Annotated in this window: 54 protein-coding genes (1 of these 54 cut by a window edge); 27 read left to right on the forward strand and 27 right to left on the reverse strand. The window is 68.7% G+C overall.

Features of this window, described 5'->3' with window-relative positions:
* A partial coding sequence (locus tag ROJ8625_RS10830; RefSeq protein WP_143535044.1) for a transposase occupies positions 1-124 on the reverse strand: 124 nt, incomplete at its 3' end.
* 198 nt (positions 125-322) lie between these two features.
* Positions 323-1123, reverse strand: a complete 801-nt coding sequence (locus tag ROJ8625_RS10835) for a MauE/DoxX family redox-associated membrane protein (RefSeq protein ID WP_085791924.1) — start codon at positions 1121-1123, stop codon at positions 323-325.
* A 171-nt stretch (positions 1124-1294) separates the two neighbouring features.
* Here ROJ8625_RS10835 and ROJ8625_RS10840 point away from each other — a divergent pair, with 171 nt between their 5' ends.
* Positions 1295-1567: a metal-sensitive transcriptional regulator gene (locus ROJ8625_RS10840; protein WP_085791925.1), complete on the forward strand. Its 273-nt coding sequence runs from the start codon at positions 1295-1297 to the stop codon at positions 1565-1567.
* Here ROJ8625_RS10840 and ROJ8625_RS10845 read toward each other — a convergent pair.
* From ROJ8625_RS10845 to ROJ8625_RS10870, 7 genes are all read right to left on the reverse strand, one after another.
* Entirely contained in the window at positions 1564-1959 is a 396-nt protein-coding gene (locus tag ROJ8625_RS10845; protein ID WP_085791926.1) for a hypothetical protein, read from the reverse strand. The genes ROJ8625_RS10840 and ROJ8625_RS10845 overlap by 4 nt on opposite strands.
* Before the next feature lie 92 nt (positions 1960-2051).
* A complete protein-coding gene (locus ROJ8625_RS10850; RefSeq protein WP_085791927.1) occupies positions 2052-2930 on the reverse strand; it encodes a CopD family protein in 879 nt (292 codons plus the stop codon).
* Positions 2927-3271 (reverse strand): copper resistance CopC family protein, encoded by a 345-nt coding sequence (locus ROJ8625_RS10855; protein ID WP_085791928.1) that lies wholly within the window; start codon positions 3269-3271, stop codon positions 2927-2929. Before ROJ8625_RS10855 ends, ROJ8625_RS10850 begins: the two co-directional genes overlap by 4 nt.
* Positions 3272-3304: 33 nt before the next feature.
* Positions 3305-3727, reverse strand: coding sequence for a c-type cytochrome (locus ROJ8625_RS10860; protein WP_234984263.1), 423 nt, complete (start codon positions 3725-3727; stop codon positions 3305-3307).
* A gap of 34 nt (positions 3728-3761) precedes the next feature.
* Positions 3762-4229 carry a DUF411 domain-containing protein gene (locus tag ROJ8625_RS10865; protein WP_085791930.1) on the reverse strand — a complete coding sequence of 156 codons (468 nt, stop codon included), beginning with the start codon at positions 4227-4229 and terminating at the stop codon, positions 3762-3764.
* A 53-nt stretch (positions 4230-4282) separates the two neighbouring features.
* Positions 4283-4621: a hypothetical protein gene (locus ROJ8625_RS20645; RefSeq protein WP_143535099.1), complete on the reverse strand. Its 339-nt coding sequence runs from the start codon at positions 4619-4621 to the stop codon at positions 4283-4285.
* Positions 4622-4664: 43 nt separating this feature from the next.
* A complete protein-coding gene (locus ROJ8625_RS10870) occupies positions 4665-5222 on the reverse strand; it encodes a hypothetical protein (RefSeq protein WP_159456751.1) in 558 nt (185 codons plus the stop codon).
* A gap of 60 nt (positions 5223-5282) precedes the next feature.
* Between ROJ8625_RS10870 and ROJ8625_RS10875 the strand changes: the two genes are divergently transcribed.
* Positions 5283-5816 carry a Crp/Fnr family transcriptional regulator gene (locus tag ROJ8625_RS10875; protein WP_159456752.1) on the forward strand — a complete coding sequence of 178 codons (534 nt, stop codon included), beginning with the start codon at positions 5283-5285 and terminating at the stop codon, positions 5814-5816.
* Between the two features lie 620 nt (positions 5817-6436).
* Here the strand turns inward: ROJ8625_RS10875 and ROJ8625_RS10880 are convergent.
* Positions 6437-7009 carry a DUF4242 domain-containing protein gene (locus tag ROJ8625_RS10880; protein ID WP_085791933.1) on the reverse strand — a complete coding sequence of 191 codons (573 nt, stop codon included), beginning with the start codon at positions 7007-7009 and terminating at the stop codon, positions 6437-6439.
* Positions 7010-7107: 98 nt separating this feature from the next.
* Here ROJ8625_RS10880 and ROJ8625_RS10885 point away from each other — a divergent pair, with 98 nt between their 5' ends.
* The gene (locus ROJ8625_RS10885) at positions 7108-8043 is read left to right on the forward strand and encodes a LysR family transcriptional regulator (protein ID WP_085791934.1); all 936 of its coding nucleotides are present in this window, start codon (positions 7108-7110) and stop codon (positions 8041-8043) included.
* 267 nt (positions 8044-8310) lie between these two features.
* On the opposite strand, the gene ROJ8625_RS10890 is transcribed toward ROJ8625_RS10885, so the two are convergent.
* Positions 8311-9321 (reverse strand): GlxA family transcriptional regulator, encoded by a 1011-nt coding sequence (locus tag ROJ8625_RS10890; RefSeq protein ID WP_234984242.1) that lies wholly within the window; start codon positions 9319-9321, stop codon positions 8311-8313.
* A 143-nt stretch (positions 9322-9464) separates the two neighbouring features.
* Here ROJ8625_RS10890 and ROJ8625_RS10895 point away from each other — a divergent pair, with 143 nt between their 5' ends.
* From ROJ8625_RS10895 to ROJ8625_RS10915, 5 genes are all read left to right on the forward strand, one after another.
* Entirely contained in the window at positions 9465-9761 is a 297-nt protein-coding gene (locus ROJ8625_RS10895; RefSeq protein WP_085791935.1) for a nickel-binding protein, read from the forward strand.
* A 1942-nt stretch (positions 9762-11703) separates the two neighbouring features.
* Complete coding sequence (locus ROJ8625_RS10900; RefSeq protein WP_085791936.1) at positions 11704-12480, forward strand: methyltransferase domain-containing protein; 777 nt, start codon at positions 11704-11706, stop codon at positions 12478-12480.
* A 303-nt stretch (positions 12481-12783) separates the two neighbouring features.
* The gene (locus tag ROJ8625_RS10905) at positions 12784-13047 is read left to right on the forward strand and encodes a hypothetical protein (RefSeq protein ID WP_085791937.1); all 264 of its coding nucleotides are present in this window, start codon (positions 12784-12786) and stop codon (positions 13045-13047) included.
* 357 nt (positions 13048-13404) lie between these two features.
* Entirely contained in the window at positions 13405-14409 is a 1005-nt protein-coding gene (locus ROJ8625_RS10910) for an AraC family transcriptional regulator (protein ID WP_085791938.1), read from the forward strand.
* A 109-nt stretch (positions 14410-14518) separates the two neighbouring features.
* The gene (locus ROJ8625_RS10915) at positions 14519-15346 is read left to right on the forward strand and encodes an NAD(P)H-binding protein (protein WP_085791939.1); all 828 of its coding nucleotides are present in this window, start codon (positions 14519-14521) and stop codon (positions 15344-15346) included.
* Positions 15347-15489: 143 nt separating this feature from the next.
* Here ROJ8625_RS10915 and ROJ8625_RS10920 read toward each other — a convergent pair whose 3' ends face one another.
* On the reverse strand, positions 15490-17859 hold the full coding sequence (locus tag ROJ8625_RS10920) for a YbcC family protein (RefSeq protein WP_085791940.1): 2370 nt from the start codon (positions 17857-17859) through the stop codon (positions 15490-15492).
* Positions 17856-19415: a proton-conducting transporter transmembrane domain-containing protein gene (locus tag ROJ8625_RS10925; protein ID WP_085791941.1), complete on the reverse strand. Its 1560-nt coding sequence runs from the start codon at positions 19413-19415 to the stop codon at positions 17856-17858. The genes ROJ8625_RS10920 and ROJ8625_RS10925 overlap by 4 nt, the downstream gene beginning before the upstream one ends.
* Positions 19416-19514: 99 nt before the next feature.
* On the opposite strand from ROJ8625_RS10925, the gene ROJ8625_RS10930 reads away from it, so the two are divergent.
* Positions 19515-20393, forward strand: coding sequence for a LysR family transcriptional regulator (locus ROJ8625_RS10930; RefSeq protein ID WP_085791942.1), 879 nt, complete (start codon positions 19515-19517; stop codon positions 20391-20393).
* A 210-nt stretch (positions 20394-20603) separates the two neighbouring features.
* On the opposite strand, the gene ROJ8625_RS10935 is transcribed toward ROJ8625_RS10930, so the two are convergent.
* Entirely contained in the window at positions 20604-24683 is a 4080-nt protein-coding gene (locus ROJ8625_RS10935) for a Calx-beta domain-containing protein (protein WP_159456753.1), read from the reverse strand.
* A gap of 374 nt (positions 24684-25057) precedes the next feature.
* On the opposite strand from ROJ8625_RS10935, the gene ROJ8625_RS10940 reads away from it, so the two are divergent.
* The 6 genes from ROJ8625_RS10940 (at position 25058) to ROJ8625_RS10965 (ending at position 30528) form a co-directional block, all read left to right on the forward strand.
* Entirely contained in the window at positions 25058-26227 is a 1170-nt protein-coding gene (locus tag ROJ8625_RS10940) for a 2OG-Fe(II) oxygenase (RefSeq protein ID WP_085791944.1), read from the forward strand.
* A 21-nt stretch (positions 26228-26248) separates the two neighbouring features.
* Complete coding sequence (locus ROJ8625_RS10945) at positions 26249-26785, forward strand: sigma-70 family RNA polymerase sigma factor (RefSeq protein WP_085791945.1); 537 nt, start codon at positions 26249-26251, stop codon at positions 26783-26785.
* A complete protein-coding gene (locus ROJ8625_RS10950) occupies positions 26769-27533 on the forward strand; it encodes a hypothetical protein (protein ID WP_085791946.1) in 765 nt (254 codons plus the stop codon). The genes ROJ8625_RS10945 and ROJ8625_RS10950 overlap by 17 nt, the downstream gene beginning before the upstream one ends.
* 231 nt (positions 27534-27764) lie before the next feature.
* Positions 27765-29174 (forward strand): cardiolipin synthase, encoded by a 1410-nt coding sequence (cls, locus tag ROJ8625_RS10955; RefSeq protein WP_085791947.1) that lies wholly within the window; start codon positions 27765-27767, stop codon positions 29172-29174.
* Positions 29174-29872 carry an endonuclease/exonuclease/phosphatase family protein gene (locus tag ROJ8625_RS10960; RefSeq protein WP_200813308.1) on the forward strand — a complete coding sequence of 233 codons (699 nt, stop codon included), beginning with the start codon at positions 29174-29176 and terminating at the stop codon, positions 29870-29872. The genes cls and ROJ8625_RS10960 overlap by 1 nt, the downstream gene beginning before the upstream one ends.
* A 119-nt stretch (positions 29873-29991) precedes the next feature.
* On the forward strand, positions 29992-30528 hold the full coding sequence (locus ROJ8625_RS10965; RefSeq protein ID WP_085791948.1) for a peroxiredoxin: 537 nt from the start codon (positions 29992-29994) through the stop codon (positions 30526-30528).
* Positions 30529-30539: 11 nt separating this feature from the next.
* On the opposite strand, the gene arsB is transcribed toward ROJ8625_RS10965, so the two are convergent.
* On the reverse strand, positions 30540-31553 hold the full coding sequence (arsB, locus tag ROJ8625_RS10970) for an ACR3 family arsenite efflux transporter (protein ID WP_085792415.1): 1014 nt from the start codon (positions 31551-31553) through the stop codon (positions 30540-30542).
* 124 nt (positions 31554-31677) lie between these two features.
* Positions 31678-32523, reverse strand: coding sequence for an arsenate reductase/protein-tyrosine-phosphatase family protein (locus tag ROJ8625_RS10975; RefSeq protein WP_085791949.1), 846 nt, complete (start codon positions 32521-32523; stop codon positions 31678-31680).
* A gap of 292 nt (positions 32524-32815) precedes the next feature.
* Here ROJ8625_RS10975 and ROJ8625_RS10980 point away from each other — a divergent pair, with 292 nt between their 5' ends.
* From ROJ8625_RS10980 to ROJ8625_RS10990, 3 genes are read left to right on the forward strand one after another with little or no spacing between them, the layout of a single operon-like run.
* Complete coding sequence (locus tag ROJ8625_RS10980) at positions 32816-33820, forward strand: ABC transporter substrate-binding protein (protein ID WP_143535101.1); 1005 nt, start codon at positions 32816-32818, stop codon at positions 33818-33820.
* 57 nt (positions 33821-33877) lie between these two features.
* Entirely contained in the window at positions 33878-34669 is a 792-nt protein-coding gene (locus ROJ8625_RS10985) for an ABC transporter ATP-binding protein (protein ID WP_085791951.1), read from the forward strand.
* The gene (locus tag ROJ8625_RS10990; RefSeq protein ID WP_200813309.1) at positions 34666-35433 is read left to right on the forward strand and encodes an ABC transporter permease; all 768 of its coding nucleotides are present in this window, start codon (positions 34666-34668) and stop codon (positions 35431-35433) included. The genes ROJ8625_RS10985 and ROJ8625_RS10990 overlap by 4 nt, the downstream gene beginning before the upstream one ends.
* Positions 35434-35472: 39 nt before the next feature.
* Here ROJ8625_RS10990 and ROJ8625_RS10995 read toward each other — a convergent pair whose 3' ends face one another.
* The 4 genes from ROJ8625_RS10995 to ROJ8625_RS11010 form a co-directional block, all read right to left on the reverse strand.
* A complete protein-coding gene (locus ROJ8625_RS10995; protein ID WP_085791952.1) occupies positions 35473-36792 on the reverse strand; it encodes a TRAP transporter large permease in 1320 nt (439 codons plus the stop codon).
* A gap of 1 nt (position 36793) precedes the next feature.
* A complete protein-coding gene (locus ROJ8625_RS11000; protein WP_085791953.1) occupies positions 36794-37366 on the reverse strand; it encodes a TRAP transporter small permease subunit in 573 nt (190 codons plus the stop codon).
* A 69-nt stretch (positions 37367-37435) separates the two neighbouring features.
* Positions 37436-38443 carry a TRAP transporter substrate-binding protein gene (locus tag ROJ8625_RS11005; protein ID WP_085791954.1) on the reverse strand — a complete coding sequence of 336 codons (1008 nt, stop codon included), beginning with the start codon at positions 38441-38443 and terminating at the stop codon, positions 37436-37438.
* 29 nt (positions 38444-38472) lie between these two features.
* Positions 38473-38973 (reverse strand): gluconokinase, encoded by a 501-nt coding sequence (locus ROJ8625_RS11010; RefSeq protein ID WP_234984243.1) that lies wholly within the window; start codon positions 38971-38973, stop codon positions 38473-38475.
* A 148-nt stretch (positions 38974-39121) separates the two neighbouring features.
* Here ROJ8625_RS11010 and ROJ8625_RS11015 point away from each other — a divergent pair, with 148 nt between their 5' ends.
* Positions 39122-40114 carry a LacI family DNA-binding transcriptional regulator gene (locus ROJ8625_RS11015; RefSeq protein ID WP_234984244.1) on the forward strand — a complete coding sequence of 331 codons (993 nt, stop codon included), beginning with the start codon at positions 39122-39124 and terminating at the stop codon, positions 40112-40114.
* A 15-nt stretch (positions 40115-40129) separates the two neighbouring features.
* Here ROJ8625_RS11015 and ROJ8625_RS11020 read toward each other — a convergent pair whose 3' ends face one another.
* From ROJ8625_RS11020 to ROJ8625_RS11030, 3 genes are all read right to left on the reverse strand, one after another.
* On the reverse strand, positions 40130-41107 hold the full coding sequence (locus tag ROJ8625_RS11020) for a calcium/sodium antiporter (RefSeq protein ID WP_085791956.1): 978 nt from the start codon (positions 41105-41107) through the stop codon (positions 40130-40132).
* Positions 41108-41337: 230 nt separating this feature from the next.
* Positions 41338-41823, reverse strand: coding sequence for a prepilin peptidase (locus tag ROJ8625_RS11025; RefSeq protein ID WP_085791957.1), 486 nt, complete (start codon positions 41821-41823; stop codon positions 41338-41340).
* Positions 41816-42664 (reverse strand): helix-turn-helix transcriptional regulator, encoded by an 849-nt coding sequence (locus tag ROJ8625_RS11030; RefSeq protein WP_143535102.1) that lies wholly within the window; start codon positions 42662-42664, stop codon positions 41816-41818. Before ROJ8625_RS11030 ends, ROJ8625_RS11025 begins: the two co-directional genes overlap by 8 nt.
* A 285-nt stretch (positions 42665-42949) precedes the next feature.
* On the opposite strand from ROJ8625_RS11030, the gene ROJ8625_RS21005 reads away from it, so the two are divergent.
* The 8 genes from ROJ8625_RS21005 to ROJ8625_RS11065 all read left to right on the forward strand — a co-directional run bounded on the left by ROJ8625_RS21005 (position 42950) and on the right by ROJ8625_RS11065 (position 50665).
* Complete coding sequence (locus ROJ8625_RS21005; protein ID WP_159456754.1) at positions 42950-43147, forward strand: Flp family type IVb pilin; 198 nt, start codon at positions 42950-42952, stop codon at positions 43145-43147.
* Positions 43148-43251: 104 nt separating this feature from the next.
* Positions 43252-44709 (forward strand): pilus assembly protein TadG-related protein, encoded by a 1458-nt coding sequence (locus tag ROJ8625_RS11035; RefSeq protein WP_159456755.1) that lies wholly within the window; start codon positions 43252-43254, stop codon positions 44707-44709.
* On the forward strand, positions 44706-45203 hold the full coding sequence (locus ROJ8625_RS11040) for a TadE/TadG family type IV pilus assembly protein (RefSeq protein WP_159456756.1): 498 nt from the start codon (positions 44706-44708) through the stop codon (positions 45201-45203). The genes ROJ8625_RS11035 and ROJ8625_RS11040 overlap by 4 nt, the downstream gene beginning before the upstream one ends.
* Positions 45200-45823 (forward strand): TadE/TadG family type IV pilus assembly protein, encoded by a 624-nt coding sequence (locus tag ROJ8625_RS11045; RefSeq protein ID WP_085791961.1) that lies wholly within the window; start codon positions 45200-45202, stop codon positions 45821-45823. Before ROJ8625_RS11040 ends, ROJ8625_RS11045 begins: the two co-directional genes overlap by 4 nt.
* 10 nt (positions 45824-45833) lie before the next feature.
* Positions 45834-47270 carry a CpaE/TadZ family protein gene (locus tag ROJ8625_RS11050; RefSeq protein WP_085791962.1) on the forward strand — a complete coding sequence of 479 codons (1437 nt, stop codon included), beginning with the start codon at positions 45834-45836 and terminating at the stop codon, positions 47268-47270.
* Positions 47270-48715 carry a TadA family conjugal transfer-associated ATPase gene (locus ROJ8625_RS11055; protein ID WP_085791963.1) on the forward strand — a complete coding sequence of 482 codons (1446 nt, stop codon included), beginning with the start codon at positions 47270-47272 and terminating at the stop codon, positions 48713-48715. The genes ROJ8625_RS11050 and ROJ8625_RS11055 overlap by 1 nt, the downstream gene beginning before the upstream one ends.
* Positions 48712-49677: a type II secretion system F family protein gene (locus tag ROJ8625_RS11060; protein ID WP_085791964.1), complete on the forward strand. Its 966-nt coding sequence runs from the start codon at positions 48712-48714 to the stop codon at positions 49675-49677. The genes ROJ8625_RS11055 and ROJ8625_RS11060 overlap by 4 nt, the downstream gene beginning before the upstream one ends.
* A gap of 4 nt (positions 49678-49681) precedes the next feature.
* Positions 49682-50665, forward strand: coding sequence for a type II secretion system F family protein (locus ROJ8625_RS11065; RefSeq protein WP_085791965.1), 984 nt, complete (start codon positions 49682-49684; stop codon positions 50663-50665).
* A 44-nt stretch (positions 50666-50709) separates the two neighbouring features.
* Here ROJ8625_RS11065 and leuS read toward each other — a convergent pair whose 3' ends face one another.
* The 4 genes from leuS to ROJ8625_RS11085 all read right to left on the reverse strand — a co-directional run.
* Complete coding sequence (gene leuS / locus ROJ8625_RS11070) at positions 50710-53244, reverse strand: leucine--tRNA ligase (RefSeq protein WP_085792418.1); 2535 nt, start codon at positions 53242-53244, stop codon at positions 50710-50712.
* A gap of 130 nt (positions 53245-53374) precedes the next feature.
* Positions 53375-53542 (reverse strand): cbb3-type cytochrome oxidase assembly protein CcoS, encoded by a 168-nt coding sequence (gene ccoS / locus ROJ8625_RS11075; protein WP_085791966.1) that lies wholly within the window; start codon positions 53540-53542, stop codon positions 53375-53377.
* A complete protein-coding gene (locus ROJ8625_RS11080) occupies positions 53539-55680 on the reverse strand; it encodes a heavy metal translocating P-type ATPase (protein ID WP_085791967.1) in 2142 nt (713 codons plus the stop codon). Before ROJ8625_RS11080 ends, ccoS begins: the two co-directional genes overlap by 4 nt.
* Positions 55677-55834 carry the 3' end of a FixH family protein gene (locus ROJ8625_RS11085; RefSeq protein WP_085791968.1) on the reverse strand. It continues 292 nt past the right edge of the window, so 158 of the gene's 450 nt are visible here — the last part of the coding sequence; the start codon falls outside the window, past its right edge — the gene reads right to left on this strand; its stop codon occupies positions 55677-55679. The genes ROJ8625_RS11080 and ROJ8625_RS11085 overlap by 4 nt, the downstream gene beginning before the upstream one ends.

Below are 55834 nucleotides of genomic sequence, written 5' to 3' on the forward strand. Positions count from 1 at the left end.
GCCACTTGTAAAACGTCGGCTCGCTCACGCCGTGCTTCCGACAGAGCTCCGCCGCGCTCAGCCCGGCCTGGTGCTCCTTCAGGATGCCAATGATCTGTTCTTCGCTGAACCTGCTGCGCTTCATCGTTCATCTCCTCTGTCGAGGAACAGACTAACCTCAGAGTGGGGAGGTTTCAGGGGAGCAGGTCAGTCGGTTTCTTCAAAGGTCGCGAATGCCGCGAGGGGGTCGAGTTAATTCACTCTCGAGCCTCGCACGTTATACCGCCTTTTCCCTCGGTTTTCGCACCTCTTCCTCCGATGGCGTGCTTGATGCGGCAATCATTCAGCTGAACAGCATCCACAACATCACGATGGACATGCCCATCATGGCAAGGTTCTCGGTCAGGCTGACGAAGCCGAGCGGCACGTTGGAGCCGCTCCCCACGCAGGCGCATTTCAGCTTGCGCTTGTCGATGTAGACCGCCTTGAAGACGCTCCAGGCGCCAATGGTCGAGATGATCAGCGCCGCCGGTGCGGCGAGCCAAGTCAGCAGCATGCCCGTCATCAGGACGCCCGCTCCAGTCTCGACCCAAGGATAGACGTAGCCGTAGGGCACCCAGCGGCGCGCCATCACATCGTAGTTGAGAAACATGGTGCTGAAGCTCTCGATATCGCGCAGCTTCTGCATGCCGAGCAGGATCATCGAGATCGAGATGAACCAGCCCAGGGTCTGCCACGTGATCGCGCCCAGAAATCCGACCGAAAGCGCGAGCGCCGTTGCCGCAGCGACCGCGAAGAGGTAGATGACCGGCCTGTAGGTCGTCGCCTTCGCATCCCAGTCGGTCAGACGTTCGCGCAGGTCGGTGTAGCCGCCTACGCGCTCGCCCTCGATCCAGATCTGAGGCGTCGTCTTGACCGAATGGGCTTCCATGAAGGCGTCCACCTCTGAACGATCGCGGAAGAGGCGGTCGTCAATCTCGTAGCCCTTGGACCGCAGGAGCCAGCGCGCCTTCTGCCCGGACGGGCAGAGATGGTCCGGCAACGCCATGCGATAGAGCACGGCCGTCTTGCCGGTCGCGGCGGCGGCGGGGTCGGTCGAGACTTCGGAGACGTCGCGGGTGTCGGCAAGGATGTCCTTGGGCATAGAGTTCTCTTTCGTGTCGGTGCTCGATGTGGGGCGTCTCGGGGGCCGCAGTGCAGTCGCGCCATTGTGTAACTTTCACATACCCCCATAGGGTATATAAACAACCCGGTGCCGGAAACGGTTCCGTTTCCACGCTCGACATTCGCACCGACAGGCCGTCTAAGGAGACCCATGCACGAGAACCGCGACGCCACGCTCAAGCGCCTCAAGCGACTGGAGGGCCAAGTCCGGGGGATCGCCCGGATGGTCGAGGAGGACCGCTATTGTGTTGACGTGCTCACGCAGATCGCCGCCGTGCGTGCGGCGCTTAAAGGCGTCGAGAAGCTCGTGATCGACGACCACGCGGCGCACTGCATCGAGGACGCGCTCGCCTCTGGCGACCGCGCGGACCAGCGGGCCAAGTTCACCGAGCTATTGGCGCTTCTCGACAAGGCGCGGAGCTAACCCGCCTTTCGCCAGGGGCGTGCGACCAGAAGCCACGCGCCCAGAACGACATCCACGCCGAGACAGAACGGCCCCCACCAGCGCGGGGCTGGGCCGTTGGGCACCGCGTGAACCGCAATGTCGAACAGTCCGTGCCCGATCATGGCGATCGCCACGAGCATCAGCCCGAACCGGTGCCCAATCACCGCGGCGGCGAGAAAGGCGAGCGCAATGGCGCCATGCAGCGCGATCTCGCGGCCGGTCCCGTTCTCGACGGCGAATACCGGGTAGAAGAGCGCGATGGCCGACAGGAGGATCGGTCCGGTGGCGCGGTCGCGATCCATGCCGGTGATGCGCAGAAGGCCGATGGTGGCAGCTCCGAAGAGCAGACCGGCGAGAAGCGGCGCCAGCATCGGTCAGCCGGCCCCGAACCGCCGTTTCAGGGGCGACATGCGGCGGCGGCCCGGAGTCTCGGCGGGGCATGTCATGTCGCCATGCACGGGCATCACAGGTTGACCGGCGGCGTCGTGACCGTGGTGATCGCGGCCGTTGCGACGAGGATCGCCGCGACGGCGGCGCCTTCGAGCGCGATGGACCGGCGCAGGGCCGATGCGGCGCCCGGCTCGGCGGTTTCGAGCGCGGGCACGAGCCGCCATTTGTTCAGGGCGGCGAGACCGAGGAGGCCCGTAACCATGGCCACCTTGACGATCAGACCCCAGCCGTAGGCGGTGCCAAAGAGCTCGGGCAGCGAGCCCGCGAGGAGCCAAGCGAGACCGATGCCCGCGAGGGCGAGCACGGCGACGAAGGCCGATGCGACGCGCCCGAAGCGGTGCAGCAGCGGCACACCGCCCGGATCACGGGCCGCGCGGCTGAGCGGCGCCAGCGCCCCGACCCAGAGGGCCGCCGCAAGCAGGTGCAGGACCAGCAGACCGGCGAGGGCCGCGCGCGGTTCGCCGAGGCTGTGCCCGACCTGCGCGTAGGAGCCCGCCACCGCCACGGCACCGCCGAGCGCGATCCAGAGCCATGCACCGGGCAGCAGGACGGCAAGGATCGCCGCCTCGCCCAGCCCCCGCCAGAGCGCGGCGGCGCCGAGCGGGCTCTGCCAGACGAAGCTCAGCATGGTGGGGTCGGTCGCGCCGTCCCACCCCATGCCGGAGACGCGCGCCGCGCGGATGCCGAAGCGCGCCGCCAGAACGGCGAGCCCGACGAGCGCGGCGCCCGCCGCGATCCGCCGCGCAAGACGCAGCACCTCCGGTTCGGCGAGGCGCGAGAAGACGGCTGAGAAGAGCACGCCCCCCATCGCCAGGAGCGCGGCGGCATAGCCGGCGGCCTTTACGGCGATGGCGAGCACCGTCAGTGCGTCGATGGGGGCGAGGCCGCTCACTCCGATACGGTGAATTCAAAACCGCCCTGCATCGGATGTCCGTCCGCGGCCATGCCGCGCCAGTCGAGCCGGTAGCTGCCGGGTGCCAGGGGCTCCACGGGCGCGGCGCGGAACTCGGTGGCAGGCTCCATGCCGGTCTCGCGCTCGAGTCTCACCTCGTCGCCGTCCGAGGTCAGCGCCACCGAAACGATCCGCATCGGGTCGTCGAAGCGCAGCGTCAGCTCCGCCACCTCGGCGACGGTTGCGCCATCGGCCGGGATCGTCGCTTCCGATTTCGAATGGGCCGAGGCAGCGGTGCCGAGAACGGCCAGCAGCAGGGCGAGTGTCGTGGTTCGGGTCATTGATATCCTCCGGAAACGCGGTCTTGGCCGCGTCTATTCGTTGATGGTGTCATGATGGGCCCGCACCTCGGCGGGCCAGGTCGATTTGATGTAGGAGAGCACGGCTACGATCTCATCGTCCGTCAGCAAGCCGTCGAAGGCCGGCATGCCCGAGGACGGCGGGTCTTCCATGAGCCCCGCGAGACCGTGCTTGGTCAGCGTGAAGAGCGTCGCGTCGTCGTGGTGCCAGGTGTGCCCCGAGGCATCGTGCGGCGGTGCGGGCCGCAGACCGTCCGGCCCCGGCGCGCGCCAGTCCGGCTGACCCTCCAGCGCGGCCCCGTGACAGGAGGCGCATTCGGCGGCGTAGATATCCGCCCCGGCCGCGACGATGGCCGCGTCGTCCGGCGCGAGGCGCACCTCTCCCGCCCCGGCGGGACGGAAGAGGACCGTCACCGCTACGGCGCCGGCCACGACCATAGCGCCGGCCAGGAGGGCCCAATGGCGCCACATGTCAGCCCGCGAACGGCTGTGCCGTCCCGGCGCGGTAATATACCTGCCCCGCGCCCGCAGCGCCGCCGAAGGCGATCACGTCGAAGCGCGCCGACGGATCGTCGCCCATGCCGGGCGAGCCCATCGGCATGCCCGGCACGGCGAGGCCGGCAATATCGGGGCGGTCTCGCAGCACCGCCTCCAGCGCCTCGAACGGCACATGTCCTTCGAACACATAGCCCTCGGCCTCGACCGTATGGCAGGAGGCCAGCCCCTGCGGCACGCCGAGCGCCGCCTTCTCAGCCTCGGGGTCGGTCAGTTCGCTGACGGTCACCGAAAAACCGCGCGCACGGGCGAGGTCCGCCCAGGCGTGGCAGCACCCGCAGGACGGTGCGGTGTGAACGTGCATCGCGGTCGCCGCCCGCGCGGGCAAGGCCGCGATGGAGAGCGAGGCGGCGGCGAAAGCGAGAAAGTCGCGTCGATTGGTCATGGAACGGGTCCTTTTGCGTGAGGTCTGAGTGGATCGCCCCGGCGGAGCGGTGGTCAGACCTTCGGAGGGCCGGTCGGTGGCGCCGTGTCGCGCCCACGAAGGACCAGAGGCGCACAATGGATCGACCGGCCCGCAAGCGAACCGCTCGAAGCGACAAGCACTGCGGCGGAGAACGTCGCATCCAGAAGACACGTGCCGCCCGACGCGCCGCCGAGGACATCGCAGCACTCGGCGAGGTCCGATAGCGCTTCAATCGCGTCGGTATGGCTCGCCGTCGCGATGGGATGGTGCGCGGCAGTCGGCGCCCAATGTTCGGATGCATGTAATGCCGAGGCGGCAGCAATTCCCGTCAACACGGCGGCGAGCAGCAAGGACATGATCAAACGGGCCATGCCGGAATACCTACAAGGGGTATCCGGGTCGCGCAACCGCCCCTCAGTGAGCGTGCGGCGATCCGCCCGTGGCGATTGCCAGATGATGCGCGCGATGATGATCCTGGCTCGCCATAAGGCCGAAGAAACCGAGCGCGTGAATGCGCTCGACCGTCGCCGCATCATCGGAGGTCACCGTCAGGATGGCGCCATCCTCCGTCGCCTCGCCTTGCGCGGTCCAGGAGGTGTCTGCCGAGAGCTGCTTGGCGTGTGCGGGCACCATGCGCCCGAGGGCGGCGGCGGTCGCTGCATCGCCCCTCGCGACGGCCTGCAGGCCGTTCGGCAGCCGTGTTACCTGCACTTCGGCACGGGTGGCGAGCAGGTCCATGTCCACAAGGTGCTCCCGCAGGGCACTCAGATCGACCGAAGACCAATCGGTCGCGGGATCGACCTCAAGCAGCGCCACCACTTCTGTAAGCGCGGCGAACGCGCCCTGTCCGGGCTCGGAGAGCGTCGTCTCAGCGTCCGCGGCGTGGCCCTGTCCCATCGCGTGGTCATGCTGTGCCAAGACAGGGGTGGATAGCACGATCAGGAGGATCGGTGCGGAATGGAAAACGGGCATGGTGCGGCCTTTGCTGTCGCTGCGGTCTGCCGAGAATTGCATGAACCGGGTAGCGAGGACATGATCACGATCATGCCAAATGTCTGGACCTCCGCTTTCGCCGAGGCCCCGGAGCGCGCGCTGTCGGCAGGGGCGGCGCTGTTCCGCCGGGGCGATCCGGTGCGTCATCTCTATCTGGTGCGCGCGGGGTGCGTTGCCCTGCGCCGCGCTTTGGCCGATGGCGGTTCGCTAACTCTCAACGTGGCGCGCGAAGGCGACGTTGTCGCACCAGCCTCGCTCTGGTCCGACGTCACGCATTGCGACGCGATCGTTGAAACCGAGGTGCGCCTTGCGACGCTGACCGCGCAGGCCGCGCGCGACTGGCTCGGCGCATCGCCCGCCACGGCAGCGCTTGCAGAGACGGCCCGCGAAGTTCATGCCCTTCGCGCCCGCGTGGAAGTGCTGCGCCTGCGCAGACTTGCGGATCGGCTCGACGCCTATTTGGACCTCTACAGACCGCCCGAGTCAGGTGGTTGGGTTCACGTCGCAGACTGGATTGGAGTCACGCCCGCCGCGCTCTACCGCGAACTCGGACAGCGGCGTGATACGAAGTGACCCATTCCGATAAGAACCCATGGCTCGATATTCATGCATTCGGAGCCAAAGGAGATGGTGCCTTCTTCATGAAGGCCCTCTCTCCAACCGACGGAACGGGACGCAGCGTGAGATCGAGCGCCGTCCTGGCCTCGTTCGGAGCCGCCCCCCGGGCCGTGGAGGTGATGACACCTCTATCCTGGCGACCGAACGCGCTCGATCACCGGCGCACTTGCCCGAAGACATGCCTGCACTCATATGCGGCGAGCTTTTCGGCGGATGCTGCGGCGGCTCAATACTTACAGAGGGATACCGAATGATCATCTCCTTGCGCCGCAAAGCACAGATGTAAGCGGTGGCATTCGTCCTGGCACTTTGCACCATGCCCACCCTGGCGCAAGCGACCGCGACTCATGGTGAGAGTCACGACGGTATAGCCGGACATCAAGCCGGGACGGCGTATTCGGACGCAATGGATCCAATGATGCAGGCGATGCACGCGCGAAAGAAACGCTGTCGCCCCTCGAGTTCGAGCGGCAGCAGAAACTGAGGCACGAGGGCGCCTTAGAAACGCGGGGCTATTCAGCGTGAACTCCAGTCCTGACGGCCCGGATCTCTAGTGTTGGCATGAGCTTGCGCGCTCAGTGTGCGCGCTGTGACACGGCCGTGATCCGCGAGATGGGCGCACCCGCCAGGTCTCCGTGTTTGCGAACTGTGTCCCGTGAGTCCGCACGGTAAATGCAGTAAGTGCCTTCGTCGGTGAGATAGGAGTGATCCCACTCGATGGCGTCGCCCAGTTCGGCAATCGCCGCGTTGGATCCCGCTGAGATGGCGCGCCACCGTTCCATTCCGAATGTGCCGACACCCGGGATCGGTCTCTCGATCACGAAGACGTCGTGGCCCTCCCGCACCGCATCGCGGGCTGGCGCACCGCCGCCGATCACGGGCGAGTTGACGAACATGACCCTGGAGACCTTTTCCGGTTCGATCGCGGCGGCCGCAAGGAACTGCGACAGCATCCCTGCGTCCTCGGCGGTGAATACGGCATAGGAGTCAGGTCCGGCAGACAGCGTTTCGTCCAGCGTCACGCCGTGACTGGACATGAGGCCCTCGGGAGGCGCAGCGAGTTCGGCGTCGAGTTCCACCACGAACTGATCAGCGAATACGGGCGGAGCGACCAAGAGCGCGACGCACCAGGCGAGAGACGTGTTCATGGGTCCGTTCCTCCCTTGAAGATACAACTCAGAGTAGCGGAGGATCGTGCAAATACTTATGCTGATACTGGATAACACCTGTCAGGAAAGTCGACAGATTGGATAGACTGGCCGCGATCCGGACGTTCATCGCAATCGTCGAGTGCGGCTCGCAGACCGAAGCGGCGCGGCGGCTCGGCAAATCGCAGCCAGCGGTGGTGCGAAGTCTCGGCGAATTGGAAAAGTCGCTGAACGTGCAACTTCTGACCCGAACGACCCGACGCTCCGCCCTGACGCCGGAGGGAGAGCAGTTTTTTCACGATTGCAAAAGGATGCTGGCTGATCTGGATGCGGCAGAAGCACGGGTCCGAGACGGTCTCGCCGCCACGTCCGGACAGGTGCGCGTGACGGCACCTGTAGAGTTCGGAAACCGGGTGCTGGCACCGGCGCTGGCCGGACTGATGGACGAGTTCGCGGGTCTGCGGCTAAAGGTCGACCTCACGGATCGCCCCCTGGATCTGGTGGCGGGGGGATACGACGTTGCTGTCCGGATCGGCGACCTGGAGGACAGCGGGTTGATCGCACGCCGCATCGGATCGATGTCTTCTTTCGTCTGTGCTGCGCCGGCGCTCATCGACCGGGTTGGACGACCGACCACGGCCACCGAATTCGGGTCGCTGCCATGTATCGGCATCGACATCGCGAAACGAAGGTTCGGGCTGGTCTGGAGGTTCCGTGACCTTGGGGGCCATCCGTTCACCGTCCGCCCGAACGTCGTGTTCGTGAGCGATAGCGTGGCGCTTGCCCGCAGGATGTGCCGCGAATGCGTCGGTTTCGGGGCGTTCTACGGCTACCAGGTGGTGGACGATCTGCGCGCCGGGTCTTTGGTGCCGGTGCTTCCGGACCCGGATTACCCGGTGCGTGCCATCAACCTGCTTTGGCCACCTCGCCGTCCGATGCCGAAACGGATGCGGGCGGTCCTGCGGCATATCGAAGAAGGCATCCGACGGGAGCTGAACGAGATCCGGGGCTACGGCATCGAAACCGCCGACTGACTTGGCTCTGGAGACGCACGCTCAAGATTAAAGAGAGCAACAAAGTTGGCACCGTTCGCTCGCGTCAGGCCAAGGACTTGATAAACTTCTAACATATCGAGATGGCGAAGAACTGATCTCTCGGGCTACCTGCCCAAATGATTTCGCAAAGCGTAATCGTCATTCTTTTGACTCCGTGGGTGTCGCGTCGGCGGCGCAGTCCACCCAAAAAGAAAACGTAGTGCTATCCCGCCACTACTGCTCTCTGATCTGGCGGAGACCAAGCGTTCACCCTCTGTGATGGCGGAACCGATCGCGATAGGCGGACGGCGTCGTGCCGCTATGGCGCTTGAACACGCTGCGGAAGAAGGCGACGTCCTCGTATCCGACCGCCCGCCCGACCTGCTCGATCGACGGCGCGCCGTCCTCGAGCATCTTTCTCGCGGCGGCGACTCGCAGCATCTGCTGGTAGACCCCCGGCATATGGCCGGTGGCCTCATGAAATCGGCGCACGAAATTGCGGCGGCTCATGCCCAACAGATCCACTATCTCTTCTACAGGGAGATCCCGGGCGAAGTGACTGCTAAGGTGATGTTCGGCCTTGCGGACCTTGTCATCGTCGTGCGGTCGCGCCAGGGGCAGCAGGGCATAGCCGGACTGGCTGGGTCGCGGCATGTCGAGAAGCAGTGCCTTGGAGCACTCGATCGCGAGGTCGCGGCCGCAGAGGCGCTCGACGAGGTGCAGGCTCAGATCGCTGGCGGCGTTGACCCCACCGCTGCAGTAGAGGCCGGCATCTTCGGTGATGAGCAGATCGGTCTCCCAGGCGACATCGGGATAACGTCGCTTGAACCCGTCAGCGACGCCCCAATGCGTCGTGGCTCTGCGGCCATCGAGTAGACCTGCTTCCGCCAGGAACGCGACACCCGAACAGACCCCGGCGATCCGCGTGCCGTTTCGATACCGCTCCGCCAGCCAGGGCGGGATCGCGGCGTGCCGCGCCATCCAGTCGTCCGGCACCGGACCCGAGGCCGAGACCATGGCCAGGTCGAGCGGCCCGAGATCCGCAATCGCGCGGTCGGGCGCGATGTTCAATCCGTAGGCGCTTCGCACTGGCGCGCCGTCGATAGACGCCGTGGTGACGCGGAACCGCGGCTCTGGAGCATCGCCGCGCATCTCGTTCCACATCGTTCCCGCAGCCGAGAAGACCTCGATCGGGCCGACGGCCGTCGACGCATAGCCTTCGTTGACGAGAACGACCGCGACGTCCAGCTTGTCGCTTCCCTCCGTCATGCTGGTCATACTGCCAGTCCGACACGCGGATTTCACCTGCGGCACGCGCGTTTGGCACGATGCCCCCTGCTTTCCGTCAGTATCACCCGGTGCCGTTTCGCCCGATCGGGGCTCACTCTTTGGCCATGAACAAGAGCGAAAGGAGTGCAACGATGGACCTCTACATCATCCGCCGTCACGGCATCTGGTCGAACGAAGACGAACTCGCAGCCACCAACGAGAAGTCACTTCAGGTCGGCGAGGAGATGAAGGACCGGCTCCGCTGGATCCGCAGCTATGCGGTGACCGAGGAAGATGGTCGTATCGGGTCGGTCTGCATCTACGAGGCCAGCGATCGCGAGGCCATCCGAGAACATGGCCGGCGCATCGGCGCCCCCAGCGAGGATATTCGCTTGGCCCGAGGCACCGCCATAAAGCGGGATGATCCCGAGCCAGTGACGGCTATGTGACACCGCTCTCATTGCGTGTCTCCGCGAGGGGACGCGCACCTTGTTTTCACAGGACATCTCCACGCCGGGCGTAGAGCAGCAACACCTGGGACGAGCGGCTTAATCTTGCTGCCACTCGCTTTTGCCAGGGGCGCAATCAAAACAGCCGCCATTTACTGCACACTGCCGTGTAAGACCGCATCGGTGAAGCCGCGCTGTGGCCACGAGACGTTCATGAGCGGCGGCAAAAGGTCGATTACGTGTCTGTCGAACTTTTTAGCCAAGCTGCGGAAATGTGACGGATCCTCGGGTCGCATCGCTCGCCGGTCAACGCTCGCTGCGGAACGGTATCTTGAGACCATCAATTGACCGCCGCTCAAGCGTGACATCTGCGTTTCGACTACATAAAATGGGGGTAGATAAGGACGGATTGAAAATCCTCGTGTCGGTGGTTCGATTCCGCCCCCGGGCACCATCAAGATAGCGCAACGAACTGTACTGCACCGCTAGAGCGGCGAGCGACGTTTTTCGGCCGCCACTCCAGCCGCCCGCTGCGTGTGGCGGCGCGACGGAGCCCGGCACTCAGGCGTGGCCATTCGGTGCATGTGATCGCCGTGGATCGCGACGATGCGTGTGGGCGTGTCGAGCGAGCTGGCTTGGGGCGGCCACAGCTCCGGCAGGAGATCCGGCATCGCACCAACGGCGTCCAGAGGCTCTGGGCGGCCGTCGACCCCTTTACATGCAACCCGGATCTCCCTGTTTGAAAGATTAGCGATGGCCCGGCCTGTATCAATTGGGCGACGTTCCGTTCCGCTTCGTGTGCGCGCGAGTGTGCGGTTTTGGCCATTTCGGCGCGTTTTGCGACGACGCGCAATCCGGTGCGCGAAACTCGATGACGTCGTATCGTCTGCCGGATCCCGTCATCATGTTTTCGACGCTTGAGCGATTGCCTTGCACAATCTGCAACCGCTTCGGGGTCGCGGTGCCGAAGCCAATGGATGACGTCTCCGCCTGTCAGATATTTGGGGCGAAAGCTCCCTGTCGGGTCGGAATTCCAGCGATGCTCGAGCTGTCGTATTTCATCTAAACGCCCTGAATACTCACCCCCCTCTATCACGCTGGTCTTGCAAATTTTTTTCCGTCCGGCCGGCACCATTGCACCGACACCGAAGTCGCAATAGACGTCCACGACGACACCGCGCTCGGCAGCGGCGATGCACAATCGCGAGGGCTCGAAGTCGGCGCCCCCAAAGGATCCTGTGGGATACGCACACATGTCCTGCGCGGGACGTCGATATAGCCCGAACCATCCGGTGTGGGTGCCGATCGGCGCGATCGCCATTTGCAAAGAACCTTGGAGCTTCGCGATTGGCCCTCTGTCAGACCGGCGGACAGCGGATCGCGACGGCCTGTCGCGGGCACGAGGAGGCGTCACTGCGCGTCGCAGGAAAGAAACCGAGCGCAGGCTGACCGCCTGCGCTCGGAGTTTTTCGGTCCGCTCAAGGGGTAGAGCCGAACACGAAGGGTGAGTTCTGGTTAACAATAAGTTGACGCTACGGAAACCAAAAATATGCGCGACCGGAAGTTTCTTGTCGGACTGCCTTGTAGATGAGGAGACCGGAACGGCACTCGGCGGGCAGGCCATGACATTTTGCCGCGATCAGCGCCGCGACCACGAACTCGCGGCCGAGGGTGGCGACAGTGCCGCGTCAAAGATTCCTCAGTCCACGAACACGCCGTCCAGCACGTGCCAACGCAGACACCGGCGCAATCGGTGCCGCTTTGCGAGACCGCCGCGAGATACCTGCAGTTCTGCGCGGAGGAGTGTGGTACGCTGATCGTGTTGGATGATGTCGTCAGCCGCGATCCCGATCTCGGCCCGGCACCGTGAGCGGCGGCGCGTCGATGACCCGCACGCCCTCTAGAGACTGCGCGTATCCCAAACGCTTTTCGGGAGAGAGCATTGCTGCAGTTCGACGCCGAGACCGCCGGCCGGCTGGAGCTTGCCTATTCCGGCGCCGACATCACGTACCGCCGCCGCGCCTCGTTTGACGCAGTGGCGCCCCGCCCGGGCCAGCATGTGGTCGATATCGGCTGCGGAAACGGCATGCTCACGGCCGAGCTTGCCCGCGCGGTCGGAACTTCGGGCCGCGTCACCGGCATCGACCCCTCTGCCGACATGCGGGCGCTGGCCGAAAGACGCTGTGCGGATTTCACGTGGGTCACTCTGAGTGAAGGGCGGGCCGACGCACTTCCGCTGCCCGACTGCATCGCCGACACCGCCGTCTCGGTCCAGGTCTTCGAGTATATCGACGACGTTCCCGGCGCCCTGGCCGAGGCGCGGCGCATCCTTCGTCCCGGCGGGCGACTGGTCATTGCCGATATGCATTTCGGCACGTTTGCCTGGTTTTCCGAAAACGGTGCCCGCATGCAGCGCGTCATCGACGCCTGGGACCATCACTTCGTCCATCGCGCGCTGCCGGAGCGGCTACCGGCGTTGATGACCGATGCGGGATTCGACGTCGAACGCGTCGTTCCCGTGACCATCACCGACACCGACCTGAAGCCTGACGGCCTCGCCAACATGATGCTGATCCTGATGGCAGACTTCGCTGCCCGAGGCGGCCACGTGTCCGCAGCGGAGGCGCGCGCATGGGCCGCCGAACAGCACACTCTGGCCGACGCGGGCCGCTTCTTCTTTACGTTTACTCAATTCGTGACGACGGCGCGCCGACCGTGAGGACAGAGCGCTTTGCAAAAAAGCCGTCCGACTGAGCCGCTTGGCTCGCATCACGATGGCTCAGACACCGGAGGCGAAAGAGACGATCCATATCGTGGATCTGTCCGCCACGTGGCGCCCGCACTTGTGCAGCGCGGTCTGATCTCAAGCTGTGGCAACCGCGATCACGGCGACCGCCAGGAAGCCGATTGCTACTATTGCTAGCATTCTTCCATAGGACATCCCGTGGAGGTAGTGCTTGACGTTTGACTGACAAACCTACCGTCAAGGCCGACGCATCGAACGTCCAACAGGGAGATAACCATGTCCGCCAGCAGCGCTGCCGCGGGAGCCAATGACGAAACCGGTGACAGCGATGCTGGTGCTCGAGATGATGAAGAGAGCAGTGACGCCTTCTGGGTCCAGCTCGAGCTCTACGTGCGGCAACATGCCGGCCAATCGACGCACGAAGCCGCTGACGCTCTCAGACGCGTTGCCGCGAAGCTGGAAGCCGGCGAAACGGTTGGCGAAATAAAGAGCCGCGGCGGCGACGAAATCGGCTGGTTTCAGGCCGAAAAAGATACCTAGCCGTATCGGGCCTTTTCTTTAGGTCGCCACGAGCCGTTTGCGGTGACTCGTGCGCTCGGGCCGCGGGGCCTTTTCGGCTATACCGGATCTCTCCGAAGTGCGGGGACAATAGCCGCGACGTTTCCGTTTCTGGCATTGCCATCAAGGACCCGATCCGCTCATCGGGCCTGCGAAAGGCCCCTCGAGGAGGTCGCTCGGGGGAGCAACGCTCGGTCCGCCCGATGCAACCGCATCGGGCCGCCATCACCGAGCCCATTCAGCCGTGTCTGCCCGCAACCATCGCCGCGCCCACACCCTCTCCGCCCATTGCGCCTTCAGCGTCTTGGTGGTTCGGACGGGGCGCCATAAACTGCGCGCATGGGCCATGTCACCTCGCTCTTCGCGCGCAAGATGGTCGCCGCGGCGGGCGACGGCATCGACGCGTCGGCGATGCTCGCATCGGTCGGGATCGATCCGACCGCGCCGTGGGATCCCGGAACGATGATCCCGGCCGACAGCTACTATGACATGCTGGAACGTATGGCCGACCAGATCGACGTGACCGACATTCCGGTGCGGACCGGCGCCTCCATGCGGCTCGACGAGTACGGCGCGCTCGGGCTGGCTTTCAAGGCGGCGCCGACACTCGGCGCGTCCTACGCGCGGGTGGAGCGCTATGCCCGGCTCTGGACGAGCGTGGTGGAGTACGAGCTGCGTCCGGCCGAGGGCGGAACGCTCTTCATCCTGCATCGCGCCGGGGTCCGGCGGCTCGGCCTCAGGCTGTCGAACGAGGCGACATTGGCGAGCGCGGTCGCGATCGCCCGTCAGGTCAGCCCGGACCCGGTCGCACCGACAGAGGTGTTGATCCGGCACGCCGCGCCGCGCCCGGACATGGCGCACGAGGACTGGTTCGGCTGCCCCGTGCGGTTCGGCGCGGATCTCGACGCGATCCTGTTCGCGCCCGAGACGCTCGCGCGGGCCAACATCCTCGGCGACGAGGGGATATCGCGGTACCTCGGTTCGCAGCTCGACGCGGACCTGTCGCGCCTGTCCGACGACCCGCCGGTCGTCGGACAGGCGCGGGCGGCCATCGCGCAAGCACTCAGCGAAGGCGCGCCGCGGATGGACGCGATCGCCCGCGGCCTCGGGCTCAGCGCGCGGTCGTTCCATCGGCGCCTGACGGACCACGGGCTGACCTTTCAGGCCTTGACCGAGGACACGCGACGCGACCTGGCCGAAGGGTTGCTGGGCGAGGCGCGTCATTCGCTGGCCGAGATCGCGTTCCTCACCGGCTTTTCGGAACAGAGCGCCTTCACCCGCGCCTTCAAGCGCTGGACCGGCACGACGCCCGCGGCCTACCGCAAGGCGCTTGCCGGCCGCTGACGGCCGCGCTGGCGGTTTCGGTCAAACCGCTGGCCGGGCCGGTCAATACCGAGGCCCCTCCCCCCGGCTATGCCGTGAGGACCGACACCAAAGCCAAGGGAGAAACCTCATGCAAGACCGACCGATCCTCGTCATCGGCGCCACCGGCAAGACCGGGCGCCGCGTCGCCGACCGTCTGCAGGCGGCCGGCGTATCCGTCCGCCGTGGGGCGCGGCACTCCGACACGCCCTTCGACTGGGACGCGCCCGAAACCTGGGCCCCGGCCCTGCGCGGCGCCCGCGCCGCCTATGTCACCTATTTCCCGGATCTCGCCTTTCCCGGCGCGGTCGAAAAGCTCGAGTCGCTCTGCGAGACGGCCAGGGACGTCGAGATCGAGCATCTCGTCCTGCTGTCCGGCCGCGGCGAACACCACGCGCGCATGGGCGAAGAGGTGGTGCGCGCCTCCGGTATCGATTTCACCCTCGTGCGGTCCGCTTGGTTCGCGCAGAACTTCTCGGAAGGATATCTTCGCGATCCCCTGCTGTCCGGCGTCCTGCCGATGCCCGGTGGCGATATCGCGGAGCCGATCATCGACATCGAGGATATCGCGGACGTGGCCGTCGCGGCACTGACCGAGGAGGACCACAGGGGACAGCTCTACGAGGTGACGGGCCCGCGGCCGATGACCTTCGCGGACATGGCCGCGGCCCTGTCGCAGGCGATGGGACGCGAGATCCGGCATGTCCCGATCAGCTTCGAGGATTTCCACGAGGCGATTGCCCGATCGGGCGGCGACTTCGTCGCGGACGTGTTCACCGCGATCGCACGCGAGACGCTGGACGGCCGCAACGCCCACACCAGCGACGGCGTGCAACGGGCGCTCGGACGTCCGCCGCGGGACTTCGCGGATTTCGCTCTCGCCGCAGCGCGTTCCGGTGCGTGGACAGACGCCGCCTGACGCTCTGCTTGCGCGCGGCGACGCCGCGAATGCCCCCTAGCGGGCACAACCCCCCGGCGACGCGGCGTCTTTCGCCCCGCCGCCGGATTTCTATCTGTGCACGCCTGCCAACGGCGAGCTGTCCAGACCCGCCCCGCAACCTCTCAGGCGGCCGCGGACGTGACCGCCGCGCCGGCACTCTGCTCCGACCAGGTGCCCCGGTGGTACCGGCGGCCGACCCGGCCGGCCTCGTCCATCGCCACGAGCGTCAGCCACCCCCCGTCAAAGAGGGCGCGGACAGCCGGCTGACGCTCCAGCACGCGCCAGATCATGTCCTCCGGCGCCTCCACGGCAACGACCAGGCGCGCCGGAACGTGCCGGAGGGTGTCGCCATCGTGCACCGATTGACGCGGCAGCCCCGCCCGGAGCGGCCCGCCATTGCCCTCGAGCACGCCGATGCCGCCGACGACGTTGTGCAGGAGCTTGTTGCCCGCGCCGAACATGTCCGGCGCGACCGCCGAGCCGTGGTACTGCAGCGCGATCCAGCTCGCGACGACCACGGGGGCACTCAGGATCAGCTCGAGCGTCTCGGCCTGCGTATCCTGCCGCCAATCGTAGTCATGCAGGAACACGCGACCGCCCAGATCGCGGCCGGCCGTCCGCGAACGGGGCGCCGCGATAAAGCCGTGACAGCCCGCGAGCCCCCATTCGGGCCGCAGTTCAGACCAGTCGCGCCCGCGCTGCGCCAGCGTTCCGGCCGATCCGCGCGGCAGTGCCTGCGCGCGTTCGGTCCGTGTCATCTGTCCGGCCGATGCCAGCGCCTGCCCCAGCCGGTCGAGCGCCGCTCGGTGGCTCGACGGAACCGCGTCAACGAACAGCGTCACATCATCGGAGACGGTGTCATGCAGACCCGCGACAAAGCGCGTGCCGTCCGGGATCGTGATTCCGCGAAGGCCGAGCCCCGCCCGGACATCCGCATCGTTCAGGAGCGCCGCCAGCACGCGGGCGTTGACGTCGCCGGCAAAGCCGCCGCAGGCGCCGCACTGAAGCGCGCTTGCATGCGGCGCGTTGGCGACCGTGGCGCCATGGCCGCAGATCAGGACGAGCGGCGCAAAGCCGTCGGTCAGGGACATCGCGCGCAAGACGCGCTCGGCCGCCGCGATCCGCTCGGCGCGCGGCAGGTCGAGCACGGGCGCGGGGTCCTGCGCCGAGGCTCCGACCACACCGAGCCCTTCGCGCAGGAGCTTCCCGACATACAGCGGCCCCGCGGCCTCGACGAAGGCGAAGGCCGACACCGCCGCACGCTTGAACCGTCCCCAGGCGCGCACGGTCCGCAGCCGGACCCGCTCGCGCATGTCGTCCGCGTCGCCGGTGCCCGCCTGCGTGTCGAGCGCGGGCGACAGCAGGATCGGCGCGCGTGCCTCTGCAATGTCCGACGCATGCTGCCGATGCCGGACCGGGAGCCCGAAAAAGCCCGCGAAGCCGATCGTCCCGATCCCGGCATCCGCGGCCTCGAGCGCGCGCCGCAGGCGTTCGGATCGCACGTCGATGCAGAACGCCGCCTGGATCGCCGGCCGTTGCGCCGGCCCGGCCTCGACCTTCTCCTCGGCCAGCGTATCGGCAAGGCGCCGCTCCACGCTCCGATCCACGGCCTCTTGCAGGGCAGCATCGCGCGCCAGATCCGGATCGATCTCGACCGGCCGCGCGTAATCGGCCTTTGCCGCGTCCCACGCCGCCTTGCACGCCGCGGAGCCCGAACCGAGCAGCGCAGCCTCCCACGCGAGGCGCACGGTCAACAGCTCGAAGAGGGTTGTGTCCCGTCCACCGTCGCGCTCGGCGATCCAGCCGAGATGCCGCGCGTACTGCGCCCACCCCGAGAGAGTGACGAGAAGGCGGTGGAAATAGAGCGGCGCAGCCGCGGACGTCAGATCGAGCGCGTTGCACGCCTCCGCAAAGGCGGTGCGCGCGTCGACCGGCATCGCCGCGATGCGCGCCGCGAACCCGGTGAGACCGGCGATGCCCGGCGTCAGGTCACGGCTGGCATACGCCCGCCACGAAGCCCAGGCGCCGGCGTCGGGCGCCGGCCAGAACGCCTGTCCCCGGTCGAATTGCGCGCCGGCCCAATGGCCGATGCGGTCATCGACGAAGGCCGGCCAGTCGATGCCATCCTCCCGCTGCGCGAGGTCGGCAACGGTCGGAAGCGGTTGCTGCGGCCCGGCCGCGTGCCGCGCGGCGCGGATCAGCTCACCTTCGTCGATCCCGTGGGCCGCCGCCGCATCCGACACATCGTCCGGTGTCACCGTGCCCGCCTCGATCATCTCGGCCATGTCCTCGCGCGGCAGGAACAGCCGGCCGGCGCCGACGCGGGCCATGCGCGCGGCCGCGATCGTGCGATCCTCGTCCGACTGTCCGAGCCAGGGATTGACCGCCACGGTCGCATCGAGCGGGAAGGCCGGCGGGATCTGCCGCATCGCGTCTTCGGCGGCCGCGAAGAGTTCGAGTGTCTGGCCGGGCCATGTCATGTGCGCGTTCATTGGGTCGCTCCGGTCTTGGGGGTCCAGCGACCGGCGAACCGGTCCGAAACCGCGTTGAGGTAGAGGCCGTTCATCAGGTGCACGCGCAGTCCCGCCGCGGCCGGGTGCCCGGCCCAGAGCGGGAACGTCGTTTGCGCCACGGCGGCGACGGCGAAGCTCGCGAGCGCGAGGACGATCGTCGCCCAGATCAGACCGTCGGGTGGGGGTGGCGCCGGCAGCGTGCCGGCGGCCGCCCAGGTCGCGGCCTGCTGGAGGGCGAAATACGCGACGGTCGCGGCCACGGAGATCGCCACCGTGCGCCAGGCGAGCGCGCGCGGCGCGAGATCCGCAAGCCCCTGCGCGATCAGGTAGACGATTCCGAAAATCAGGATCGCGCCCAGCGCGACCGTCTGCGGCGGCTTCGTCAGGATCCCGAAAGCCAGCCCGACGACGACGTAGAGCCCGAGCGCGAGGCCAAAGGCCCGCGCCACCGCGCCGAGCTTCGGCACCGCGACAGGGCCGGGCCGGCGGATCGACAGTACGTCCGCCACGGCCCCGCCGGAGGCGAGGAAGGCGTGCGCCTTGTAAAGCGAATGCGCCACGATGTGCAGCAGCGCCAGCGGGAAGAGCGCGAGCCCGCACTGCAGCACCATGAACCCCATCTGGGCGCAGGTGGACCAGGCCAGCGCCGTTTTGACCGCTGGCTGGGTCAGCGCGACTGCCGCCGCGACGAGCGCGCTGAACCCGCCGACGAGAGCGAGAAGCGCCAGCACGCCGGGCGTCGCGACAAGCACGTCGGCAAAGCGTATCAGGAGGAACCCGCCGGCGTTCACGACGCCGGCATGCAGCAGCGCGGACACCGGCGTCGGGGCCTCCATCACCTCGGTCAGCCAGCCGTGAGTCGGCACGAGCGCCGACTTGAAGACCGCCGCCAGCGCGAGCAGGAGCGCCGCCAGCCACAGCAGCCCGGGCCCCTCTCCTCGCTCGGCCGCCGCGTTGATCGCCGCAATATCGGAGGTGCCGAACCCGGTGATCAGGATGCCGGTCGCGATCAGCAGCGCTGCGCTCGCGACGAGCCCGCTCAACGCCTTCTTGCGGGCGGCGCGGCGCGCGCGCGGCCGCTCGGGGTAGAACAGCAGCAGGCGATGCAGTGTGAACCCGGTCGCGACCCAGCCAAAGGCGAGTTGCACCACGTTGCCCGCGCCGACGAGCAGCAGCACGCACGCGATCGTCGCGGCCATCCATGCCATGAAGGCCGGCTGTTGCGCCTCGCCATCCAGCGCCACGCGCGAGAACCTCAGGACGATCCAACCGACGAAGGCCACCGTCAGCGTCATCGCGACGCTCACGATGTCGATGCGCGCTGACAGCCCGACCGAGAACACACCGAGAAGCGCGCTCGTCGAAGGGCCGGACAGCGCGAGGTCGATCGTGGCGAGCGCCCCGATCGCCAGCGCGACGAGCGCCGCCGCCTCGGGCAGCCGCAGGTGCCAGGACGCGCGGGCGGGCGGCGACAGGACCATCGCGAGGGCCGAAGCGGCCAGCACGATCGGGGCAAGCAGGAGCAGGACACTCATCGAAGACCTCCGGTTCTGGATCTCCGGTCGATGTAGCGACAGGCTCAAATCAGGAAAAATACATTGTCTCGAACCAAACGTTCCATTTAATAGAACGACATGCGTCTCAACTATCATCACCTCAGGTATTTCCAGGAGGTCGCCCGCGAGGGAAATCTGACGCGCGCGGCAGCGCGGTTGAACCTGTCACAATCGGCGCTGTCGACGCAGATCCGCACGCTGGAAGAACGTCTCGGCCACGCGCTGTTCGAACGCACCGGTCGGGCCATGACGCTGACCGAGGCGGGACGGATCGCCCTCGATCACGCGCAGCGGATCTTCGACGTGGGCGACGATCTGGTCGCCACCCTGACGGCGAGCGGCGCGGCGAGCGCGCCGTTGCGGGTGGGCGCGCTCTCGACCCTTTCCCGCAACTTCCAGCTGCGTTTCCTGCGGCCCGCTCTCGGCTCCGGCGGCGAGCTTGTCCTGTCGTCCGGAAACAGCCAGTCCCTTCTGCGCGCCCTCGAGGACCTCGCCCTCGACGTGGTGCTGCTCACCGATCCGCCGCCGCGCGACGCCTTTCCCGATCTCGTGGCGCACCGGCTCGCCGAACAGCCGGTCGGGCTGCACGGCACGGCCCGACGGCTCGCGCATGACAGCCTTGCGGATCTGCTTTCCGCAGAGCCGGTGATCCTGCCGACCGAGAGTTCGATCCGTACGGGCTTCGACAGTCTCGTGGCGCGGCTGGGCGTCACGCCGCGGATCGCGGCCACGGTCGACGACATGGCGATGGTTCGCCTCCTGGCGCGGGACGACGTGGGCCTTGCGATCACGCCGGCCGTGGTCCTCGCGGACGAACTGGCGCAGGGGCTGCTGGCGACCGCGCCGTTCCCGCTCGACATCGTCGAGAGCTTCTACGCCGTCACGGCCCCCCGGACCTTTCCGCATCCCGTGCTGGGACAGCTTCTCGATCTTTCGATCGACGCGCAGGACGGGTGAGCGGCCCCGGCCTGCACCACGAAGGCAGTGCTTCGCGCCTGACCCGCGGGCCCATCGGCACGTCCGCCGGCCCGCGCACGGGTCGCTGCGGTTCGCGGCAATGCCCCGCCCGACCAGCGACCCGAGAGGTACAAGACCACCTCCGAAGACGCGACGCCGGGATCGCCGACTCCCGCCTCGGAACGCCTCGCGTGCCGGGCCGCGCCCGCGTCAGAGGAACAGGAAATCCTCCACGCCCAGTTGCGCCGCGGTGACCCCGGAAACGAGGATCGTCTGCCCCTGGTAGGACATGCTGACCCCGAACCCGCCCTCGACGACCGTGTCCACGATATCGAGGGAGTCGACCCGGCCCTGCAGTCCCGACCCGGGCGCGTTCGGCACGTCGGACAGGCGGAAGGAGTCGAGCCCGTCCTCGAACCCGCGCACGATGTCCGTCTCGCCCGGCTCGCCCTCCAGCCAGACGAAGACGTCCGCGCCGGTATTGCCCTCGATCGTGTCGTTGCCGGGGCCGCTGTTGATCGTGTCGTTGCCCGCGCCACCACTGATGAAGTCGTCGCGGCCGCCACCGGCGAGGAAGTCGTTGCCGGTGCCGCCGGAGATGGTGTCGTCGCCCTCGCCGCCGCCGACGAGATCATTGCCCGCACCGGCCGAGATCGTGTCGCGCCCGGCCCCGCCGCCCAGGCTGTCGTTGCCGTCGCCGCCGATCACGGTGTCGGTGCCCAGAGACCCGCCCATCGTGTCGTCGCCGGCCCCGCCGGTCACCGTGTCGCTGCCCTGCCCGGCGGCGAGAACGTCGTCGCCGATGCCGCCATCGATACGGTCGTCATCGAGACCGCCGCCGATCGTGTCGTCGCCGTTGCCGCCCAGCAGCGTGTCGTTGCCCGCACCGCCGCCGAGGCTGTCGTTGCCATCGCCGCCGTCGACGCTGTCGTTGCCGTCCGAGCCGCCCATCGTGTCATTTCCGGCCTGACCCAGCATCGTGTCGTTGCCGTTCTGTCCGAACAGGGCGTCGTTCCCGGCACCGCCGCGCAAGAGATCGTTGCCGTTGCCTCCGAGCAGCGTGTCGTCGCCGCCGGCCCCGTCGATCCTGTCGTTGCCGCCCAGTCCGTCGATCAGGTCGTCCCGCGGCCCGCCGACGATCGAGTCCGCGCCGTTCGTCGCCGCCGCGGGCAGGACGCGGCCGGCACTCTCGATGACGGATTCCGCGGCGCCGAGGCCGTCGGTGTAGCTGACCCGGACCGAGACCACCGCGCCGATATCGGCCGGCACGAGCGTGTAGGTGTCGCCCGTCGCCGATCCGATATCGCTGCCGTCGCGGCGCCACTGGATCGACAAAGGGCCGAGCCCGTTCGGATCATCGAAACCGGACAGGTCGAGCGACAGCGTCTGCCCGGCACGCGCGTCACCGAGGATTTCGATGTCGCCCGTCGGCGGAAGCTGGATCTGCGGCTGGCGGATCGTGCCGACGCCGATTGCGCCTGCGGTCCCGCCGGTCAGGGTCGGCGGCAGCGACGACAGCCCGAGCACGAACGTCTCCGTGCCCTCGCCCGCGTTGCCGTCGGATCGGATCGTCACGTTGACCGCCGCCTCCGTCTGGCCGGGCCGGAACGTGAGCGTGCCGGACGTGGCGGTGTAGTCGCTTCCCGCCGACGCGCTGATATTCGATGTCGCGTAACCGATCGTCGTGTTGGTGTCGAAGGGCCGCGACAGCCGGACCTCGAAGGTCGCGGTCGCGGTGCCCGAGAGCGGCTCCGTCACCACGACGTCCGAGACATGGATCGCACGGTCGAGTCCGACCGCGTCGTCATCGAGGATGAACGCCGCCTCCTCCAGCACCGGGACGCCGCCGGCCAGGACCGCACCGCTCGGCGAGAACAGCTCGATCTCGAACGACTCGTCGGCCTCGTTTTCGTTGTCGCTCCGCACGCGCGGCGAAATCGTCTTGGACGTCTCGCCGGGGGCGAAGGTCAGCGTGCCGGACGTGTCGGGAAAGTCGGTGTCTTCGGTCGCGGTGCGCCCCGCGCTGCGATACTGCACCGTAACCGTGTCGAGAGAGGGCTCGGACAACGTGACCACGAAATCGGCCCAGCCGCCGAAGCCCGAACCGACCGACTCCTGCGCATCGCGCGACTGGATCGTCAGCGTCGGCAGGCCCGCCGCGCCGTCATCGTCGAGGATGAGCGCCCGGCCGGTCGCGCCTGCGCCGCCATCGCCGAGCGTTCCGTTCGGCGTCACCGACAGCAGGAAGAACTCGGATGCCTCTGCCCGCGTGTCCCCGCGTACCGAAACATCGACATAGGCCCGCAGTTGGCCGGGCGCGAAGGTCACCGAGCCGGACGCGCCGGTGTAGTCGGACCCTGCGGTCGCGCTGCCGTTATGCGTCGCCCAGTCGAAGGTCTGTTCGCTCGCGACCGGCCGCGACAATGTCAGCTCGAAGCGCGCCGTCCGCGATCCGCCGTCCCCTTCGACGAGGACCGGCTCGGAGACCTGCAGGCTGCGCGACAGGCCGGGATCGTCGTCCTCGAGGATGAAGCCGGTTTCGCGCAGCACCTTGGCGCCGCCGGCGAACGTCGCGCCGGTGACGTCGAAATACTCGACGAAGAAGGCCTCGTCGTCCTCGATATCGTTGTCGCTGTCGACGCGGATCTCGAGCGACTTCGACGTCTCGCCCGGCGCGAAGGTCACCGTTCCGATCTCGCGCGGATAGTCGATCTGGCTCGTCGCCGTGGCTGGCAGCGTGCGATAGCCCACGGTCACGGCGTCGAGCGACGGCTCGGACAACGTGAGCGTGAAATCCAGCGTGCCGCCGAAACCCGAACCGACGGACTCCCGCACGAGCGCCGGCGCCGACGACAGGACGGGCAGCGCGCCGCCGTCATCGTCTAGGATCGTGGCCTCTCCGACCGCGCCCGCACCACCATCGGCGATCGCCGTGCTGGGGTTGACGACCAACTGGAAGCTCTCGGTCGGCTCGCGCGCGGTATCGCCCGACACCAAGACCTCCACCGTGGCGCTGGTCTGACCCGGCGCGAAGGTGACGGTGCCGCTTGTGCCCGTGAAATCGCTGCCCGCGCGGGCGCCGGCGTCCTGGGTCTCGTAGTCGAAGCTGAGCTCGGTGGTTGCCGGCCGCGACAGCGTCACCTCGAAGATCGCGCGCTGCGTGCCGCCATCGCCTTCCAGCAGGACCGGCGAAGACACGTGCAGCCCCCGGTCGAGCCCGACGCCATCGTCGTCGAGGATGAAGGCACCGGCGCGCAGCACCTTGGCCCCGCCCGCAAAGTCCGCTCCGGCGGCGTCGAAGAGCTCGAGCGAGAAGGACTCGTCCGCCTCGTCGATATTGTCGCTGTCCACCCGCACCGTCACGGTCTTCCACGTCTCTCCGGGGGCGAACGTCAGCGTGCCGTCGGTGAAGGGGTAGTCGATGTGCTGCTCGGCCGTTCCCTCGAGCGTGCGGTAGCCGACGCTCACCGCGTCGAAGGACGGCTCCGACAGCCGCACAACGAACGTGACCGTCCCGCCGAAGCCGGATCCGATCGATTCCGGCGCGCCGGTCGCCGTGAGCGACAGCGTCGGCCGCCCGCCGGGCGCATCGTCGTCGAGGATCGTGCCGACGCCGGTCGCACCGATGCCCCCATCCGCGACGCTGCTGTCGGTATCGACGACCAGCGCAAAGGTCTCGCTCGGTTCGCGCTGCGTGTCGCCCGACACGTCGACGCGCACCTCGGTCGAGGTCTGGCCCGGCAGGAAGGTGACAGTGCCGGACGACGCCGTGTAATCCGACCCAGCGCGCGCCGTTCCGTTCACCGTCGCGTAGGAGAACGTCGTCAGCGATCCGTAGGCCTCCGAGATCGAGACATCGAACAGCGCTTCCCGCGTTCCGCCGTCGCCTTCCACGATCGTCGGGGACGAGACGTAGAGCGCGCGATCGACGTCCGAGCCGTCGTCGTCGAGGATGAAGTTGGTGACCCGGAGCGACCGCACCCCGCCCGGCAGATCGGCGCCCACAGGGTCGAAGAACTCGACGACCACCGACTCGTCCGTCTCGACGTCGTTGTCGCTGTCGGCCCTGATCCCGAGGGTCTGAGAGGTATCGCCCGGGGCGAAGACCAGAACGCCTTCTTCGCCTCGAATATCGATACCGACCAGTCCCGTGCCCGAGAACAGCCGATAGGGCACGAGAACCGTATCGAGTGCGGTTTCCGATAGCTCGACGACCCATTCGAGGGTGCCGCCGAAGCCGCTGCCAATGGATTCATCCGCCGGTGACGGCGCTATGGAAATGTCGGGCACAGGCGGCCTCCCTCGCAATCAATCGAACAATGCAGAAATCAGAGGCACATTGCTTACGTTGCGTCAACAATCATCGAAGCTTCGCCGGTGACGGGCTTTTCGCGACTTTCTCTCCGACCGGCGCGGGATCCGCCCCGGCCATTCGATGCCGCGACCCGAAAAGCGTTTGGTTTCAATTGCGATCCGAAATTCGCAGCTTTGCACCACACGCAGGGCGTGTGATTGACCGCGCCAATTCACGCGTTTTGGAATGGCGGCCGGCGCCATCCATATTGTTCGGGATGCCCGGAACAGAGTATCTTGAGAAATCTCGCAACGACCGGGATGAGACTGCGGGGCCGCTCCGTATACGCGGTAAACGGAGGGCTGGTGACATGGCGTCCCCTACTGCGACCGACACGTCGAGACTGATCACGCCGGGCGATGCAGCGCCCTCGTTCGTCCAGCGCAGCGTGACCAATCCGCGCTACGCGTTCGACAGCGCCGCCGGGCGCTACCTCGTGCTGTGCTTCTACGGCAGCGCGCAGGACCCGCATTCAGAGGCTGCGCTGGCCGCCGTCCACGGCCGGCCCGACCTCTTCGATGACGAGCGCGCGAGCTTCTTCGGCGTCAGCACGGACCCCGAGGACGAGGCACAGCAGCGGGTGCAGAACCGACTGCCCGGCTACCGGCATTTCTGGGATTTCGACCTCGCGGCCTCGCGCCTCTACGGCGTCGTGGCGCGCGACGCCGACGCGACGATCCGCCCGCCCGACATGGTCCGCCAGTGGGTGGTCATCGACCCGACGATGCGGGTGATGGCCGTCATTCCCTTTCGCGACGACCGCAGCGACATTGAACAGGTTCTGGCGGGGCTGCAGCGCCTGCCGCCTCCCGACCGGTTCTCGGGCATCGAGAGCATGCCGCCGATCCTGTATCTGCCGCGCGTGTTCGAGCCCGACCTCTGCCGGCACCTCATCGGGCTCTACGAGGCGCAGGGCGGCGTCGAAAGCGGCTTCATGCGCGAGATCGGCGGCAAGACGGTCGGCGTGTCCGATCCGGGCTTCAAGCGCCGCAAGGATTTCGAGATCGAGGACCGCGCGCTGATCGGCGCCCTGCAGGAGCGCTTCAAGCGCCGCGTGATCCCCGAGATCGCGAAGGTTCACCAATTCAATGCGACCCGCATGGAGCGCTACATCGTGTCCTGCTACGCCGCCGAGGACGGCGGACACTTCTCCGCGCACCGGGACAACACGACCCGCGGCACCGCGCATCGCCGCTTCGCCGTGTCGGTGAACCTCAACGACGACTTCGACGGCGGCGAGGTGAACTTTCCCGAATACGGCAAGCGCAGCTTCAAGGCACCGCCGGGCGGCGCGGTCGTGTTCTCGTGCTCTCTGCTCCACCGGGTGAGCAAGGTCACGCGAGGCCGGCGCTACGCGTTCCTGCCGTTTCTCTACGATGATGCCGCGGCGCGCATCCGCGAGGAGAACGCGCGGTATCTGGGCGAGACGGGATCGGCCTATACCGCGACGCCGAAGGTCGAGACCGAGCCGTCGGCGTGACATGACAACCGTCGCGCGGGCATGAGCGGGGCTCCGGACATTGTCGGGCAGCTCGAGGCGCTTAGGCGCTACGCGCGCGTGCTGACGCGGGACCCCGAAGCGGCGGACGACCTCGTCCAAGCCACGTTTCTCCGGGCCGAGGAGCGGCGCTGCACCTTCCGCGAGGACGGCGATCCGCGAGTCTGGCTGATGTCGATCCTGCACCGGCTGTTCATCGACACGCGCCGGAGCGAGCGCGCTTCCGAGGCCCGTGCCCAAGCCTGGGCCGAGACACGGCCGCTCTTTGCGCCCGCCGGCGGCGAACCGGCCGCGCGGCTCGCACAGATCCGCACGGCGTTCCTGGCGTTGTCCGCCGACCGGCGCGAGGCGCTGCACCTCGTCGCGGTCGAGGGCCTCAGCGTCGCCGAGGCCGCGGCCATTCTCGGCGTGCCGGCGGGCACCGTGATGTCCCGCGTGGCCCGCGCCCGCGCGGACCTGCGCGCGTTCGAGGACGGCACGGCCCTGCGCGCCGGCGCTACCCTGAAGATCGTTGGGAGACGAGATGACGGAACGACCTGACGACGAGGACACGCTGCAGGCCGACACGCTGGCTTTCATCGAGAGTCGGCTCGCGCCCGAGCGGAGCTACGACCTCGCCGGCTACCTCGCGGACCGGCCCGACCGCGCGGCGGCGCTGCTTTCGGACGCACGGGATATCGCGGGCCTGCGTCTCGCGCTGGCGGCGCCGGAAACGCCCGCGCCGCCGAGCCTCCTGGCGCAGGCACGCCGCCTGCAGGATCGGCTGCGGTGGCGCGGAAGATTGCGGCGTTCGGCGCCCATCGCCGCGGCCCTGGTGCTGTTCGCCGCCGGCTGGACCGGCCACGGCGTCTTTCAGAAGGGCAGCCGCAGCGCGGCACCGCCGCTCGTCGAGGCAGCGCTCGACGCCCATGCCGCGCTGGAATTGCGTCACTGGATGGCGTCCCAACCAGAGAGCGCGTCGCTCGATCCGCAGGAGATCCTTGCAGCGCTCGGCGTGGAGATCCCGTCGCTTCCCGCCGACTGGACCGTCCGGGACGTTCAGGTTGTCGCGACCCCGGACCGGCCGGGCGTGGCCATCGCCGTGGACACGCCGGATTTCGGGCCGATCTTCCTTCTCGCCGTGTCGCGGAGCATGACCACCGTCCCCGCGGCGCCGACCGCCTTCGAATACGACGGGCGCACGGTGGCGCTGTTCGAGCGGGGGCGCTCGGCCTTCGTCATGCTGGACGAATCCGGACATCCCGAGCAACTCGCCTCGGGCGCGCAACTGCTGTCGGAGATGAACTGAGGGGCGCCTCCGGCCCCTCGGTGTGCGCGATACGCGAGCCCGCAACATCGATCCTGACCACCTCACCCTACGCGCGTGCGCTCCCTCGAGATAGCGTTCACCGCGACCGCACCGCCCGTCCGACGACCAATGCCGGACCTGGCCCGTGACGGCCCGGCCCTTGCAGCGTGACGATGTTTTGAGACATTCCGGACAGGAGCACGACAGGGAGAGCCCGGCGATGCAGGCGGCATGAGCGTATTCTGGACCCTGATCTCGGGCGGTTTCGCGCTCGGCATCGTGGCCGTTTGCGTGTGGCGGGCGCTCGCCACCGCGCGAACCCCGCAGGGCTCGGTCGCGTGGGTGATCTTTCTGCTCGGCGCGCCGTGGTTTGCCGTTCCGGCCTTCGCCGTCTTCGGGGGGCACCGGCTGCGCAGCTACACGCGGACACGGCAGCGCAGCCGCGCGCTGACCGCCAACCAGAACGATGTCGCACGGCTCACGCCGCCGGCCGAGGCCGCGCAGGCCCGGCTCGCCGTGTTCGAGCGCATCGTGAACCTGCCGGCGACCGGCGGCAACGCCGCGCAGCTCCTGATCGACGGCGCGGAAACCTTCGATGCGATCTTCGCCGCCATCGACGCCGCCCGGCACTCCGTCTGCGTCCAGTTCTACACGATCGTGGACGACGATACCGGGCGGGTCCTGGCCGACCGACTGATCGCCGCGGCCGGGCGCGGCGTCACGGTCCGGCTGCTCTTCGATGGCGTCGGCAGCTACGGGCTCTCGCGCCGCTACCGCACGCGGCTGTCCGAGGCCGGCATCCATGTCATCGATCCGCGCGCGGCGCGCGGGCCGACCTCGCGGCTCAACATCAACTTCCGCAATCATCGCAAGACGGTCATCGTCGACGGCATCATCGGCTTTGTCGGCGGGCACAACGTCTCCGACACCTACCTCGGCCACAATCCGACCTACGGCCGCTGGCGCGACACCCATGTCGCGCTGCAGGGCCCGATCGTCGCGCAGCTGCAGCTGATCTTCACCGAGGACTGGCACTGGGGCACGGGCGAGCTCCTGACGGACGACCTGAACTGGGACCCGGGCACCCACCCGGCCGACGTATCCGCCGTTCTGCTGCCGACCGGGCCCGCCGATCCGACGGAGACGGGCGCGCAGGTGTTCTTCGCCACCATCACCGCCGCGCGGCGGCGGCTGTGGATCGCCTCGCCCTATTTCGTGCCCGACGGCGCGATCCTCTCGGCGCTGAGCAACGCCGCGCTGAACGGCGTGGACGTGCGCGTGATACTGACCGGTGGCATCGACCACTACCTGCCGTGGCTCGCCGCACAGGCTTTCCTCGACGACATCCGCGCCGACGGCGTTCGGATCTACCATTTCGCCGACGGCTTCATGCATCAGAAGGTGCTGCTGTGCGACGACGACCTCGCGCTGGTGGGCACCGCCAATTGCGACAACCGATCCTTCCGCCTGAACTTCGAGACGATGGCCGCGTTCGCCGACGAGGGCGTCGCCGGAGACGTGGCGCGCATGCTGGAGGACGACCTGGCGCACAGCCGACCGCACGACACGCCGCTGGCGGACAAACCGATCTGGATCCGGGTCGGCGCCAAACTGGCGCGACTGCTGGCGCCGGTGCTCTGATGCCGCTGCGGATCGCGAGCTACAACATCCGAAAGTCCATCGGGCTCGACCGGCGGCGCAGCCCCGAGCGGATCCTGTCTGTCATCAACGGGATCGGGGCCGACATCGTGCTGTTGCAGGAAGCGGACCGTCGCCTCGGCGCGCGGCGTGCCGCCCTGCCCCGCTCCCTGATCGAACGCGAGAGCGACTACGCGGTCGCGGATCTCGCGCGCAACGATGTGAGCCTCGGCTGGCACGGCAATGCCGTGCTGGTGCGCCGCGGCATCTCGGTCGAGGGCGTCGCGCACCTCGACCTGCCGGGTCTCGAGCCGCGCGGCGCGGTCATGGTCACCGTCGCCGGGCTGTCCGTCGTCGGCACGCATCTCGGCCTGCTGCGGCGCTGGCGGCAACTTCAGATGCAGGCGATCGTCGATCACCTCGGCGCCCGGATCGCCACGAGCGTGATCGGCGGCGACTTCAACGAATGGTCGCGGCGCGCGGGCTTCGAGCCGTGGATCGACGATCTGCACCTCGTGACGCCCGGCCCGAGCTACCACAGCGCCCGGCCCGTCGGCCGGCTCGACCGGTTCGCCTTCGGCCGACAGGTCCGGGCGGGCGATCGTGGCGTCATCCGCCACGGCGCGGCGCTGCGCGCGTCCGATCACCTGCCGGTCTGGACCGAGGCGACTCTGCGCCCCGCAGCCGACGCGCCGGACTAGCGCGACGCGACTGATCCGGATCGCGCCGCCGGTGGTGCATGGCTGGACCACGCAGCGCCTTCGGTGTTTTCTGCCGCGTGATCGACACGCGCGCACGCCGTCTTCCGGAAAGGACCGCCATGACCCCGCAGACCGTTCCCGACGCCACGTTCCACACGCGCGTTCGCAACCCGGCCCTCGGCGGCGACAATCCGTTCGAATGGAAGGCGATCACCAGCGACGACGTCTTCGCCGGCCGGCGTGTCGTGCTCTTCGCGGTGCCGGGTGCCTTCACCCCGGCCTGTTCCGACAGCCACCTGCCGGGCTACGAGACGCACCACGACGCCCTTCGCGATCTGGGCGTGGACCTCGTGGCCTGTCTGGCCGTGAACGACGCGTTCGTGATGTTCCAGTGGGCCAAGTCGCGCGACATCGAGAAGCTGACGATGCTGCCCGACGGAAACGGCGAGTTCACCCGCAAGATGGGCATGCTGGTCGAACGGCGCGGCACCGGCATGGGCCTGCGCAGCTGGCGCTATTCCATGCTGGTCGAGGATCGCGCGATCCGGAAGATGTTCATCGAGCCGGGCTTCCGCGACGATCCTCCGGGCGTGCCGCTCGAGGTTTCGGGCGCGGAAACGATGCTCGCCTACCTCAAAGACGGCAACGACGGCTGAGCCCGTACCTGTCAGGCCGTGGCGAAGCGGCCGCGCGTCCGGTTGGCGAAGGCGACGAGCGACAGCATGACCGGTACCTCCACCAGCACGCCGACCACCGTGGCCAGCGCGGCGCCGGAATTAAGGCCGAAGAGGCTGATCGCGACGGCCACCGCAAGCTCGAAGAAGTTCGACGTCCCGATCATCGCGCAGGGCGCCGCGATCCTGTGCGGCACGCGCAGCCACCACGCGGCGCCGTAGGCCAGCGCGAAGATGCCGTAGCTCTGGATCAGGATCGGCACGGCGATCAGCACGATGGTCAGCGGACGCTCGAGGATCACGCTCCCCTGCAGCCCGAAGAGGATCGCGACGGTCGCGATCAGCCCGATGATCGAGGCCGGCTTCACCCGCGCGGTGAAACCTGCGATGCGCGCGTCCGACCCGAGGGCCCGCCGCGTCGCCAGCCCCGCGAGGAGCGGCAGCAGAACGTAGAGCACGGTTGCCAGCACCAAGGTCTGCCAGGGAACCGAGATTTCCGTCACCCCGAGCAGCAGCGCCACGATCGGCGCGAAGGCCACCACCATGATGAGGTCGTTCACCGAGACCTGCACGAGCGTGTAGGTCTCGTCGCCGCGCGTGAGCTGCGACCAGACAAAGACCATCGCGGTGCACGGGGCGGCGCCGAGCAGGATGAGCCCGGCCACGTATTGCGCCGCGTCCTCCGGCGCGATCAGCGGGGCGAAGATGACCTCGAAGAACAGCACGGCCAGCCCCGCCATCGTGAACGGCTTGATCAGCCAGTTGACCGCGAGCGTGACGAGAAGCCCGCGCGGCTGCCGCGCGACGCCCGACACCGCGCCGAAATCGACGCCGACCATCATCGGGTAGACCATCGCCCAGATCAGCACGGCGACGACGAGGTTGATCCGGGCGATCTCGGCCGCCGCGACGGCTTCGACGAGCCCGGGCGCAACCTGTCCGATCGCGATGCCCGCCACCATCGCCAGCGCGACCCACAGGCTCAGCCAGCGTTCGAAGCCGCCCATCGCGGACGGCGCGGCGTCGGTCGTATCGGTCACTGCGGTCTCCTTCGCGCGGCGCGGCCCGGATCACCCTTCGGGGGCGGTCCGGGCCGGTCATGTCTGTCTTCGGTCGGGGCGGTCGCGCCGGTCAGGCCGTCGCGTTCGCCTCCATGTCGGCGATGCGGTCCACCGCCTTCTGCAGCGAGATCCGGTCGAGCGTCTCGATCGGCAGCGCGGTAAAGGCGCGGATACGGTTGCGCAACTCGCCGTAAGCGCGCTGGAAGGCCAGGCTTTTCTCCGCCTCGGTGCCCTCGGCCTTCACCGGATCGGTCATGCCCCAATGCGCGCTGACAGGCTGGCCGGTCCAGGCCGGGCAGTCCTCGTTGGCCGCCTGGTCGCAGACCGTGAAGACGAAATCGAGCCTCGGCGCGTCCTCCGACTGAAATTCGCTGACATGCTTGGCCCGCAGCGCCGAAACGTCGTGCCCCTTGTCGCGCAGGACATCCACCGCGAAGGGATTGAGCTCCGAATAGGGGCGCGTGCCGGCCGAAAAGACCTCGAACCGGTCACCGGCCTCGTGCCGCAGGATCGACTCCGCAAAGATCGATCGCGCGGAGTTGCCGGTGCAGATGAAAAGAACGTTGAACTTCCTGTCGGTCATGGCTTCAGCTCCGTCGAGCAGGGAAGAGATCGGCGGCAGGCACAGGTCCGGCCGCCCACGGCAGCAGTCGAGGAAGAGCTGCTCCATCATCGCGCCGGCGGCCGTCAGATCGACCGCGTAGCGCAGCGACGTGCCCTCGCGTCTCTGAACCACCAGACGCGCCTGGTGAAGCGCGGAAAGGTAGGCCGACAGGGTCGACGGCTTGATGCCGAGCACCGCCGCGATCTCGCCGGCCGGCAGCCGGTCGGGATACCGCCGCATCAGCAGCCGGAAGATGGCGAGCCGCTGCGGATGGCCGAGTGTCGTGAGCTGGGTGACGAGCGCAGATTCCATAATTCGTAAATATACGAAAAAAGACTGTACGCAAGCAATTTCGACCAATGCGCAGGCGCGGCTGGTCTTGCGCCCCGATGATCGTCACCGGCCCGATCCTGACGCCCTGCCCGCCGAAGAGGCAGCCGCCGCGGTTGTGCCAAGCGAATGAACTGCCTACGCTCCGACCTGCCTGCACATAAAATGGGCGCCCGAAGCAAAGTTGCCGACCGCGCGGCACCTCGCACCCGCGCAAGCTGGCATTTGCAAAACGGGCATCCGACAAGATCGGTGCATGACAGGGAGATGGACAATGATCCGACACGCAATTCTGGGCGCGAGCCTCCTCTTCGGAGCGACCGCCGTATCGGCGCAGACCGAGATGCCCTTCGCGCTCGACTGGAAGTTCGAGGGCCCCGCAGCGCCCTACACCTACGCCATCGATTCCGGCCTGTTCGAGGCGCAGGATCTTTCGGTGACGATCACCGAGGGCGCCGGTTCGCTCGACGCGATCCCGAAGGTGGCGACCGGCGCATTCCCGGTCGGGTTCGCCGACATCAACTCCGTGATCCGCTTCAAGGACCAGAACCCCGACGCGCCGGTGATGCCGGTGATGATGGTCTACGACAAGCCGCCCTTCGCGGTCGTCGGACGGATCAGCCAGGGGGTGTCCGAACCCGCCGATCTCGAGGGCCGCACCCTCGGCGCGCCGCCCCCGGACGGCGCCTGGGCACAGTTTCCGATCTTCGCGGCAGAGAACGACCTCGACATGGACGCGATCACGGTCGAGCCGGTGGGCTTCCCGACGCGTGAACCGATGCTGGCCGGCGGCGAGGTCGACGCGGTGACCGGGTTCTCGTTCTCCTCGACCCTCAATCTGATCCGTCTGGGCGTGCCGGAGGACGACATCTCCGTCATCCTGATGGCCGATCACGGTGTCGACCTCTACGGCAACGCCATCATCGTGAACACCGACTTCGCCGAGGAGAACCCCGAGGCGGTCACGGGCTTCCTGACCGCCATCGCCGAGGGCTGGCAGGCCGCGATCGACGATCCCGACGCCGCGATCGCATCCCTGCTGGAGCGCAACCCGGCCGCCGACGCGGATCTGGAGACCCGCCGCCTGCAGCTCGCCATCGATGCCAACGTGCTGACCGACTACGTGGCCGAGAACGGCATGGGCAACATCGACAGCGAACGCTTCGCGGCCGCGATCGAGCAGACGCGCACGGTCTACGAGTTCCAGAACGAACCCGATCCCGCCGCGCTCTTCGACGCGAGCTACCTGCCCGAGGGCGACGTTCTGATGCTGGAGTGACGCGACCCGCCGGGCCGCGGCAACCGCCACGGCCCGGCCCCCGACGCGCGCAGGACAATGACCCATCTCATCGAAATCAAGGGCGTGCGCCACGCCTACCCCACGCAATCGGGGCCCCTGCCCGTCCTCGACGGGCTCGACATCGCGGTGCCGGAAGGCGAGTTCTGCGCTGTCGTCGGTCCGTCGGGCTGCGGCAAGTCCACGCTGACGCGCCTCGTGGCCGGGCTGATGAAGCCGGACGCCGGCGAAGTCTGGCTGCACGGCGAACGCGTCACCAGCCCGCGCAGTACCGTTGGCATGGCGTTCCAGAACCCGGTCCTGCTCGAGTGGCGCACGATCCTCGACAACGTGATTCTGCCGCTCGAGATTGTCGCGCCCCGGATGCCGCGGCGCGACCGTGTGGCGCGGGCCGAGGCGCTACTCGACATGGTCGGGTTGTCGGGCTTCGAGGGCAAGCGCCCGTCCGAACTGTCGGGCGGGATGCGCCAGCGCGCCTCGCTCTGCCGGGCCATCGTGCACAAGCCCGACGTGCTGATCATGGACGAGCCGTTCGGCGCGCTCGACAACTTCACGCGCGAGGATCTGTGGCAGACCATGCGCGATCTGCGCGCGAAGGAGCCGTTCACCGCCGTGCTCATCACCCACGACCTGCGCGAGAGCGTGTTCCTCGGCGACCAGGTGATCGTCCTGTCCGGCCGCCCGGCGCGCACGCAATACGTGCTCGATGTCACGCTGCCCGCCGACCGCACGATCGACGCGCTCTATACCAAGGAGGCGGGCGATATGCTCCACACGCTGCGCGACCAGATCAAGATCGCGCAGGGCCGCGAAACCGCGGAGGCCACGTGAACGGATCCCTGCAGAAGGTCGCCGTCCCGGTGATCGCGATCGTCGTCTTCCTCGTGCTATGGGAGGCGCTCGTCCAGTTGAATGGCTGGCCCGACTACGTCATGGCCTCGCCGTCCGATCTGCCGACGGCCTACGCCAATTTCTGGGAGCTGTTCCTGATCGGCTCGTGGCAGACGCTGTGGCGCACGATCGCCGGCCTCGCGCTCGCCGTCGTGGTCGGGGTTCTGATCGGCATGGTCATGGGCTTTTCGCGGATCATGCGCGATGCGCTCTATCCGCTGCTTGTCGGCTTCAACGCGATCCCGAAGGCGACGCTGGTGCCGGTGCTGGCGCTGCTGTTCATCGGTCAGCACAACTTCAACACCGTGATGATGGCGTTCCTGATCTCGTTCTTCCCGATCGCGGTGTCGGTTGGCATCGGGCTGTCCACGCTGGAGCCCGAATACCGCGACATCCTGCGCTCGCTCGGCGCGAGCCGGGTGACGATCTTTCGCAAGATCGCGCTGCCCAAGACCCTGCCCGAGTTCTTCGGCGCGCTGAAGGTCGCCGTGACGCTCGCCTTCATCGGCACCAACCTGGTGGAGATCGTGTCGCCGCACGGGCGCGGGCTCGGCGCGCTGTTCCTGTCGGCGCAGACGAACTCGAACTACCCGCTGATGTTCGCGGTGCTGATCGCGCTCGCCGTGCTCGGCATCGCGCTCTACTACGCGGTGATCTTCCTCGAACGCACCTTCGCCGGCTGGGCCGAGCAGCAGTCGACCTGACGCGCGGGCCGCCCCGTCGGGGGCGGCCTGCAGTCTCGCCTAACGGCCGGTAATGCCCGGAAACGCGATCAGCAGGGCGAGCGCCAACACCTGCAGGCAGATGAACGGCAGGAGGGACTTGAAGATCTCGCCGAGGCTGATGTCCGCCGGCGCCACCGATTTCAGGTAGAACGCGGCCGGGCCGAAGGGCGGCGAGAGGAAGCTGACCTGCATGTTCATGCAGAACAGCACCCCGAACCACACCGGATCGTACCCCAGATCTGTGATGATCGGCACGAAGACCGGCATCGCCAGAAGTGCGATCCCGACCCAGTCGAGGAACATGCCCAGAACGAACAGGATGCCCATCATGAAGAGCAGGACGTAGAGCCGGTTCTCCGAGATGTTGGCGACCAGCGACTGGATGAACTCGAGCCCGCCCATCAGGTTGAACACGCCGACGAGCGCCGAGGCACCGATCCCGATCCACACGATCATGCCGACCGTGCGCAGCGTCTGAAGCGCCGCCCCCGTCATCAGGCGCAGCGTGAACTCCCCGCGCAGCATGGTCGAGATGATGACGCCCAGCACGCCCACGGCCGAGGCCTCGGTCACGCTGGCGATTCCGCCGTAGATCGAGCCCAGCACGCCGATCACCACGAGGATGGGCAGGATCAGCCCGCGCAACAGCTTGAGCTTCTCCGACAGCGGCGTGTCGTCGTCGGGCGGCAGTGCGGGCGCCATCGCCGGGTTCAGGTAGGCGCGCGTCAGCACGTAGATCACGTAGAAGCTCGCCAGCATCAGCCCCGGCAGGAACGACGCGGTGAACAGGTCCCCGATCGAGACGTTGGCGGTCAGGCCGTAGATGATGAGAACGATCGACGGCGGCACCATCGTGCCGAGCGCGCCACCGGCGCAGACCACGCCGATGGCCAGTTGCCGGTCGTAGCCGAGGCGCAGCATCTGCGGCAGCGCGATCAGCCCCAGCAGCACGATCTCGCCCCCGATGATGCCCGACATCGCGGCAAGGATTACGGCGACGATGATCGTCTGGATCGCGACGCCGCCGCGCAGGCGTCCGCCGACGAGCTTCATCGCGTCGAAGAGGTCCCGCGCGATCCCGGATCGGTCGAGGATCGCCGCCATCAGCACGAACATCGGCACGGATACGAAGACGAAGCTCGTGACGAACGAATAGACCCGGCTGGTGATGAGCGGCACCGCCATCGGACCGAACCAGCCGAGCGCGAAGACGAGCGCGACCAGAAGCGTCAAGAAAGCAAGCGGGATGCCGGTGACCAGCAACAGCAGCAGCATCCCGAACATGAGGTAGGTCGCGGTCTCGACGCCGAGCCCCTGAAGCGAACCGAAGAACTCCATCTCAGCGCTTCCCCCGCGCGTAATTGACCGTAAGGATCAGGAACTGCACCGCCATCACCGTCAGCACCGCGAGCAGGAAGACCTTCGTGAGACCGGGATAGACCGGATCCCATGCGCTGCCCGACCGCTCCAGCCGGAACTCGCCCGTGGGCGTGAAGGCCGCCCGCCCGACCATGATCCATGCGGCGTAGGCAAACATCGCCGACGACAGGGCGCAGACGGCCGAAATCGCGATGTCGAGACCGCGCCGCGCGCGGGGCGGGATTGCGTCGTAGATCAGGACCACGCGGATGTGGCTGTCGCGGGCGACGCAGTAGAGCCCGCCGTAGACGAACGCGAGACCGGACAGGAAGATCGTCGTCTCGTGCGCCCAGGTCGTCGGGCTGTTGAAGAAGTAGCGCAGCACGACCTCCTGGATGAGGATCAGCATCGCCAGCACGATCCCGAGGGCGAAGACGATCCCGCCCGCCGAGATCGCGCGCCCGAGCCACCCCGCTTCCGGGATCGGCCCGCCTTCGTCGCGCGGCGGCTCCGCATCGGTATCCTGCCGCCTGTCGTCCTCGCCGCCGCTCATCGGCTCTCCTCCCTCGCGCACGCGAAGGGGCCGGCCCCGGCGGGACCGGCCCCTCTGCGGCTGTCGCTCTTACATCAGGCCTTCTTCGGTCAGATACGTGGTCAGCGTGTCATAGACCTTCTGCGCGTTCTCGGACCGCTCGGCGACCTTTTCCCATTCGCCCTGCGCGATCTGGCGGAACTTGGCGCGCTCCTCGTCGGACCAGTCATGAACGGTCACGTCACCGGATTCCTTGGCCTCGGCCACGGCCTCCTGATCGGCTTCGCGCAGCGTCTCGATCTGCATCTGCGCGAACTCGCGCACCGACTCCTCGAGCGTGGACTGCTGCTCCTCGGTCAGGCTGTCCCACGTCTCCTTGTTCATCGAGATCTCGACGAGCGGCATGGAGTGGAAGCCCGGGTAGACCGGGTGCGGCGCCACGTCGTGCATGCCCTGCGCCTGGTTGGTCGAGAAGACGGTGTAGTCGGCCGCGTCGATCACGCCCTTGTCGAGCGAGGTGAAGACCTCCGAGCCCGGCAGGTTCACCGGGGCGGCGCCGGCCGCGGCAAAGACCTGCTGCACGAGGCCCTCGGGCGCGCGCATCTTCAGCCCCTGAAGATCGTCCACACCCTCGAGCGGGACCTTCGACACGAAGGCTTCGAGACCCGGCGTCGTCGCACCGATGAACTGCAGGCCGTAGGGATTGACCAGCTCGTTCATCAGCTCCTTGCCGCCGCCCTCTTCCATGAAATCGAGCATTTCCTGCGGGTCGCCATAGGCGCCCACCGGGTTGGCGATCAGGCCGAAGGCCGGATCCTTGCCCGCGAAGTACGAGGTGTCGGTGACGTGGCCGTCGAGGATGCCGGCCGCGATCGCGTCCTGCGTCTCGTTGTGCGCAACGATCGACTCGACCGGCAGAAGCTCGATCTCGATGGCGCCGTCGGTCTTTTCCGACACGCTCTCGGCCCATTGCTGCTGCAGCTGGAAGTTCGGATTGCCCGCGGGGTCCGACGACTGGAAGCGCAGCGTCATATCCTGCGCGAGCGCGAGGCTCGATGTGCCCATCGCGAACAGCGCGGCGAGTGTCAGGGTTTTCATTGTGGTCCTCCCGTTTGAACGAAGTGGGCTCACGCCTGCTGGCGCGAGCGGTTGGCGAAATCGTGGGCCGCGTCGGCCAGCGGGCCGAACGGGTCGGAGATGTCGAGCGCGAGAACGTCGTCGCCTTCCGGCGGCTCGAGGTCCGCAAGCTGGCTGTCGATCAGGCTCGTCGGCATGTAGTGGCCCTCGCGGCCGGCCATGCGCGTGGCGATCAGATCGCGGTCGCCGTGCAGGAAGATGACATCGAGCGGCCCCAGGCGCTCGGCCAGCCGCTGCCGGTAGGCGTCCTTCAGCGCCGAACAGGCGATCACCGACCGGTCCCCGGCCGACGCGGCCGCGTCGGCGACGCGATCCAGCCATGACCAGCGGTGCGCATCGGTCAGGGCCGCGCCGCGCGACATGCGCGCGACCGCCTCGGGCGAGTGATACTCGTCCGCCTCGACCAGCGGGCACGCCATGCGCTCGGCCAGGTGCGCGGCAAGCGTCGACTTGCCGGTACCGCAAATGCCCATGACCAGGACGTGCCGCACGATCTTTCCTCCCTCCTGCCATGCCTCGGCATGACAGCGCTGTCATCGACGCAAGGAATATTGACAGCGCTGTCATTCGTCAATGATTGTCTTGACCATGACCGAACAGGCCGGCCGCAGCGAAAAAAACACAGCCAGGCGCGCAACCTTGGCAGACGTCGCCCGCGAGGTCGGCGCGTCGACCATCACGGTGAGCCGCGCGCTGCGCCGCCCCGAGATGGTGTCGGAGGGCCTGCGCCAGCGAATCGCGGTCGCGGTCGAGGAGCTGGGCTACCTGCCCGACCCGGCCGCCCGCGCGCTCGCCTCGCGCCGCAGCAACGTGATCGGCGTTCTGATCCCGTCGGTCACCAACAACGTGTTCGCCGATGTGCTGGCCGGGCTCTACGACACGGTCGGCGGCACCGCCTACAACGTCCAGCTCGGCAACACGCGCTACGACACGCAGGTCGAGGAGGATCTCGTCCGCATCTTCCTGAGCCAGCGGCCGGCGGGGCTGATCGTCGCCGGCGTTGACCAGTCGCCGGCCTCGCGGCGCCTGCTGCAACAGGCCGAATGCCCCGTCGTCCAGATCATGGAGCTCGCGCGCGATCCGATCGACATGCTCGTGGGGTTCTCTCACCGGGACGCCGCGCGCGCCGCGACGGAGCATCTGCTCGACCGGGGATACCGCGTCCCGGCGTTCATCGGGGCCCGGATGGACCCGCGCTCCGAGCGGCGCCGCGCGGGCTTCTGCGACGCGATCCGGGCCGCCGATCCCCGCGCGCGGATCCGCGAGTTGACGACCAACGAGCCGTCGAGCGTGCGGCTCGGCGGTGCGCTGTTCGACCGGCTGCGCGCCGATGCGCCCGAAATCGACGCGGTGTTTTGCAACAACGACGACCTCGCACTCGGCGCGCAGTTTGCCGCGCAGCGCGCGGGCCTCCGCATCGGCCCGGACATCGGCATCTGCGGCTTCAACGATCTCGAGGTCATGTCGGCGGCGCATCCGGCGATCACCAGCGTCCGCACCTTCCGCCGCGAGATGGGCGAGATCGCCTTGCAGAGGCTCCTCGCCCGGATCGAGGGCGCCGACGATCCGTCCGAGGCGGTCGTCGATCTGTCGTGGCGGCTCGAGCCGCGATCGAGCACCGATCGCGGCTAGGCCGACAGAGCGCCGTCAGGGCCAGAGCACGTAGAGATACACCGCGTATCCCGCGAGCAGCACCGCGCCTTCCCGCCGGCTGATGCGAAGCCCCGTCGCCGCGAAGACCACCAGCAGCAGCGACACCGCGACCATGAGCGGCAGGTCGAAACGTGCGATCTCCGCCGGCACCTCGGTCGGCGAGATCAGCGCCGTGGCGCCGCCGATCCCGAGGATGTTGTAGATGTTGGACCCGACGATGTTGCCGAACGCCACGTCGGTCTGCCGCTTGAGCGCGGCGACCACCGACGTCACCAACTCGGGCATGGAGGTGCCCACCGCCACGATGGTCAGCCCGATCACCGTCTCCGGAATGGCGAAGGACTCCGCGAGCGCCACCGCGCCGGACACCAGCAGCGCCCCGCCTCCGACCACGAGAAGCAGCCCGCCGATCGCGACCAGAAGCGACACGACGATTCCGCGCGACACCCCATGGCCCGGCGCCACGGCCGGATCGACGCCCTCGAGCGCCGCGGCCTTTTCGATCGCCGCGCCGGGGCCGGCCGACGCCCGCTCCTGCCGGAACGCCAGGATAATGTAGCCGACGAGCACCGCGACGAAGACGATGCCCACCGGGCGGCCGAGCGGCAGGACGACGGCGATCACAGCGAAGGCGACGGCCACCGCGAGCATCACCATCGCGTCCCGCCGGAGCGCCGCCGAGGCGACCGTGATCGGAAAGAGCAGCGCCGATGCGCCCACGATCAGCAGGATGTTGGCGATGTTCGACCCGACGATGTTGCCGACGGCGATCCCCGGCGCGCCGGCGAGCGCGGCCTGAACCGACGTGACCAGCTCGGGCATCGACGTCCCGAACCCCACGAGCGTCAGACCGATCACGAGCGGCGACACGCCCAGCCGCTCGGCCACGGCGACCGCCCCGCGCACCAGCAGATCACCCCCGGCGATCAGGAGAACGAGCCCCCCGACAAGCGGCAGCCAGATGTCGAACATGATGAAAACCCTCTCGTGCCGGTCCCGGTTCGCGGGCCGCACACTGGACCGAGAGGGCCGGAAATGGCCAGCCCTCGGCCGGTGATGGTGACTGTCCCGAACCGCCGGGCGTCGGGGCCCTGCGCCCCGGTTGTCTCCGGCCTAGCGCAGATGTGCGGGAGGCGGGGCCAATGCAATTGCCCCGCGCAACTTTTTCGCAAGCCTGTTCTTGCCACGGACCGTCGCCACCTTCAGGTCAGCAGAAAGCCCCACCCGGCAAGGCCGAGGCCCACGCCGGCCGGCAGGCGGCCCGCCTCGTCGGCCAGCACTTTCCAGTGGCTGCCGGGGTCGGCCGCCACGCGGCGCAGGCCGAGCGTGAGCGCGACCGCCAAGAGCAGCCCGACACCGAGCATGAAAAGGAACAGCACCCAGTCGTCCGCGGGCACGAACAGCGACAGCGCGGCGAGGAACTTGACGTCGCCCGCGCCGACGAGTCCGGCGGCGAACGCCGCGAGCCCCGTCAGCACGATGACGAGCGCCACCGCCACGCGCCAGACGAGGTCAGCCGTCTCGAGGCAAGGCGCATGCGTCACCGCGAACAGCGCCACCGTCGCCAGCACGAGAGCGTTCGGGATCCGCATCCATCGCAGATCCGACAGCGCGGCGAGCGCGAGCAGCAGCCCCAGCGGCGCCGCCGTCAGCCAGGCTCCCCCGACGGAACAGACCGCGTCAGGCATGTTCCTGCGCGCTCTGCTGAACCATCGCGATCAGTTCGCGCTGCCCGGTGGTGCCGGTCTTGGCGTAGAGGCTGCGCAGGTGGCTCCGCACCGTAGCGATCGAGATGCCGAGCGTCTCGGCGATCATCTTGGGCGGCTGACCCATCGACAGCGCGTGGAACACCCGCCGTTCGGCCGAGGTGAGGGCATAGGGATTGCCCGCGCTGAACGGATCGATATCGCCCTCGTCGGCGAGCCGGTCGCGCCGGGGGTCGGGCATCAGCGCCTCCATCACGCCTGGCGTCCGCAAGAGCCACGCATCCGACAGCGCACGGGTCACGAGGATCGTCGGGATCTCCGGGCTGCGGCGCGGCGCGGATTCGAAGCTCAGTTCGATGAAATCCGTGTGCTCGGCGCAGGTTTCCAGAACGATCAGGCTGGCCTCGTGATTGTCGGTGCGTTGCGACCATTCCTGCGCGGCGGGCGAAACAGCGAATTCCGGCGCGCGCCGCAACTCCGACAGGCGCCAGATCGAGCCATGCTCGAGAGCGTCGCCATGGTGCGTCACGAGGAACCGCGCGAGGTGGCCCTTGATGGTGGCGTCGAACGTGTCGGTGGCGCGGCAATAGGATCGCACGCCCGAAACGCGCCGCGACCCCGGCTCGTACCGATAGAGCGCGACCCGCGCCGCCTGCGTCTGGCGGCCCAGCGACGTCAAAACGGGATCCAGCCCGAACTGCCCGGTCAGCGCCCCCATCCAGTCGGTGATCAGCGCGAAGGACCGGGCGAGGCGAAAGTGGAGGTCCGAGGCTCCCTCGAACGGCACGAGATCCGAGCGGCTGCGATAGGTTCTCTTCGGCACGTCCCGATACACTCCCTGTTAATTATTAATCCGACTTGTTCCTTTTGACTCTGGTCGCTGTGGCGACCGCTTGAAGGAAAAACCCGGGCATTTCTGGGATTGCCGCGTCGGCGCCGTAATCCTGCCGGAGCGAAGGCCGATTATACGTGAAGTTACCCAGATCCTGACGCAATTCATCATCCATCTGGTCGATGAGACGGCTCGATCGGCCCGGTAGACAGACCTCACTGACATCGGCGGGCTCCCCAATGCCGCCGCCCCCAACCAGAGCAAAGGTCTTTGACGATGAACGCACTTCGCACCCTCCTGAAGAATTTCCGCCGCAACGACGATGGCGCCACGCTCGTCGAGTACGGCATCGCGCTCGGCCTCGCGGTCACGGTCGGCGCCGGTGCGCTTCTGACCCTCGGCGGCGACGTCGGCTCCAAGATGAGCGCGGCGAGCTCGGCACTGAACGCCGAGGCGCCGGCAGACGGCTCCTGATCGGACAACCGGACGGCGCCCGCCGTCCGGCCATCGCGAAGGCGCCGTGCACCCCTGCGAGCGTCTTCGCGGTTTTTCACGAGTTTTCCGACGAGGACCAGATCTTGACCGCACCACGCTTCATCCTCCGCTTCGCGCAGCGTGAAGAGGGCGGCGTTCTCGTTCTCTGGGGCTGCGCGCTCGCCGCGCTCCTCGGCTTCGCGGCGCTGGTGCTCGATGCCGGTCGCCTCGCCACCACGCAATCCGAACTGCAATCCTACGCCGATTCGGTCAGCCTCGCCGCCGCGGCAGAGCTCGACGGCCGCGACGATGCCATCGCCCGCGCCCGTGCCGCCGCAAGCGACCTGCTGACCGACAGCCAGACCTTCGGCGAGGGCGGGACCCGCCTCGACGCCGACAGCATCAGCCTGACCTTCTATCGCGACGCCCCGGGCGGCCGCTTCCTTCGCGATCTGGCCTTCGTCACCTCCGACCCCCACCGCGCCCGCTTCGTCGAGGCGGCGGTGGCCGAACGCACCGTGTCGCTGCCCTTCAGCGCCGCGCTCGCGTCGATATCGACCGACACGGGCATCGACGACACCGTCGCAGCCAGCGCAGTCGCGCAGTTCACGCTCGAGGCCTGCAACACGGCTCCGGTCGCCATGTGCCTGCCGGAACTCGACTTTTCTGCCGGCACCTCCATCGGTGCATCCTTGTCTCTCGACGTCGCAGCCTCCGCGACGCTGCCCTATCCCGGCGACATCGTGCCGCTCTCGGTGCTCGATCCGGTCGACTCGCTTCTCCAGGGCACGTCGATCTGCGCCGGGCTTCTCGGCGCCGCGCTCGAGGCCTGCCTGATCGGCGTCGATGCGCCCGGCACGGCCTGCACCGGCGGCGGCTCGGGGCTCCAGCTGTCCGCCGCGCTCGACGGAGCGGACGTGCTCGACGCCGTGAATGCACGCCTCGGGATCTTCGACGGCGTCACCAGCGGTCTGTCCGGCCTGCTCGGATCGCTCGCCGCGCCCAACCCGCTGGGCGGCGTGCTCGCCGCCGGCGGTCTCTGCGAGGCGGCGCCGACGCCCCAATCGCTTCCGCGCGACGATTGCCACGTCACCGGCACCTGCGGCAGCGTAGGCACCGGCGACTGGTCGGAGGGGCGCGCGGCCTATGTCGAGGCGCGCTACGACGGCAGCGACCCGTTTCCCGACGCCCGCACACGGCTGGACTTTTACCGCGCCGAGATCGCGGCCGCGGCCGAGATGTCGGACGACACCGGCGGCGGCCTCGTCGGCGGTCTTCTGGGCGGCATCGGCGACACGGTCGGCAACGTCGTCGGGCAGGTCTGCACGCCCGACGCCGGCGGCGCACCGGACCGGCGCCTGATGGTGATGGGCGGCATCGACTGCGGCGCGATCGGCCCGGACGGCGCGCTGCCCCCGGTGCGCCAGTATTTCGAGGTCTTCGTGCTCGGCCCCGGCGAGAATGGCCGCCTCGACGTCGAGATCACCGCCTGCCTCGGCGGCGGATGCGGCAGCGGCACGCTCGACACCGAGGTCCGCGACGTCGTGCGGCTCGTCGAATGATCCGCGCGTTGGCCCGCCATGCCGCGCGGTTCCGCGCGGACCAGTCCGGTGCGGCGCTCGTCGAGTTCGCGCTGATCCTGCCGAGCGCGCTCGTCCTCCTGGGCGTGAGCGTCGAGGGCGCGCGCACCTTCTGGTCCTACCAGACGACGGTGACCGGCGTGCGCGATGCCGCGCGTTTCGTCAGCCGCGCCGCCGACAGCGACCTGTGCGCCACCGGCGGCAGCCTTGCGGCGTGGGAGCCGCGCCTGCTCGACATCGTGCGCACCACCGCGACGGGGGCCACGCCGTTTCCCGTCGACGTCTCGGTCGACGCGGTAACGGCGGATCTTGCCTGCCACGATCTCGGGCTGCGGGGCGGGACCGTCGGCGTCGCCACCGTGACCGCCACGCTGACCATCCGCCATCCGTTCCGTACGCTCTTCTCGCTCGCCGGCGGCACCTCCGGGGGCATCACCGCGACCGTTCGCGATAGCGCCCGGCTGATCGGCGCATGAGTCGGCTCGCCGCATATCTCGCCGATCGCGCGCGCGACGAGAGCGGCGCGGTCCTGATCGAGCTTGCCGCCGTGCTCGGCGTGTTTTTCCTGCTGGTCCTCGGCCTGATCGATTTCGGCCGGCTCGGCTTCGCGCACGTCCTCGGCGAAAAAGCGACCGAGCGCGCGGTGCGCATGGCCGTGGTGCGTCCGCCGCTCTGCCCCGATGTCGATACCGTGGTGCGCCGCAGCGCGCTCGGGCTGCTGCAGCCCGGCGTGACGCCGGGAACCCGCTGCGCCGACGCGCCCGGCGTGTGCCGCGCGCCGGACCCGGTTTCGTGCACGGCGGCCGATGCCGGCGCCGGCGCAGACGCGATCTGGGATCGCGTCGCGCCGTTCCTGCCCGCCAACGCGGCGCCCGAAAACCTCCGTTTTTCATACACCTGGGACCCGGCGCTCAACCGACTCGGCGCAGGGTACAGCCCGCTCGTGACCGTCGAGATCACCGATCTCGACTTCGACTTCATCTCGCCTCTCGGCGCGCTTGCCGCAGCCGCGGGGGCGGACGACGCCGACAGCCTCGGCGCGTCTCTCCCGTTCCCGTCGATGAGCGCGTCTCATCCGGCCGAAGACCTTCAGTAAGGAGTTTGCCATGACCATCGGTTTCGATCCGACGACGACCAGCGGGGCCGCCGATCCGGTCCGCGCGGGTGGCGCGATGCGCGTCCTCATCCTGTCGCCGAACCGGACGGTGGCGGGGCGCATCGCGGCGACGCTCGCCACGGACCCGAATATCTCGGCGCGCACGCACAAGGGCGCGCTGTCCGATCTCGTTCTGGCCGGCGACATGGACTGGGAGACGCTCGACTTCGTGGTCTTCCACGTGGAGGGAGACGGCACGGCCGACATGCTCGCGCTGCGCTGGCTGCGTCACGGCCGCGGCGATGCGCTGCGTCTGGTCGCGGTGGTGGACGACGGCGCGGACCCGGCGCGGCGCGACCGCATCCGGGCGGCCGGCGCGGACGAGGTGCTCGGCCTCGCGAGCCTCGGCCGGCCCGAGCGTCCGGCCGACGGGCGGCCCCGGCGCCTGACCCTCGGCGCGACCGCCGCGGACCGGGCAGAAACAGACGCTGACGGCCCGGCCTTCCCGACCGAGCCGGCGGTCGGCCCAACCGCCACGCCGACCGAGGCGAACGACCCCGCGACGCTTGAGACACCGGTTGCCATCACGTGCGAGGCACCCGCCGCATTGCCGGATCTGTCCGACGTCGCCGCGCCCGAGGCTGCCCACGCATGCCATGAGGGCGCCGCGGTACGGATCAACGCCGCCACCGGCGACGGGCGGCTCACGCTCTTTCTCCGCGCCCGGGGCGGCGCCGGTGCGACGACGCTGGCCACCAATCTCGCGCTTCTCCTCGCCGCCCGCGGCACCGAACGCGTGGCGATTGTCGATCTCGACATCCAGAACGGCTCGGCGGGCGTGCAGATGGACCTGCCCGACAGCGCCGCCTTTGGCGCGTTGCTGCGCGAGGGGCGCACGCCCGACGCGGCGTTCCTCGATGCGGCGATGGTCCGTCATGACGGCGGCGTCGACGTTCTGCCCGCACCCGACGTGATGGCGCCCCTCAGCGCGCTGTCCCCCGCGCAGGTGGACGCCCTCGTGACCGCGCTCAAGGCCCGCTACGACCACGTCCTGATCGACATGCCCCAGGCCATGCCCGACTGGATCGAACCGGTGCTCGACCGCGCGTCGCGCGCCGTCGTCGTCACCGACACCGCCGTGCCGTCGGTGAAGCGGGCGCAACGCCTGATCCGGGCCATCGCCGAAGAGCACATGACCCTGTCGGTCGAGATTGTCGTAAACCGCGAGGCGCGCCCCCTGCTCCTGTCCGAAGGCCAGAAGGAGGCCGCGCGCCTGCTCGGCCAGCCGCTCGAGCACTGGGTGCCCGAGGATCCGGCGCGCGCCCGCCGCGCGATCGACCGCGGCGAGCCGCTGGTCGCATCGGCGCCGCGCAGTCGCCCGTCGCGCGCGCTCGGACGTCTGGCTGCCGCGCTCTATCCCGCGCCGCGCCGCCGGGAGGGCCGCTGATGTTCCGCGCTTTCCACGCCCGCCCCGAGCCGCAGACCGCGGCAGCACCCGCGCCCGTCGCAGACGTGGCGCCCGCGCCCGCGCCGGTTCCTGCCGCGCCGTCCGCCCCTGGCTCCGAGGTGGTACCGGCCAAGCGCAGCGAACCGCGCCCCGAGCCGACGCCCGACGCGCCGACGCCGGAGCGGCTGCGGCTCAAGGCGCGGCTGCATCACCAGCTTCTCGACGAGCTCAATCTCGAACTGGTCGACAGCGTGCCCCGCGAGGACCTGCGCCGCGAGATCGGCGCGCTCGCCGCGCGCGCGCTCAAGGCCGAGGCCACCTCGATGCCGGCGGCGGTCTTTTCACAGCTGATCGACGAACTGATGGACGAGGTGCTCGGGCTCGGCCCACTGGAGCCGTTGCTCGCGGACCCCGAAATCGCCGACATCCTCGTCAACGGCGTGGACCGCGTGTTCGTGGAGCGGGCCGGCCGGCTCGAACGCTCCGATACGCGCTTCAACGACGAGCCCCATCTGCTTCGGATCATTGACAAGATCGTCACCGGCGTCGGCCGTCGCATCGACGAGAGCCAGCCGTGGGTCGATGCCCGCCTCCCCGATGGGAGCCGCGTCAACGCGATCGTGCGGCCCTGCGCCATCGACGGCCCGAGCCTGTCGATCCGAAAGTTCGCACGGATCCCGTTGAAGATGGACCGGCTTGTGGAACGCGGCGCGCTGACCGCCGCCGCCGCGGATTTCCTGCAGGCCTGCGTGCGCGGCCGGCTCAACCTGTTGATCTCGGGCGGGACCGGGTCGGGCAAGACGACGCTCCTCAATGCACTGTCGGCCTATGCCGATCCGCATCATCGCATCGTGACGATCGAGGACGCGGCCGAACTGCAGCTGCAGCAGGAGCATGTCGTCCGGCTCGAGACGCGGCCCGCGAACGCCGAAGGCACCGGCCTCGTGACGCAGCGCGACCTCATCATCAACGCCCTTCGGATGCGGCCCGACCGCATCATTGTAGGCGAGGTGCGCGGGACCGAGGCGTTCGACATGCTGCAGGCCATGAATACCGGCCACGACGGGTCGATGACGACGATTCACGCCAACTCCGCGCGCGACGCGCTGTCCCGGCTCGAACAGATGGTCGCGATGAAGGGAGGGGACATGCCCCTCGGGGTGATCCGCGCGCAGATCGCCTCGGGACTCCAGATCGTGATGCAGACCTCGCGTCTGGCCGACGGCACGCGGCGCCTGCTGTCGATCTCCGAGGTCGTCGGGCTCGACGGCGGAACGGTGCTCATGCAGGACATCTTCGTTTTCCGGCGGTTCGGGACCGGAGAGGACGGCGCCGTGCAGGGCCGGATGATGGCGACCGGGGTGCGCCCCCGCTGCATGGAGGCGCTCGCGGCGGCTGGCCTCGCACCCGCCGATGCGGCCTTTGCGCCGGAGTGCGACGCATGAGCGGGATCGACGCCTCCGCCGCCGTCGCGCTTACCGCGCTGATCGCCCTCGGCGGGGTCGCCGCGCTTCTGGGTGCGACCGTTCTGATGTCCCGCGCCCGGGCGCGGGACGCCGCGATGATCGCCCGGATGCGGCGGGAGACGGCGCGAGCGCGCGACGCCGCGCGGCCCGCCGGCACCCTGCAGAAGCGGATGGCGGAGGGCGGCCCGGCCCTGCCGTTCTACGGCAACCCCAACCAGCTCGTGCGCGGGGCCGGCCTTCGGCTCTCGGGGCGCGCCTTCGTCGCGGCCACCCTCGGGGCGGCGATCGTCCTCGGGGGCGCGATCAGCCTTTCGCTCGGTCCGCTGATCGGCGGCCCGCTCGGCATCGGCCTCGGCGTGTTCGTCCCGGTGGTCGTGCTGCGGCGCAAGCGCGACGTCCGGCTCGATCGGCTGTCGCGGCAACTTCCGGATGCGCTCGACCTGATGGCGCGCGGTCTGCGCGTGGGCCATCCCGTCGCCGCCACGATCGGCAACGTCGCCCGGACCATGCCCGATCCGATCGGCACCGAATTCGCTCTGGTCGCGCAGCAGATCCGGCACGGCGACTACCTCCCCGACGCGTTTTCCGACCTCGCCGACCGCGTGCGGCAGGAGGATATCGACTATTTCGCCGCCAGCATCCGGGTCCAGCACGGCACCGGCGGCAACCTCGCCGAGATGATCGAGACGCTGAGCCAGGTGGTGCGCGCGCGGCTCATGCTGCGCCGGCGGGTCAAGTCGCTGTCGGCCGAGGGGCGGCTCTCGGCGCTGTTGCTGTCGAGCCTGCCGTTTCTGATCTACGGCGCGACCTCGATCATCGCGCCGGATTATTACGGCGCCGTGCGCCATCACCCGGCCTTCCTGCCGATCGCCGGAATCGTGATCGCGCTCGTCGTCACGAACGGGCTGATCCTGCGCCGCCTGACCCGCTTCGAGATGTGACGCCATGACCGAGATCCTGTCCCTGTCCGCCACGGCCGACGTTCTGTCGAACGGCCTGCCCCTCATGGCCGCCGCCGTGGCGGCGATGCTCCTGCTGCTCGGGGGGCTCGGCCTCGTGTCGCAGCGCGACCGCGCGGCGGCGCGGATCCGGGCGCTCGGCGCCGACGCGCCGAACCACGGCGCGGCCGGCCTGTCGCGAACGCCGTCCGCGGATCCACGGGGGCTGGCCCGCGCGCTCATCCCGGAGGACCGCGCCCAGCGGGACGCGGTTCAGCGACAGCTGGCCGCCCTCGGCCTGACGCAGCCCGACGCTGTCCAGAATTTCTACCTGCTGCGGCTGTGCCTCGCCGTGGCGCCGATCCTGCTGGTCGGCGCGGCAATCGTCGGCGCCGGCGCGGATCTCCTGCCGGGATCGGCCTCCGATGCGGTGCGCGACATGCCGGGGATCTTTCTCGCCCAGATCGCCGCGATCGGGGCCGCCTGCGGATTCTGGGGGCCCGGCGCGTGGCTGAAGGGCCGGCATCGTGCGCGCATCGTGCGTCTGCGCAGGGCGCTGCCCAACGTGCTCGACCTCATGCAGGTGTCGGTGCAGGCCGGTCTCGGCTTCGACGCGGCGCTGACCCGGGTCGGCACCGAGCTTACCGAGGCCGCGCCCGACATGGCGCGAGAGCTGTTCGTGCTGCAAAAGGAGATTTCGGCCGGTCGCGACCGCGAGACCGCGCTTTTCGACATGGCCGACCGGATGGGCTTCGAGGAGGCGATGTCGTTCGCGCTCGTTATCACGCAATCCATGCAGTACGGCACGAGCCTGACCCAGGCCCTTCGGGCCTACGCCGTCGAGATGCGGCAGGCGCGCGAACTCGAGGCGCAGGAAAAGGCGAACCGCCTGCCGGTGCAGATCTCGGCGGTGATGTCGTTCCTGATGCTGCCGGCGCTCTTCCTGATCACCCTGACACCGATCATCATCCGCTATATCGGGATCGAGTGAGGCGCGCTGCGGCGGGCCGGTCCCGGCACGCCGCAACCCTTGGATCACTTCGCGATGACGAAGTTCACCAGCTTGTCCTTGACCGGGATCTCGCGGACGACCGTCACGTCGGACAGAAGCTCGCTCACCTTCGGATCGGCCTTCACCGCGTCGAGCAGCGCATCGCCCGACAGGTTCGGCGCCGCCATGACCTTGGCGCGGATCTTGCCGTTGAGCTGAACAGGGTATTCCTTCAGTTCCTCGCCCCCAGCCGCAAGCGCCTCGGCGTCCGGCTCCGGCCAGGGCGCGTAGGCGATGCTCTCGGTGTGTCCCAAAGCCTGCCACAGCTCCTCGGCCATGTGCGGTGCGAACGGCGCGAGAACCCGGACGAAATCGGTGACGACGCCGCGCGGCCGCGCCTCCATCGGCGTGAGCGTGTTCACGACCTCCATCAGCCGCGCGATCGAGGTGTTGAACCGCATCTCCTCGATGTCGGTGGTCACAGCCGCGATCGTGCGGGCCATCTGCCCCGCCAGCGCCGGATCCGGCGCCGCGTCCGTCAGCCGCGCGGTATCGACCGCGTCGGCATCGTCGTGCACCAGCCGCCAGACCCGGTTCAGGAAGCGTCGCACCCCGGCGACCGACTGCGTGTCCCACAGCTTCGTCGCTTCCAGCGGGCCCATGAACATCTCGTAAAGACGCACGGAATCCGCGCCGAACTCCTTCACCATGTCGTCGGGATTGACGACGTTGAAGCGCGACTTCGACATCTTCTCGATCTGCCGGTCGAGCTTGTGACCGCCGCCCCAGAACGCGCCCTCGCGCTCCTCCACGGTTTCGGGCTCGTAGTAGCGCCCGTTCGGATCGCGATAGGAATGCGCGAGGATCATGCCCTGGTTGAAGAGCTTGTGAAACGGCTCGTTGGTCGAGACATGACCCAGATCGTACAGCACCTTGTGCCAGAACCGGGCATAGAGAAGGTGCAGGACCGCATGCTCGGCGCCGCCGACATAGAGGTCGACGGGCATCCAGTAGCGTTCCTTCTCGGGATCGACGAAGAGCTCGTCGTTCTTGGGATCGATGAAGCGCAGGTAGTACCAGCACGAACCGGCCCATTGCGGCATCGTGTTCAGGTCGCGCCGCGCCGGCTGCCCGGTCTCGGGGTCGACGGTGTTCACCCAGTCCGTCGCGCGCGCCAGCGGCGGCTCGCCGTCCGGGCTGGGCCCGTATTCCTCGAGTTCGGGCGGCAGGAGCGGCAGATCCTGGTCGGGCACCGTGCGCCAGCTGCCGTCCTCCAGATGGACGATCGGCACCGGCTCGCCCCAGTAGCGCTGGCGCGAGAACAGCCAGTCGCGCAGGCGATAGGTCGTGCGGGCATGGCCTGCGCCCTGCTCTTCCAGCCAGCCGATGATCTTCGTTTTCGCCTCGGCCACCGGCAGCCCGTCGAGAAAGCCGGAATTGACCAGCGTGCCGTCGCCGGTCCACGCCTCGGCCGCGATGTCGTGTCCGCTCCCCGGTCTCACCACCTCGATGATCGGCAGGTCGAACAGGCGCGCGAACTCGTGGTCGCGCTCGTCATGCGCCGGCACGGCCATCACGGCGCCGGTGCCGTAGTCCATCGTGACGTAGTCGGCGACCCAGACCGGCACCTTGGCCCCGTTCACCGGGTTCACCGCGAAGGCGCCGGTGAAGGCCCCGGTCTTCGTGCGGCTGAGCTCGGCGCGCTCGAAGGACGACAGCTTCGCGGTCTTCTCCACGTAGTCGGCGACCGCCTGCCGCTGCGCGTCGGTCGTGATCTTCGCCACCAGCGGATGCTCGGGCGCGAGCACGGCATAAGTCGCGCCGAAGAGCGTGTCCGGCCGTGTCGAGAACACCCGCATCTCGCCCTGATCGCCGTCGATCGGAAAGACGATCTCGGCCCCGTGCGACCGGCCGATCCAGTTGCGCTGCATCGCCTTGATGCCCTCGGGCCAGTCGAGATCCTCCAGATCCTCGAGCAGGCGATCGGCGTAGGCGGTGATCTTCAGCATCCACTGCTTCATCAGCCGCTTCTCGACCGGGTCGCCGGTCTCGATGTACTTGCCGTCCTTGACCTCCTCGTTGGCCAGAACCGTGGACTGCGCCGGGCACCAGTTCACCGCGACCTCGGCCTGGTAGGCGAGGCCCTTCTCGACCAGCTGCAGGAAGATCCACTGGGTCCAGCGCACGAAGTCCGGCTCGGTCGTCGCGATCTCGCGCGACCAGTCGTAGGAAAAGCCCAGCCGTTGGATCTGCGCGCGGAACGTGTCGGTGTTCTGCTTCGTCGTTACCGCCGGATGGATGCCGGTGCGGATCGCGTAGCGCTCGGCCGGCAGGCCGAAGCTGTCCCAGCCCATCGGGTGCAGCACGTTGAACCCACGCATCCGCTTGTAGCGCGCGACGATGTCGGTCGCGGTATAGCCCAGCGGATGCCCCACGTGCAGCCCCGCCCCCGAGGGATACGGGAACATGTCGAGCACGTAGTATTTCGGCTTCGCGTGATCGACCTCGGCGCGGAAGGTCTCGTGCCGCTTCCAGAAGTCCTGCCACTTCGGTTCGATCTGCTCTGGCGAGTAGGGCATCGCGCCGGTCTCCAAACTGTCGGGTCTGGCGCGTGATAGTGCGTGGCCCTGACGACTTCAACGACGTCCGGACAGCGCGGTCCGCCGAGCGGTGCGCGCACCGGGCCGTGGCCGGCCCGGCGGCGCGCTGTCAGCGGCGGTCGCCGTCCGGGCTGTCGTCGAACCGGTCGTCGAGGATGCGGGCGCCGCCGCCCTCGGGGTCGTCGTATTGCGACGCCCGCATGGTCCAGACGAAAGCGGCGAGCCCGGCGAGGCCGAGACCCACGGAGACGGGGATGAGCACGACGAGAACGTTCATTTCTGCGCCCTCACGGAGTTGAGCGTCACGGTCAGCGACGAGATCGACATCGCCAGCGCCGCGAGGAACGGCGAGGCGAGGCCCGCCAGCGCCACCGGCACCGCGATCAGGTTGTATCCGACCGAGATGAGGATGTTCTGCCGCATCCGGCCGAGGCTGCGTTTCGCGGTGTCGAGAAGATCGCTCACCGCACCCAGATCATCGCCCACGAGCACCACGTCGGCAAGGCAGCGCGCGGCCTCCAGCCCCGAGGCGGGCGCGAGGGAGGCATGCGCGCCGGCAAGCGCCGCGCTGTCGTTGAGCCCGTCGCCCACCATCAGGACGCGCCGTCCCTCGGCGCCGCGCGCGGCGAGCCATTCGGCCTTGTCCTCGGGCGTCATCCGGCCCTCGGCACGGTCGATGCCGAGCCGCGCGGCAGCCGCGGCCACCGCGCCCGGCCCGTCCCCAGACAGAAGCGCCACGTCGAGGCCCCGCGCCTTCAGCGCCGCGATCAGCGCCGGCGCCTCGGGCCGAAGCTCCTCCTCGAAGGCGAACCGGGTGATCGTCCCCTGCCCGTCGTCGAGCGCCACGCCCTCCCCGTCGCAGCCGAGCCACCCGGGATGGCCGAGCCGCACGCGCCGCCCCGCGGCCCGCGCCTCGACGCCGCGGCCCGGCACCTCGGTCGCGTCCTCGACCGCGCGGGGCGCGATGCCACGTGAGTCGGCCGCCGCGCGGATGGCGCGGGAATAAGGGTGCCGGGACGCGGCGGCGAGGCCCGCCGCCAGCGCCAGCGCCGCCCGATCCGGAGTTCCGGTCAGCCGCGCCGCGCCGGTTGTCAGCGTGCCGGTCTTGTCGAATGCCACCGCGTCGATCTCCGCCAGCCGCTCCAGCGCCGTCTGCGACTTCACGAGAAGCCCGCGGCGGAACAGACGGCCCGTCGCCACCGTCGAGACCGCCGGGACAGCGAGGCCCAGCGCGCAGGGGCAGGTGATGACGAGGACCGCGATCGCCACGTCGAGCGCGCGCCAGCCGTCGCCCGTGAGCCACAGCCAGTAGACGAACGCCGCCGCGCTGAGGATATGAACCAGCGGCGCGTAGGCGCGCGCGGCCCTGTCGGCGACGCCGGAATAGCGCGAGCGCTGCGCCTCGGCGGTCGCGACGAGATCGGTCAGCCGGCTCAGCGCGGTGTCGCGGCCCGCGCGCGCGACGCGCACGGTCAGCAGGCCCGACAGGTTGACCTCGCCCGCCTGCACGGCGTCACCGGGAGCGACCGGCGCGGGCGCGCTTTCGCCATTGAGCGCGGAGCGGTCGATATCGCTGCGGCCCGTCTCGACCTGTCCGTCGGCCGGGAACCGGTCGCCCGGCTTCAGCTCGATCAGGTCGCCGGCGGTCAGGCGCTCGGCTTTCACCACCTCGCGCCCGGCCGCGGTCAGGCGAACCGCCTGCGGCACATCGAGCGCGGCGAGCTCCGCCGCCGCCGAGCGTGCGGCCCGGCGCCCCGCCTGGTCCAGGCAGCGCCCGATCAGCAGGAAGAAGGTCAGTGCCAGCGCCGCGTCGAACCAGTGATGCTCGTCCGATCCGGTCAGCGCACCGGCCACCGACACGCCGGCGGCAAGCGCGATGGCGATCGAGATCGGCACGTCCATGTTGAGCCGTCCGTGCCGAAGCGCACCGAGCGCCGAGGCGAAGAAGGGCCGCCCCGAAAAGGCGATGGCCGGCACGGTGATCGCCGCGGAGATCAGGTGGAAAAGCTGGGCGGTCGTGTCCGCCGCACCCGACCACACCGCGACGGACAGCAGCATCACGTTCATCATCGCGAATCCCGCGACGCCCGTGCGCATCAGCAGATCGCGCATCTCGCTGCCCTGCCCGGCCAACAGGCTCTGGTCGAGCTCCTGCGCCCGGTGTCCCGCGGCGGCGAGCGCGGCGACGAGCGCCGGCGCAGACAGGGCCGCGCCCTCCACGCTCGCGCGCCGAAGCGTCAGGTTGACCCGCGCGCGCGCCACGCCGGGCACCCGCGCCAGCGCCTCCTCGACCTGCGAGATGCAGGCGGCGCAGTGGATGTCCGGCAGATGCAGCTGCACGCTGTCGCCGCCGCGCGCGAGTGACTCCTCGCCGATGCCGTCGGCGGCGATGCAGGCCGGACAGGCGGCGGTCATTCGGTCACCCGAAGGGTCAGGCGCTGCTCGAACGCGGTGCCGTCCGTCGCCTCGGCCGTGACGTCGATCCGCCAGTAGCCCGGCGCGATGTCGAGGCCGGCGCGCGCGCGCCCCTCGGCAGGCATGTCGCGCTCGCCCGCGTCGGTGGTGGCGC

This window comes from Roseivivax jejudonensis (genome assembly GCF_900172265.1).
Taxonomy (GTDB): Bacteria; Pseudomonadota; Alphaproteobacteria; order Rhodobacterales; family Rhodobacteraceae; genus Roseivivax; species Roseivivax jejudonensis.

Bases quoted from the DNA above. Each gene is read 5' to 3' on its own strand.
- ROJ8625_RS10835 (WP_085791924.1), bottom strand. From the start codon at position 1,123: ATGCCCAAGGACATCCTTGCCGACACCCGCGACGTCTCCGAAGTCTCG.
- ROJ8625_RS10840 (WP_085791925.1), top strand. From the start codon at position 1,295: ATGCACGAGAACCGCGACGCCACGCTCAAGCGCCTCAAGCGACTGGAG.
- ROJ8625_RS10845 (WP_085791926.1), bottom strand. From the start codon at position 1,959: ATGCTGGCGCCGCTTCTCGCCGGTCTGCTCTTCGGAGCTGCCACCATC.
- ROJ8625_RS10855 (WP_085791928.1), bottom strand. From the start codon at position 3,271: ATGACCCGAACCACGACACTCGCCCTGCTGCTGGCCGTTCTCGGCACC.
- ROJ8625_RS10860 (WP_234984263.1), bottom strand. From the start codon at position 3,727: ATGGTCGTGGCCGGCGCCGTAGCGGTGACGGTCCTCTTCCGTCCCGCC.
- ROJ8625_RS10865 (WP_085791930.1), bottom strand. From the start codon at position 4,229: ATGACCAATCGACGCGACTTTCTCGCTTTCGCCGCCGCCTCGCTCTCC.
- ROJ8625_RS20645 (WP_143535099.1), bottom strand. From the start codon at position 4,621: ATGGCCCGTTTGATCATGTCCTTGCTGCTCGCCGCCGTGTTGACGGGA.
- ROJ8625_RS10870 (WP_159456751.1), bottom strand. From the start codon at position 5,222: ATGCCCGTTTTCCATTCCGCACCGATCCTCCTGATCGTGCTATCCACC.
- ROJ8625_RS10875 (WP_159456752.1), top strand. From the start codon at position 5,283: ATGATCACGATCATGCCAAATGTCTGGACCTCCGCTTTCGCCGAGGCC.
- ROJ8625_RS10880 (WP_085791933.1), bottom strand. From the start codon at position 7,009: ATGAACACGTCTCTCGCCTGGTGCGTCGCGCTCTTGGTCGCTCCGCCC.
- ROJ8625_RS10890 (WP_234984242.1), bottom strand. From the start codon at position 9,321: ATGACCAGCATGACGGAGGGAAGCGACAAGCTGGACGTCGCGGTCGTT.
- ROJ8625_RS10895 (WP_085791935.1), top strand. From the start codon at position 9,465: ATGGACCTCTACATCATCCGCCGTCACGGCATCTGGTCGAACGAAGAC.
- ROJ8625_RS10905 (WP_085791937.1), top strand. From the start codon at position 12,784: ATGTCCGCCAGCAGCGCTGCCGCGGGAGCCAATGACGAAACCGGTGAC.
- ROJ8625_RS10910 (WP_085791938.1), top strand. From the start codon at position 13,405: ATGGGCCATGTCACCTCGCTCTTCGCGCGCAAGATGGTCGCCGCGGCG.
- ROJ8625_RS10915 (WP_085791939.1), top strand. From the start codon at position 14,519: ATGCAAGACCGACCGATCCTCGTCATCGGCGCCACCGGCAAGACCGGG.
- ROJ8625_RS10920 (WP_085791940.1), bottom strand. From the start codon at position 17,859: ATGAACGCGCACATGACATGGCCCGGCCAGACACTCGAACTCTTCGCG.
- ROJ8625_RS10925 (WP_085791941.1), bottom strand. From the start codon at position 19,415: ATGAGTGTCCTGCTCCTGCTTGCCCCGATCGTGCTGGCCGCTTCGGCC.
- ROJ8625_RS10930 (WP_085791942.1), top strand. From the start codon at position 19,515: ATGCGTCTCAACTATCATCACCTCAGGTATTTCCAGGAGGTCGCCCGC.
- ROJ8625_RS10940 (WP_085791944.1), top strand. From the start codon at position 25,058: ATGGCGTCCCCTACTGCGACCGACACGTCGAGACTGATCACGCCGGGC.
- ROJ8625_RS10945 (WP_085791945.1), top strand. From the start codon at position 26,249: ATGAGCGGGGCTCCGGACATTGTCGGGCAGCTCGAGGCGCTTAGGCGC.
- ROJ8625_RS10950 (WP_085791946.1), top strand. From the start codon at position 26,769: ATGACGGAACGACCTGACGACGAGGACACGCTGCAGGCCGACACGCTG.
- cls (WP_085791947.1), top strand. From the start codon at position 27,765: ATGAGCGTATTCTGGACCCTGATCTCGGGCGGTTTCGCGCTCGGCATC.
- ROJ8625_RS10960 (WP_200813308.1), top strand. From the start codon at position 29,174: ATGCCGCTGCGGATCGCGAGCTACAACATCCGAAAGTCCATCGGGCTC.
- ROJ8625_RS10965 (WP_085791948.1), top strand. From the start codon at position 29,992: ATGACCCCGCAGACCGTTCCCGACGCCACGTTCCACACGCGCGTTCGC.
- arsB (WP_085792415.1), bottom strand. From the start codon at position 31,553: ATGGGCGGCTTCGAACGCTGGCTGAGCCTGTGGGTCGCGCTGGCGATG.
- ROJ8625_RS10975 (WP_085791949.1), bottom strand. From the start codon at position 32,523: ATGGAATCTGCGCTCGTCACCCAGCTCACGACACTCGGCCATCCGCAG.
- ROJ8625_RS10980 (WP_143535101.1), top strand. From the start codon at position 32,816: ATGATCCGACACGCAATTCTGGGCGCGAGCCTCCTCTTCGGAGCGACC.
- ROJ8625_RS10985 (WP_085791951.1), top strand. From the start codon at position 33,878: ATGACCCATCTCATCGAAATCAAGGGCGTGCGCCACGCCTACCCCACG.
- ROJ8625_RS10995 (WP_085791952.1), bottom strand. From the start codon at position 36,792: ATGGAGTTCTTCGGTTCGCTTCAGGGGCTCGGCGTCGAGACCGCGACC.
- ROJ8625_RS11000 (WP_085791953.1), bottom strand. From the start codon at position 37,366: ATGAGCGGCGGCGAGGACGACAGGCGGCAGGATACCGATGCGGAGCCG.
- ROJ8625_RS11005 (WP_085791954.1), bottom strand. From the start codon at position 38,443: ATGAAAACCCTGACACTCGCCGCGCTGTTCGCGATGGGCACATCGAGC.
- ROJ8625_RS11020 (WP_085791956.1), bottom strand. From the start codon at position 41,107: ATGTTCGACATCTGGCTGCCGCTTGTCGGGGGGCTCGTTCTCCTGATC.
- ROJ8625_RS11025 (WP_085791957.1), bottom strand. From the start codon at position 41,823: ATGCCTGACGCGGTCTGTTCCGTCGGGGGAGCCTGGCTGACGGCGGCG.
- ROJ8625_RS21005 (WP_159456754.1), top strand. From the start codon at position 42,950: ATGAACGCACTTCGCACCCTCCTGAAGAATTTCCGCCGCAACGACGAT.
- ROJ8625_RS11040 (WP_159456756.1), top strand. From the start codon at position 44,706: ATGATCCGCGCGTTGGCCCGCCATGCCGCGCGGTTCCGCGCGGACCAG.
- ROJ8625_RS11045 (WP_085791961.1), top strand. From the start codon at position 45,200: ATGAGTCGGCTCGCCGCATATCTCGCCGATCGCGCGCGCGACGAGAGC.
- ROJ8625_RS11050 (WP_085791962.1), top strand. From the start codon at position 45,834: ATGACCATCGGTTTCGATCCGACGACGACCAGCGGGGCCGCCGATCCG.
- ROJ8625_RS11055 (WP_085791963.1), top strand. From the start codon at position 47,270: ATGTTCCGCGCTTTCCACGCCCGCCCCGAGCCGCAGACCGCGGCAGCA.
- ROJ8625_RS11060 (WP_085791964.1), top strand. From the start codon at position 48,712: ATGAGCGGGATCGACGCCTCCGCCGCCGTCGCGCTTACCGCGCTGATC.
- ROJ8625_RS11065 (WP_085791965.1), top strand. From the start codon at position 49,682: ATGACCGAGATCCTGTCCCTGTCCGCCACGGCCGACGTTCTGTCGAAC.
- leuS (WP_085792418.1), bottom strand. From the start codon at position 53,244: ATGCCCTACTCGCCAGAGCAGATCGAACCGAAGTGGCAGGACTTCTGG.
- ccoS (WP_085791966.1), bottom strand. From the start codon at position 53,542: ATGAACGTTCTCGTCGTGCTCATCCCCGTCTCCGTGGGTCTCGGCCTC.
- ROJ8625_RS11080 (WP_085791967.1), bottom strand. From the start codon at position 55,680: ATGACCGCCGCCTGTCCGGCCTGCATCGCCGCCGACGGCATCGGCGAG.